52 protein-coding genes (1 of these 52 only partly in view) are annotated in these 57,671 nt (G+C 64.3%); 45 read left to right on the top strand and 7 right to left on the bottom strand.

Annotated features, from left to right (window positions below; translation table 11 throughout):
- Positions 1-269: 269 nt before the first annotated feature.
- The 16 genes from GE073_RS17830 (at position 270) to yajC (ending at position 15,507) form a co-directional block, all read left to right on the top strand.
- On the top strand, positions 270-944 hold the full coding sequence (locus GE073_RS17830) for a class I SAM-dependent methyltransferase (RefSeq protein ID WP_028597513.1): 675 nt from the start codon (positions 270-272) through the stop codon (positions 942-944).
- Positions 945-1,141: 197 nt separating this feature from the next.
- Entirely contained in the window at positions 1,142-1,579 is a 438-nt protein-coding gene (locus tag GE073_RS17825; RefSeq protein ID WP_028597514.1) for an ACT domain-containing protein, read from the top strand.
- Between the two features lie 36 nt (positions 1,580-1,615).
- On the top strand, positions 1,616-2,902 hold the full coding sequence (locus GE073_RS17820) for a homoserine dehydrogenase (protein WP_028597515.1): 1,287 nt from the start codon (positions 1,616-1,618) through the stop codon (positions 2,900-2,902).
- Positions 2,902-3,873, top strand: a complete 972-nt coding sequence (thrB, locus tag GE073_RS17815; protein WP_052332946.1) for a homoserine kinase — start codon at positions 2,902-2,904, stop codon at positions 3,871-3,873. Before GE073_RS17820 ends, thrB begins: the two co-directional genes overlap by 1 nt.
- A complete protein-coding gene (gene pheA, locus GE073_RS17810) occupies positions 3,870-4,772 on the top strand; it encodes a prephenate dehydratase (protein ID WP_101807928.1) in 903 nt (300 codons plus the stop codon). The genes thrB and pheA overlap by 4 nt, the downstream gene beginning before the upstream one ends.
- A gap of 97 nt (positions 4,773-4,869) precedes the next feature.
- Positions 4,870-5,199: a hypothetical protein gene (locus GE073_RS17805; RefSeq protein WP_028597517.1), complete on the top strand. Its 330-nt coding sequence runs from the start codon at positions 4,870-4,872 to the stop codon at positions 5,197-5,199.
- A gap of 181 nt (positions 5,200-5,380) precedes the next feature.
- Complete coding sequence (locus GE073_RS17800; protein ID WP_043110897.1) at positions 5,381-7,123, top strand: LysM peptidoglycan-binding domain-containing protein; 1,743 nt, start codon at positions 5,381-5,383, stop codon at positions 7,121-7,123.
- 73 nt (positions 7,124-7,196) lie between these two features.
- Entirely contained in the window at positions 7,197-7,880 is a 684-nt protein-coding gene (locus tag GE073_RS17795; protein WP_153783998.1) for a BofC C-terminal domain-containing protein, read from the top strand.
- 238 nt (positions 7,881-8,118) lie between these two features.
- Positions 8,119-8,622, top strand: coding sequence for a crossover junction endodeoxyribonuclease RuvC (ruvC, locus tag GE073_RS17790; RefSeq protein WP_153783997.1), 504 nt, complete (start codon positions 8,119-8,121; stop codon positions 8,620-8,622).
- On the top strand, positions 8,619-9,242 hold the full coding sequence (gene ruvA / locus GE073_RS17785; RefSeq protein WP_153783996.1) for a Holliday junction branch migration protein RuvA: 624 nt from the start codon (positions 8,619-8,621) through the stop codon (positions 9,240-9,242). Before ruvC ends, ruvA begins: the two co-directional genes overlap by 4 nt.
- Positions 9,243-9,264: 22 nt before the next feature.
- The gene (gene ruvB, locus GE073_RS17780; RefSeq protein ID WP_028597520.1) at positions 9,265-10,266 is read left to right on the top strand and encodes a Holliday junction branch migration DNA helicase RuvB; all 1,002 of its coding nucleotides are present in this window, start codon (positions 9,265-9,267) and stop codon (positions 10,264-10,266) included.
- 4 nt (positions 10,267-10,270) lie between these two features.
- A complete protein-coding gene (locus GE073_RS17775; protein ID WP_153783995.1) occupies positions 10,271-10,798 on the top strand; it encodes a thiol-disulfide oxidoreductase DCC family protein in 528 nt (175 codons plus the stop codon).
- Complete coding sequence (locus GE073_RS17770; protein ID WP_153783994.1) at positions 10,795-12,891, top strand: SpoIID/LytB domain-containing protein; 2,097 nt, start codon at positions 10,795-10,797, stop codon at positions 12,889-12,891. The genes GE073_RS17775 and GE073_RS17770 overlap by 4 nt, the downstream gene beginning before the upstream one ends.
- A gap of 4 nt (positions 12,892-12,895) precedes the next feature.
- The gene (queA, locus tag GE073_RS17765) at positions 12,896-13,939 is read left to right on the top strand and encodes a tRNA preQ1(34) S-adenosylmethionine ribosyltransferase-isomerase QueA (RefSeq protein WP_153783993.1); all 1,044 of its coding nucleotides are present in this window, start codon (positions 12,896-12,898) and stop codon (positions 13,937-13,939) included.
- A gap of 17 nt (positions 13,940-13,956) precedes the next feature.
- On the top strand, positions 13,957-15,090 hold the full coding sequence (tgt, locus tag GE073_RS17760) for a tRNA guanosine(34) transglycosylase Tgt (RefSeq protein ID WP_028597523.1): 1,134 nt from the start codon (positions 13,957-13,959) through the stop codon (positions 15,088-15,090).
- Positions 15,091-15,144: 54 nt separating this feature from the next.
- Entirely contained in the window at positions 15,145-15,507 is a 363-nt protein-coding gene (yajC, locus tag GE073_RS17755) for a preprotein translocase subunit YajC (protein ID WP_043110898.1), read from the top strand.
- Positions 15,508-15,607: 100 nt separating this feature from the next.
- Here the strand turns inward: yajC and GE073_RS17750 are convergent, their stop codons facing one another.
- Positions 15,608-16,774, bottom strand: a complete 1,167-nt coding sequence (locus tag GE073_RS17750) for a helix-turn-helix transcriptional regulator (protein ID WP_153783992.1) — start codon at positions 16,772-16,774, stop codon at positions 15,608-15,610.
- A gap of 109 nt (positions 16,775-16,883) precedes the next feature.
- Here GE073_RS17750 and GE073_RS17745 point away from each other — a divergent pair, with 109 nt between their 5' ends.
- Positions 16,884-17,774, top strand: a complete 891-nt coding sequence (locus GE073_RS17745; protein WP_028597524.1) for an SDR family oxidoreductase — start codon at positions 16,884-16,886, stop codon at positions 17,772-17,774.
- 117 nt (positions 17,775-17,891) lie between these two features.
- On the opposite strand, the gene GE073_RS17740 is transcribed toward GE073_RS17745, so the two are convergent.
- Positions 17,892-18,695 carry a phosphatase PAP2 family protein gene (locus GE073_RS17740; RefSeq protein ID WP_101808235.1) on the bottom strand — a complete coding sequence of 268 codons (804 nt, stop codon included), beginning with the start codon at positions 18,693-18,695 and terminating at the stop codon, positions 17,892-17,894.
- 136 nt (positions 18,696-18,831) lie between these two features.
- Positions 18,832-19,221, bottom strand: a complete 390-nt coding sequence (locus GE073_RS17735) for a TIGR04086 family membrane protein (protein ID WP_028597526.1) — start codon at positions 19,219-19,221, stop codon at positions 18,832-18,834.
- Positions 19,222-19,421: 200 nt separating this feature from the next.
- On the opposite strand from GE073_RS17735, the gene GE073_RS17730 reads away from it, so the two are divergent.
- Positions 19,422-20,207 carry a DUF421 domain-containing protein gene (locus tag GE073_RS17730; protein WP_028597527.1) on the top strand — a complete coding sequence of 262 codons (786 nt, stop codon included), beginning with the start codon at positions 19,422-19,424 and terminating at the stop codon, positions 20,205-20,207.
- Positions 20,208-20,254: 47 nt separating this feature from the next.
- Here GE073_RS17730 and spoVB read toward each other — a convergent pair whose 3' ends face one another.
- The gene (spoVB, locus tag GE073_RS17725) at positions 20,255-21,841 is read right to left on the bottom strand and encodes a stage V sporulation protein B (RefSeq protein ID WP_153783991.1); all 1,587 of its coding nucleotides are present in this window, start codon (positions 21,839-21,841) and stop codon (positions 20,255-20,257) included.
- A gap of 235 nt (positions 21,842-22,076) precedes the next feature.
- Here spoVB and GE073_RS17720 point away from each other — a divergent pair, with 235 nt between their 5' ends.
- From GE073_RS17720 to GE073_RS17695, 6 genes are all read left to right on the top strand, one after another.
- Positions 22,077-22,349 (top strand): post-transcriptional regulator, encoded by a 273-nt coding sequence (locus GE073_RS17720; RefSeq protein WP_084136561.1) that lies wholly within the window; start codon positions 22,077-22,079, stop codon positions 22,347-22,349.
- Between the two features lie 84 nt (positions 22,350-22,433).
- Positions 22,434-23,705 carry a protein translocase subunit SecD gene (secD, locus tag GE073_RS17715; protein WP_052332950.1) on the top strand — a complete coding sequence of 424 codons (1,272 nt, stop codon included), beginning with the start codon at positions 22,434-22,436 and terminating at the stop codon, positions 23,703-23,705.
- Positions 23,695-24,639 (top strand): protein translocase subunit SecF, encoded by a 945-nt coding sequence (gene secF / locus GE073_RS17710; protein ID WP_052332951.1) that lies wholly within the window; start codon positions 23,695-23,697, stop codon positions 24,637-24,639. Before secD ends, secF begins: the two co-directional genes overlap by 11 nt.
- Before the next feature lie 16 nt (positions 24,640-24,655).
- On the top strand, positions 24,656-25,552 hold the full coding sequence (locus GE073_RS17705; RefSeq protein WP_153783990.1) for a cation efflux transmembrane domain-containing protein: 897 nt from the start codon (positions 24,656-24,658) through the stop codon (positions 25,550-25,552).
- 62 nt (positions 25,553-25,614) lie between these two features.
- Positions 25,615-28,038, top strand: a complete 2,424-nt coding sequence (recJ, locus tag GE073_RS17700) for a single-stranded-DNA-specific exonuclease RecJ (protein WP_153783989.1) — start codon at positions 25,615-25,617, stop codon at positions 28,036-28,038.
- Between the two features lie 20 nt (positions 28,039-28,058).
- Entirely contained in the window at positions 28,059-28,571 is a 513-nt protein-coding gene (locus GE073_RS17695; RefSeq protein WP_101807920.1) for an adenine phosphoribosyltransferase, read from the top strand.
- 932 nt (positions 28,572-29,503) lie between these two features.
- On the opposite strand, the gene GE073_RS17690 is transcribed toward GE073_RS17695, so the two are convergent.
- Positions 29,504-30,763, bottom strand: a complete 1,260-nt coding sequence (locus GE073_RS17690; protein ID WP_153783988.1) for an IS256 family transposase — start codon at positions 30,761-30,763, stop codon at positions 29,504-29,506.
- A gap of 1,247 nt (positions 30,764-32,010) precedes the next feature.
- On the opposite strand from GE073_RS17690, the gene GE073_RS17685 reads away from it, so the two are divergent.
- From GE073_RS17685 to GE073_RS17630, 13 genes are all read left to right on the top strand, one after another.
- A complete protein-coding gene (locus GE073_RS17685; protein ID WP_153783987.1) occupies positions 32,011-34,188 on the top strand; it encodes a RelA/SpoT family protein in 2,178 nt (725 codons plus the stop codon).
- Positions 34,189-34,204: 16 nt separating this feature from the next.
- The gene (gene dtd / locus GE073_RS17680; protein WP_028597534.1) at positions 34,205-34,648 is read left to right on the top strand and encodes a D-aminoacyl-tRNA deacylase; all 444 of its coding nucleotides are present in this window, start codon (positions 34,205-34,207) and stop codon (positions 34,646-34,648) included.
- A 113-nt stretch (positions 34,649-34,761) separates the two neighbouring features.
- Complete coding sequence (locus GE073_RS17675; protein ID WP_153783986.1) at positions 34,762-34,938, top strand: hypothetical protein; 177 nt, start codon at positions 34,762-34,764, stop codon at positions 34,936-34,938.
- Between the two features lie 541 nt (positions 34,939-35,479).
- The gene (gene hisS, locus GE073_RS17670; protein ID WP_028597535.1) at positions 35,480-36,730 is read left to right on the top strand and encodes a histidine--tRNA ligase; all 1,251 of its coding nucleotides are present in this window, start codon (positions 35,480-35,482) and stop codon (positions 36,728-36,730) included.
- A gap of 39 nt (positions 36,731-36,769) precedes the next feature.
- The gene (gene aspS / locus GE073_RS17665) at positions 36,770-38,602 is read left to right on the top strand and encodes an aspartate--tRNA ligase (RefSeq protein ID WP_043110899.1); all 1,833 of its coding nucleotides are present in this window, start codon (positions 36,770-36,772) and stop codon (positions 38,600-38,602) included.
- A 152-nt stretch (positions 38,603-38,754) separates the two neighbouring features.
- Entirely contained in the window at positions 38,755-39,510 is a 756-nt protein-coding gene (locus GE073_RS17660) for a tRNA threonylcarbamoyladenosine dehydratase (protein ID WP_153783985.1), read from the top strand.
- A 169-nt stretch (positions 39,511-39,679) separates the two neighbouring features.
- Positions 39,680-40,729 carry an adenosine deaminase gene (add, locus tag GE073_RS17655; RefSeq protein WP_028597537.1) on the top strand — a complete coding sequence of 350 codons (1,050 nt, stop codon included), beginning with the start codon at positions 39,680-39,682 and terminating at the stop codon, positions 40,727-40,729.
- 330 nt (positions 40,730-41,059) lie between these two features.
- On the top strand, positions 41,060-42,385 hold the full coding sequence (locus GE073_RS17650; RefSeq protein WP_028597538.1) for a replication-associated recombination protein A: 1,326 nt from the start codon (positions 41,060-41,062) through the stop codon (positions 42,383-42,385).
- A 742-nt stretch (positions 42,386-43,127) separates the two neighbouring features.
- Complete coding sequence (locus GE073_RS17645) at positions 43,128-44,492, top strand: Nramp family divalent metal transporter (RefSeq protein WP_153783984.1); 1,365 nt, start codon at positions 43,128-43,130, stop codon at positions 44,490-44,492.
- A gap of 88 nt (positions 44,493-44,580) precedes the next feature.
- The gene (locus GE073_RS17640; RefSeq protein WP_101807917.1) at positions 44,581-45,147 is read left to right on the top strand and encodes a TetR/AcrR family transcriptional regulator; all 567 of its coding nucleotides are present in this window, start codon (positions 44,581-44,583) and stop codon (positions 45,145-45,147) included.
- Positions 45,148-45,197: 50 nt separating this feature from the next.
- The gene (locus tag GE073_RS25515) at positions 45,198-45,806 is read left to right on the top strand and encodes an alcohol dehydrogenase catalytic domain-containing protein (protein ID WP_228551617.1); all 609 of its coding nucleotides are present in this window, start codon (positions 45,198-45,200) and stop codon (positions 45,804-45,806) included.
- Positions 45,761-46,165, top strand: a complete 405-nt coding sequence (locus tag GE073_RS25510; RefSeq protein ID WP_228551891.1) for a zinc-binding dehydrogenase — start codon at positions 45,761-45,763, stop codon at positions 46,163-46,165. Before GE073_RS25515 ends, GE073_RS25510 begins: the two co-directional genes overlap by 46 nt.
- A gap of 118 nt (positions 46,166-46,283) precedes the next feature.
- A complete protein-coding gene (locus GE073_RS17630) occupies positions 46,284-47,357 on the top strand; it encodes a hemolysin family protein (RefSeq protein ID WP_101807916.1) in 1,074 nt (357 codons plus the stop codon).
- Between the two features lie 128 nt (positions 47,358-47,485).
- Here GE073_RS17630 and GE073_RS17625 read toward each other — a convergent pair whose 3' ends face one another.
- A complete protein-coding gene (locus GE073_RS17625) occupies positions 47,486-48,001 on the bottom strand; it encodes an SRPBCC family protein (protein ID WP_052332952.1) in 516 nt (171 codons plus the stop codon).
- 379 nt (positions 48,002-48,380) lie between these two features.
- Between GE073_RS17625 and GE073_RS17620 the strand changes: the two genes are divergently transcribed.
- Both GE073_RS17620 and GE073_RS17615 read left to right on the top strand, forming a co-directional pair.
- Positions 48,381-49,397: an ATP-binding cassette domain-containing protein gene (locus GE073_RS17620; protein ID WP_153783983.1), complete on the top strand. Its 1,017-nt coding sequence runs from the start codon at positions 48,381-48,383 to the stop codon at positions 49,395-49,397.
- Positions 49,394-50,209 carry an ABC transporter permease gene (locus tag GE073_RS17615; protein ID WP_153783982.1) on the top strand — a complete coding sequence of 272 codons (816 nt, stop codon included), beginning with the start codon at positions 49,394-49,396 and terminating at the stop codon, positions 50,207-50,209. The genes GE073_RS17620 and GE073_RS17615 overlap by 4 nt, the downstream gene beginning before the upstream one ends.
- 793 nt (positions 50,210-51,002) lie before the next feature.
- Here the strand turns inward: GE073_RS17615 and mnmA are convergent.
- Entirely contained in the window at positions 51,003-52,145 is a 1,143-nt protein-coding gene (gene mnmA, locus GE073_RS17610; protein WP_153783981.1) for a tRNA 2-thiouridine(34) synthase MnmA, read from the bottom strand.
- Between the two features lie 255 nt (positions 52,146-52,400).
- Here mnmA and cymR point away from each other — a divergent pair, with 255 nt between their 5' ends.
- From cymR to alaS, 6 genes are all read left to right on the top strand, one after another.
- Positions 52,401-52,820 (top strand): cysteine metabolism transcriptional regulator CymR, encoded by a 420-nt coding sequence (gene cymR, locus GE073_RS17605; protein ID WP_153783980.1) that lies wholly within the window; start codon positions 52,401-52,403, stop codon positions 52,818-52,820.
- A gap of 29 nt (positions 52,821-52,849) precedes the next feature.
- Positions 52,850-54,001: a cysteine desulfurase family protein gene (locus GE073_RS17600; RefSeq protein ID WP_028597548.1), complete on the top strand. Its 1,152-nt coding sequence runs from the start codon at positions 52,850-52,852 to the stop codon at positions 53,999-54,001.
- 12 nt (positions 54,002-54,013) lie between these two features.
- Positions 54,014-54,565, top strand: a complete 552-nt coding sequence (locus GE073_RS17595; RefSeq protein ID WP_228551615.1) for a PRC-barrel domain-containing protein — start codon at positions 54,014-54,016, stop codon at positions 54,563-54,565.
- A 25-nt stretch (positions 54,566-54,590) separates the two neighbouring features.
- A complete protein-coding gene (locus GE073_RS17590) occupies positions 54,591-54,791 on the top strand; it encodes a hypothetical protein (RefSeq protein WP_028597550.1) in 201 nt (66 codons plus the stop codon).
- A gap of 217 nt (positions 54,792-55,008) precedes the next feature.
- On the top strand, positions 55,009-56,079 hold the full coding sequence (locus tag GE073_RS17585; RefSeq protein WP_153783979.1) for an AI-2E family transporter: 1,071 nt from the start codon (positions 55,009-55,011) through the stop codon (positions 56,077-56,079).
- Positions 56,080-56,556: 477 nt separating this feature from the next.
- A protein-coding gene (gene alaS / locus GE073_RS17580; protein ID WP_153783978.1) for an alanine--tRNA ligase crosses the window boundary here: on the top strand, positions 56,557-57,671 show its start. 1,522 nt of this gene lie beyond the right edge of the window; 1,115 of the gene's 2,637 nt are visible here — the first part of the coding sequence; the start codon lies at positions 56,557-56,559; its stop codon lies off the right edge, out of view.

Here is a 57,671-nt window from a genome sequence, read left to right as displayed (position 1 = left end):
AGCAGCGGCCCCCGGCGGGGGCCGCTTTTTTATTGGCTTCGCGCTCGACGGCTGGATGGATGATCATGCGGAATCGCCTGAGCCGCAGGATCGCTTCGGTCCTATCGGACGATCGAGCAATAGCGCCGCTCCTGGGACGGCGCTAGGCTGGAGGTCAAGCCCTTGCTGATTATAGATAAAGGCAATATATTAATCCCTATTCTATATTTCAAAATAATAACGTTCCGTGTTAAGCTGAACCCATTCCAAAGGGAAGAGGCGAAGCGGAGATGGACGAAAAGGTGAGGGAGCAGTTCGAGCTGGCGGCAGCCCGGTACGACGAGGAGCGCAGGGTGCTCATTCCCTGCTACGACGACTTTTACGGCAGCGCCTTGAAGTCGGCGCGCACCGATGCCGAAAAGCCGCGCATCCTGGAGCTCGGGGCGGGAACGGGGCTGTTCTCGGCGATGCTGCGGCAAGCGTATCCGTCCGCGGAGCTGACGCTGATGGACTTCAGCCCGTCCATGCTGGGCAAGGCGCGCGAGCGGTTCGCCGACGACGACGGAGTCCGCTTCGCGGAAGGCGACATGGCGGACGGCCTGCCGGAAGGGCCGTTCGACCTCGTCGTCTCCTCGCTGGCGATCCATCATCTGCCGCATGAGGCGAAGCGGAGGCTGTTCCGGCATGTCCGAGGCAGCCTGGCTGCGGGGGGCCGCTTCGTGAACGCGGACCAGGCGGCGGCCGAGTCTCCTGTCTTCGATGCGATCTACCGCGAGCTGTGGCTCGAGGAGATCTACGACGGACGCATCCGCAAGGAAGCGGCCGACGCCTCGGTCAAGCGACGGGAGACGGACATCAACGCCAAAGCCTCGGAGCAGCTCGCCTGGCTGCGGGAGGCGGGCTTCGCCGATGCGGATGTCGTCTATAAGTTCCGCGATTTCGCGGTCTTCTGCGCGCTCGTATGAGACGGCGCCGATGCAACGCCCTCGCGGGCGTTGTTTTTGTTTCTTTTCCAGAGGGAGGTGCGTTATAATGGACAAAATTACTCTATCAAGAACAAACTCGACGGAAGCTGCATAGAAAAAAGGTTGCTGTCATCGACGGGCATCCGGTATAATGTCCACTATATGAAAACAACTGTCTATGGTAGGAGGACGCCAGCTTGACGGAGCGATACTATGTCGTTCGCGAAGACCTGCTGCCGGAGGCGATCGTCAAGACGATCGCGGTCAAGGAGATGCTCGGCCGCGGCGAGGCGGCGACGATCCACGAAGCGGTGGAGCGGGCGGGCTTGTCCCGCAGCGCCTTTTACAAGTACCGGGAAGGCGTGCTGACGCTGGGCGAGCTGGAGCGGGGGTCGATCATCACGATCTCGATCGATCTGGAGCATCGCTCCGGCATTCTGTCCCATGTGCTTGGACTCGTCGCGTCGCGAGGCGGCAACGTGCTGACGATCCACCAGAGCATCCCGCTGCAGGGCTACGCCAATGTCGTCCTGTCGGTGGATACGGCGCCGATGAAGGAGGACCGCTTCGCCTTTCTCGACGAGCTGCGGCTCCAGAATGGCGTCAAGCGCGCCTCCGTCATCGGACAGGGTTGAGCAGCGGAACATATGGAATACGGGAGATGATGAAGGATGAAACCAGTCAAAGTCGGCCTGCTTGGCCTTGGAACGGTAGGGACGGGCGTCGTGCGGATCGTGGAGCGCCATCAGGAGGATCTGATGAGCCAGGTCGGCTCGCCGATCGTCATCGAGAAAGTGCTCGTGCAGAACGTCGACAAGTCCCGCAGCATCGACGTCGACGCCGCGAAGCTGACGACCGATGCGTGGGAGATCATCCGCAACCCCGACATCGACGTCATCGTCGAGGTGATGGGCGGCATCGAGCGCACCAAGGAATATCTGCTGGAGGCGCTGTCGCTCGGCAAGCATGTCGTCACGGCCAACAAGGACCTGATGGCGCTGCATGGCCGCGAGCTGCTCGCCACGGCGAGCGAGAACCGCTGCGACGTGTTCTATGAAGCGAGCGTCGCCGGCGGCATCCCGATCATCCGCACGCTGATCGAGGGCTTCTCCTCGGACCGCATCACGAAGATCATGGGCATCGTCAACGGCACGACGAACTACATCCTCACCAAGATGAGCCAGGAAGGCGCCTCGTACGCGGACGTCCTCAAGGAAGCGCAGGAGCTCGGCTATGCCGAGGCCGACCCGACCTCCGACGTGGAGGGGCTGGACGCGGCGCGCAAGATGACGATCCTCTCCCGCCTCGGCTTCCGCTGCGAGGTCGGCCTGGAGGACGTATCCGTCAAAGGCATCTCGTCCGTCGGCAAGGAGGACATCGCCTACGCCAAGCGGCTCGGCTACGAGGTCAAGCTGCTCGGCATCGCCGAGCGCCAGGGCGAGTCGATCAGCGTCAGCGTGCAGCCGACGATGGTCAAGGCGAGCCATCCGATCGCGTCGGTGAACGGCGTGTTCAACGCGGTCTACGTGCATGGCGAGGCGGTCGGGGAGACGATGTTCTACGGCGCCGGAGCCGGCGAGCTGCCGACGGCGACGTCGATCGTCGCCGATCTCGTCGCCGTCGTGAAAAACCTCAAGATCGGCGTGAACGGCCTTGGCGGAGCGAGCTCCTTCAAGGAGCGCGTGCTGAAAAGCGACGAGCAGATCAGCTCGAAGTATTTCCTCCGGCTGCATGTAGCGGACCGCGCCGGCGTGCTCGCCCGCATCACCCAGGTGTTCGCGGAGTACGAGGTGAGCCTCGAATCGGTCATCCAGCAGCCGAACCCGGAGCTGAAGGAGGCGGAAATCATCGTCATCACCCATAACGCCAGCAAGGCGGCCATGAACAAGGTCGTAGACGCCTTCGAGACGCTCGACGTCATCCAGAAGGTCAAAAGCGTCTACCGGGTGGAGGGCTGATGGGCATGACCCGCGTGCTGGTGCGCGTCCCGGCCAGCACGGCCAATCTGGGACCGGGCTTCGACAGCCTCGGCATGGCTCTCTCGCTGCATGCCTGGGTCGGGATGGGCGTCTCCGAGCGCACGTCGATCCGGCTGCATGGCGGCGGACTGGACGGGATCCCGACCGACAAGAGCAACCTGCTCTACAAGGTCGCGGCGCTGCTGCATGAGGAAGCGGGACTGCCCGTGCCGGAGCTCGACATCGACATGAGCAGCGACATCCCGCTGACGCGCGGCCTCGGCAGCAGCGCGAGCGCGATCGTCGGCGCGCTGGCCGCGGCCAACGAGCTGGCGGGGCGGCCGTTCGACCGGGACGGCCTGCTGCAGCTGGCGACCCGCCTCGAGGGGCATCCCGACAACGTCGGCGCCTCGCTTTACGGCGGCCTCATCGCCGCCGCCTGGGACGGCAGCCGCGCCGATCTCGTCCGTCTGGACCCGCCCGAGCGGCTGGCCGCGATCGCAGCGATTCCGCGCTTCGAGCTCGCCACCGAAAAAGCCCGGCATGCGCTGCCGACGCAGCTGCCGATGAAGGATGCCGTATTCAACGTCGGCCGCAGCTCCCTCCTCGTGGCGGCGCTGGCGTCGGGCCGGCTCGAGCTGATCGCGCGGGCGATGCAGGACAAGCTGCATCAGCCGTACCGCGCCCCGCTCATTCCCGGCATGGCCGAGGTGCTGGCCGGCGCGGCCGAGCACGGCGCGCTCGGCGCCGCGCTCAGCGGGGCAGGCCCGACGCTGCTCGCGCTCGTCGACCGGGAGAGCCCGCGCCTGGCGGAGCTGGAGACGTTCCTGCTCGGCACGCTGGCGGCGGCGGGCATCGAGGCCGACCTGATCCGGCTGGAGCCGGACCTGGAAGGTCCCGTCGTGCTGGACGAGCATCTGGCGCCTTGGCTGGCGCCGCAAGGCCATAGCAAAGGAGATTCCGAAGCATGATGAAAGTCGCCCTGCTTCCCGTCGTCTCCACCTCCGACGAGGCTGCCCGCAGCCTCTGCGGCGAGGACGGCGCGGAGCGCGTTTACTACCCGATGATTTCCGACGTATTCCTTTCTACGGTAGAAGGCCGGACGGACTACAGCGTCATCCCGATCGAGAATACGATCGAGGGCTCGGTCAACCTGCATATGGACTGGCTGCTGCACGAGGTCGACCTGCCGATCCAGGCGGAATGGATCTACCCGTCCCGCCAGCAGCTGATCGGCCATCGCGGCGAGCTGTGCGGCGAGGACGGCGAGCCGGAGTACGGCCGCATCGTGCGCGTGCTGAGCCATCCGGTCGCGATGGCGCAATGCCATAGCTTCCTGCGGGCGAACCTGCAGCATGCCGAGTGGGAGCATGTGAGCAGCACGGCCGAGGCGGTCAAGATCGTCAGCGAGAATCCCGGCAAAGGCTGGGCGGCGATCGGCCTTACGCTCGCCGCGGCCCATTACGGGCTCGACGTCATCCGCCCCGGCGTGACGGACCACGACAACAACTACACCCGCTTCCTGCTCGTCGGCCGCGAGCCGTTCGAGCTGCGGGAGTCGCCGGTGCGCAAGACGTCGATCCTCGTCACGCTGCCGGAAGACTTCCCGGGCGCGCTGCACCAGGTGCTGTCGGCGTTCGCCTGGCGGCGCATCAACCTGGCGCGCATCGAGTCGCGTCCGACCAAAAAGCGTCTCGGCACGTACCATTTCGTCATCGACATCGAGATGGCGCTCGACACGGTGCTGCTGCCCGCCGCGCTGCAGGAGATCGAGGCGATCGGCTGCCAGGTGCGGGTGCTCGGCTCGTATCCGAGCTTCGGCAGCACCGCTCCGGAGCTGGCGCAAGCGGCGGCGGAGAGCCGCGCTTGAAGCGTTATTCGACAAGAGAAAGCGTCCATTCGGCCTGAGGGGCTGGTCGGGCGCTTTTTTTATTCCAACGATCACAACGGCAGGAGGAGAGGAAGAGATGGACAAGCGCAGCGATCGGATCGCGGAGATCGACAGCCTCTACGGGTCGATGACGGAGCAGGAGCGGGAGAAGTGGCGTCAGACGGCGGGAAGGTCATGGATCGGAGAGGTGCCGGAGCTGGCAAGCGGCGATTGGGACGGATGGGAGGAGGAGCGGCTGGAGGCGCTGGCGGGCATGCTGCGCGGCTTTCTCCTGACGGTTCGGCAAGCGGTGCCCGACATCCGGGAAGCCTATGCAAAGTTTCAAGCGGAAGGGCGGCAGCTGCCGCGGAAGGTCAGCTTCGGCTTCGAGCCGGAGCCAGGCAAAAAGAAAGACGAGGAAGAGTAGCTTTCGCTTCGCCGTTCAGGCGCTCCGACGGAGCGCTCTTTTTTTTGCAATGCGCGCGGGGCTTGGATTATTTTGCGGAAAAGGGTGGCAGATGCCTAGTCGCTGCATACGATGTAACGACGGGCAGATGGGCGGGCAGCCGCCGCATTCGCAAGCATGCGAAGAGGAGGGAGTCGGCAAAGTGAAAATCCATATCGTGAAGAAGGGCGACACGCTGTACCTGATCGGCCAGAAATACGGGGTGAGCGTAGAAGAGCTGCAGAAGCTCAATCCGACCTTGACGAATCCTCATAACATCCTGATCGGCACGAAGGTCAAGGTGCCGGCATCGGCGAGCAAGCCGGGAGCGCCGGAGCTGATCCACAAGTACAAGGCGAAGATCGGCGATACGCTGTGGAAGCTGGCGAAGGCTTGGGGCGTCTCGCTGCAGGAGCTGATCAAGGCCAATCCGCAAATCGTGGATCCGGCCGAGCTCAAGGAAGGCGATACGGTCCATATTCCGAAGCCGTCCTCATCGCCGCTCACCGCGCAGCACAAGGCGGAGCCGGAATCCGGCGAGGGCGGCAAGAAGAATACGGCGCCGAAGGAAACGCCGGTCCCTGAGCCGGCAGCCGAGAAAAAGACGGAGGTCCAGGCGGAGCCCGTCACGCCGCCTCCGGTCGTGCAGACGGAGGAGCTGGTCGTGCCCGTCGTCGAGAAGCCTTCCTACGGTTCGTACGGCTCCGAGCACAAGGACTATGCTCCATCGCCGCTTTCCGCCGCCGCTCCAGCCCAATCCGGCTATGGCCATAGCCACGCGGCCGGGGAAATGAACGAAACGGCGCATCCGTTCCTGCAGGAGAAAATTCCGGCGACGGAAGCCTTCGCTCCGCTCTATCAGATGCCGCAGCTTCCGGGCTCGGTCGCCGGTGCGGCGGGAGCGGCGGGAGCGGGCTACGGCGGATACGGCCCTTACGGCTCGGGCTATTCGCAGGAAATTCCGGGGCTTGTCGCGGGCGCTGGAGAGGGCGGCTATGGCTCCGGTTACGGCGGTTACGGCAGCCCTAGCGGCTACGGCGGCTACGGCGCTTCGCCGATCGCCTCGTCGGAGCCGGTCCATGGCGGATACGCCGGACACGGCGGACCGTCGCCGTTGGCCGCGGCCGAGTCGGCATTCGGCCCTGGCCACGGCTATGGCGGCTACGGCTCCGGCGTTCTCGGGGCGGAGAGCGCGGGCTACGGATCGCCTTACGCTCCTTACGAGCCGTTCGCCGCCGGCGCCGCGGACGGCTATGGCCAGCCGGGCGGCTGGCCGGCCGGCATCTCGCCTGCCGCCGCTCCTTGGGGCGGCCAGCCGATGTACGGCGATCCGTATGCATCGGTTTATGGCGGCCAAGGCTATGCCGGCGGTTACGGCGGCTATGGCGGCTATCCGGCCCAGCCATTCGCCGGAGCGGCCGCCGGCTACCCGGCGGCTGCGGAGCAAGGCGCCGCGCCGTGGGCCCCCGGCCTCAGCGGCTCCTACAGCTACGGAGGCAGCGGCACCTGGCAGCCGGAGGCGGCGCTGCCCGCCTCCGCCGGGCAGGGCGGCTACGGCGCGCCGATGGCTGCCGGAGCGGCAGCGGGCTATGCGCAGCCGTCCTGGCCCGGCGCCACCGCCGGACTGCATGCGGGCGGCTACGGCCAGCCCGCGGCCGCCGCTCCGGCGCAGCTGAGCCCGGTTCAGGCGCAGCCCTGCGGATGCGGGGAGCGCGAGCAGGAGGCCGGCGAAGCCGAGCCCGCTGCCGCGGCGGCGGGAGGGCTGACGGTCAAAGGGCCTTCGAAGCCGGCCAAGACCGGCACGGCGTCGCCGCGCAAGCCGGCCAAAAAGGCGGTCATCCGTTCGGCGGCAAGGCCGACCGTGCGCCAGTCCAAGGGCAGCCGGCCGTGGATCAACCGCCGCTAGCGCTATGCATGCATAATTCCTCCAGCATCCGCTCATCCTAACGGCAAACGCGCCGGAAAGGGTGAAGGATGTCATGCTCAAGCTGTTCCGCCTGTGGCCCAAACGGAATTGGAACCCTCTGCGCCGCCTGCCGCTGCGCCTCGCCTGCGCCGCGACCGGCGCGGCGCTGCTGCTCGCCGGCTATCCGCCTGCTTCGGCCGCCGCCGCGCCTCAGCCTGCAGCCGCGGCGGCTCAGCCTGCCCGGACGGCCGAGCCGGCGGATGGCGGAGCCGGCGCGATGGAACCGGATCAAGGGGCGGCCGCTTTCCTTCGAGGCCGCGAGGCCGCTCCCGTCGTGCTGCGGAAAGTATATTTATGCGGCGTCGAGACGCAGCCGCTCGGCCGGCTGGAGGCGGAGGAAGTGCATCGGCTGCTGCTGGAGCAGCCCCGGCTGACCGCTACGGTCGATAGCGGCGAGGTGCTGCTGACGGAATGGATCGACGATCTGTCGGACGCGTGCCGCCGAAGCGCCACGTTCGGCGTGGACGCCGACGGCAGCCTCACCCTTTTCGAAGGACCGCCGGAGGAGGAGAAGGTCATCAAGACCTTCTATCAGCTCGATCTGCAACATATGGAAAGCTCGCTGCCGAAGGAGGAGCTCGACCGCCTGTTCGGCGGCATCCGGGTGGAGGACAAGGACGAATACAACAGCGTGCTCTCGAGCTACGGCGACTTCGCGGTCGGCGTCAGCCAGGGCGCCATGCATCAGACGTATTGACCGCTTGCGCGGGCATCCGCGCCCCGCGGCGGCTTTCCTTGCCGCTCCGCATCTTTTCCCGCAAGGCTTCGCCAGCCCCTGATCTCTCGTTGGAGACAGGGGCTTTTTGCCGGCTCCGCCAGCTCCTCTGAGAAACGCTTGTTCTCATGAGAGAGTTATTTTGCTATACTGATAGAGTCTGTACCCCGGGCATCGGGGTTTTTTCTTTTTTCAGAAATGACGGCAGGGAGTGGCGCGGGTGCGCATTTTAGGGATTGACCCGGGCATCGCCATCGCCGGGTTCGGCTTCATCGACAATGACGGGAGCAAGCTGGCGCCGGTGCAGTACGGCTCGATCGAGACCGAGGCCGGGACGCCTCACGAGCTGCGGCTCAAGCAGGTGTACGAGTCCGCCTCGTCGCTCATGGATACATACAAGCCCGACTGCGTGGCGGTAGAAAAGCTGTTCTTCAACCGCAACGTCACGACGGCGTTCACGGTCGGCGAGGCGAGGGGCGTCATCCTGCTCGCCGCCGCGCAGCGCGGCTTGCCGATCAGCGAATATACGCCGATGCAGGTCAAGCAGGCCGTCGTCGGCTACGGCAAGGCCGAGAAGCGCCAGGTGCAGGAGATGGTGCGCATGTTCCTGCGCCTCGCCAAAATTCCCAAGCCGGACGACGTGGCGGACGCGCTTGCAGTCGCGGTCTGCCATGCGCATTTTTCCGTCCTCCAGACCAAATTGAACGAGGTGCGCCGAAGATGATCGATTATGTGAAGGGCCGCGTCGCCCAGGTCGATGCCGACTCCGTCGTCATCGACGTCCGCGATATCGGATACCGCGTGTACACGCCCAACCCGTATGCCTTCGCGCGCAGCGAGGAGGCGGTGACGGTGTACTGCCACCATCATGTGCGCGAGGACGCCGCCCAGTTGTTCGGCTTCCAGACGCGCGAGGAGCAGGCGCTGTTCCGGCAGCTGCTGGAGGTGTCCGGCATCGGGCCGCGCGTCGCCGTCGGCATCCTCGCCGGAGGGCGGCCGGAGGCGGTCGTCGCCGCGATCCACCGCGAGGACCTGAGCTTCCTGACGCGGCTGCCGGGCATCGGCAAGAAGACGGCGCAGCGCATGATCCTCGACCTCAAGGACAAGCTCCAGCTCGCCGTGCAGACGGTCGAGCTGCAGTGGGAGGCGGAAGCCTCCGGCGGCGGCACGGTCGCCGGAGCCGGCAGCGAGGCATGGACCGAGGCGCGCGAGGCGCTCGCCGCGCTCGGCTATACGGCGGCGGAGCTCGATCGCGCCTGGGCCGGCATGGGCGGCGCCCAGCTGCCCGGCGAGACCGTCGACGCGCTCATGAAGCGCGCGCTGCAGCAGCTGTTCAAGGGCTGAGCGCGCAGGAGGAGGGGAGCAGATGGAGGATGATCGCATCATTTCCGCCAATCTGATGATGGAGGACCAGGCGGTGGAGTACAGCCTGCGCCCCCGCTATCTGAACGAATATATCGGCCAGTCCCAGGTGAAGGACAACCTCAAGGTGTTCATCGAGGCGGCCAAGCTGCGCAAGGAAGCGCTCGACCACGTGCTGCTGTACGGCCCTCCGGGCCTCGGCAAGACGACGCTGTCGAACATCATCGCCAACGAGCTCGGCGTCAGCCTGCGCACGACGTCGGGCCCGGCGATCGAGCGTCCGGGCGATCTCGCCGCGCTGCTGACGAACCTGCAGGAGAACGACGTGCTGTTCATCGACGAGATCCACCGGCTGAACCGCTCGGTCGAGGAAGTGCTCTATCCGGCGATGGAGGACTTCTGCCTCGACATCATGATCGGCAAAGGCCCGAGCGCGCGTTCCGTGCGGCTCGACCTGCCTCCGTTCACGCTGATCGGCGCGACGACCCGCGCCGGCCTGCTCAGCGCGCCGCTGCGCGACCGCTTCGGCGTCGTCAGCCGGCTGGAGTATTACGGCACGGACGAGCTGGCGTTCATCATCTCGCGCTCGGCCGAGATTCTGGACGTGCGCATGGTCGGCGAAGCGGCGCATGAGATCGCGCTGCGCTCGCGCGGCACGCCGCGCATCGCCAACCGGCTGCTCAAGCGGGTGCGCGACTTCGCGCAGGTGCGCGGCGACGGCATCATCACGAGCGAGCTCGCGGAGCTGGCGCTGTCGCTCATCGCCGTCGATCCGCTCGGACTCGACCGCATCGACCACAAGCTGCTGCAGGCGATGATCTCCCATTATCGCGGCGGCCCGGTCGGGCTCGACACGCTGGCGGCGACGATCGGCGAGGAAAGCCAGACGATCGAGGATGTGTACGAGCCGTATCTGATGCAGATCGGCTTCCTGCAGCGCACGCCGCGCGGGCGCGTGGCGACGCCGCTCGCCTACCGGCATCTCGGCTTGCCGGTGCCGGAGTAGCGCCATGAGAGGTCGGTCCGGCGCCGCTGGCGCGGCGGGAGAGCGGCGGCGCGGCAGCGCGGATGCCGGGCTGACGGTGCTTTACGACGGCGGCTGCCGCCTCTGCCAAGGAGCGGTGGATCGTCTTCAGGCGCTCAAGCCAAGCGAGCCGATCCGATATGCGGCCGTGCAGGAGCTGACGGAGGACGAGCTGCAGCGGCTGTTCCGCGGAGCGCCTCCCGCCTCCGGGCAGCTGCTGGAGAAGATCCACGCGGTCGCACGCGACGGCGCCGTCTACGCCGGCAGCGCTGCGGTCGTGCGGGCGCTGCGCTCCGTGCGCGGCTTCGGCCGCATCGCCTGGCTGTACCGGCTGCCGGGCATGCGGCCGCTCGCCGATGCGCTCTACCGGTACGTCGCGGCCCGCCGCTACGCCTGGTTCGGCCGCGTCTCGAACGGCTGCGGCGCGGACTGCGCCATGCCTTCGGGGCGCGGAAGCGACGGGGGCGGCGACGGACATGAAGCGGAATGCGACCATCGAAAGGAGACCCAATGAAGCGATCGAGAGCATATAAAGCGGCGGCCTGGCTCGGTCCGGCCGCGCTGGCGGCAAGCCTATGCCTTCCTTCCGCGGCGATGGCTGACGGAGAGGCGGGGCGCGCCATCCGGGTCGGCATCTTCATCACGGTTCCAAACAAATACACGCTGTCGACGCCTGCCGCTACGCTGAGCTCGGCGGGCGGGCTGCGTCTGGCCGTCAAGAAAAACGGCGAGACGGGGCTGCTGGACGCCGTTCCGGCAGGCGTCGAGCTGCGGGCGATGGCCGAAGGATATTCGGCGCTGCTGGGCCAGAGCGCCGACTTCTCGGCGGCGCTGGCCGTGGCCAAGGCGGTCAAGTCGGCCGGAGGCAATCCGGTGCTGGAAAAGACGTCCCGCGCAGGCATGGCGGCGTACGAGGTGACGGAGGGGTCTTATGCGACCGCCTCCGCGGCTTCGACGGCGCTCGCCAAGTGGATGCAGAACGCGACCGTCAAGACGTTCGGCGGCGGAGCCGGCGCCGTGCGCGGTCCGCTTCATCTGGAGACGGCCGCCTATGCGACCGAAGCGGAGGCGCTCGCCGCCGCCGGCGCGTTCGGCGCGGCCGGCGTCGAGACGTTCGTGGCGCTTCGCCCGGGCGGGAGCGGCACGTCCTATTCCGTGCTCGTCGGAGCGGCGGCCGATGCCGCCGGCCTCGACGCGATCCGGCTCAAGCTGGCGGGCGTCGCCGAAGCGGCCGGCCTCGCGCCGGCTTCCGCCGGCGCCTACCTGATCAAGCGGCAGGAGCTGACGGTCAGCCAGAAGGAGGGCTCGCCGACGCCGCTGTACCAGGCTCCGTCCGGCTCCTTCGCCGTCATCCGTCCGGCGGGCGCCGAGCCGGTGAAACTTGCCGAGAGGTACGGACGTACATACAGAGGTCAGGTCGAAGTCGGCAGCTACAACGGCGCGCTCGCCGTCATCAACGAGCTCGATTTCGAAGAGTATCTGTATTCCGTCGTCGGCGGCGAGATGCCGGGCTCCTGGCATGCGGAGGCGCTCAAGGCGCAGGCCGTCGCCGCCCGTTCCTACGCGCTCGCCCAGGGCAGCGGCTTCGGCATCGCCGAGGTCGTCGACACGACGCTCAGCCAGGCGTACAACGGCACGTCGGCCGAAAAGGCGACGACGATTCAGGCGGTCGACGCGACGGCCGGCATCGTTCTGAAGTCGGGAGGAAAGCCCGTCGAGGCGGTGTTCTCCTCCAGCTCGGGCGGCCGCACGGCGGACCCCGCCGAGGTGTGGGGCAACCCGGTTCCCTATCTGGCTAGCGTGGACAGCCCCGACGACACCTCCGAAAAAGGCCTTCTCTCCTGGCATCGGGTGCTGACGCCGTCGGGCAAGAGCGGCTTCGTCCGCTCGGACACCGTGACGCTGTCCGGCACGAATGGCGCCGCCGCTCAGACCGCCGTCGTCAAGTCGGCGGATACGAACGTGCGCCCGATCCCGCTCGTCCAAAGCGGCGTCGATGCGGTCGAGAAGCTCGGCGCGGGAGCCAAAGTGACCGTGCTCGAGACGGTGCCCCAGTCCAACGAGATGAACTGGATCCGGGGGCCGTTCACGAGCCAGCAGCTGGTGGACGCGATGAAGGGCAAGACGACTTCGGCGGTCTCGGGCCTGATCACGCGCCTCGAGGTCGGCGAGCGCGGACCTTCGGGCCGCGTGACCAAGCTGCTCGTCAACGGCAAGGAGCTCGGCGTCAAGTCGCCGGACAGCCTGCGCGGCGCGCTTGGCGGATTGCCGAGCACGCGCTTCTGGATCGAGCCGGCGTCGCTGTCGCTGCTCGGCGGCGGCGGCCAGCCGGGCTCCAAGGAAGCCGGCGCAGCCGTGCAGGTGCTGGGCGCAGGCGGGGCCAGGGCTTCCTCCTCCGGAGGCGCGTCGCTGAACGTCATGGGCGGGGACGGCTCGATCCGTCCCGTCGCTTCCGCGGCGTCGTGGTATATCCGCGGCACGGGCTACGGCCATGGCCTCGGGCTGTCGCAGTACGGAGCAAAAGGCCTCGCCGAGCAAGGGTATGCGTACGATGCGATTCTGAAATACTACTATAAAGAGATTGAACTCGTTAAGGACGGATCCTGACCTTATGAATGTAGAAGACTACGATTTTCATCTCCCGGAGCATCTGATCGCGCAGACGCCGCTCGCGGAGCGGACCGCCTCGCGCCTGCTGACGCTGGACAAGAAGACGGGAGAGCTCGGCCATCATGCGTTCCGCGACCTCAAGGACTATCTTCGTCCAGGCGATACGCTCGTCGTCAACGACACGCGGGTCATTCCGGCCCGTCTGCTCGGCGTCAAGGAAGACACGGGAGCCAAAGCGGAGCTGCTGCTGTTGAAGCAGCTGCACGGCGATACTTGGGAGACGCTGGCCAAGCCCGGCAAGAAGCTGCGGACCGGAGCCGTCGTCGCCTTCGGCGAAGGAGAGAACGGACAGCCGCTGCTGCGCGCCGTCGTCGAGGCGGAAGGGGAGATGGGCGGCCGCACGGTCCGCTTCCTTTACGAAGGCATCTTCCCCGAGCTGCTGGACCGGCTTGGCGAGATGCCGCTTCCGCCGTACATCAAGGAGCGTCTCGACGACCGGGAACGCTACCAGACGGTCTATTCCCGCCAGGCGGGATCGGCTGCCGCGCCGACGGCGGGACTTCATTTCAGCCAGTCCTTCCTGCAGGAGCTGCAGCAGGCGGGCGTCGAGGTCGCGCCGCTGACGCTTCATGTCGGCCTCGGCACGTTCCGTCCGATCTCGGCGGATACGATCGAGGAGCATGTGATGCACTCGGAGTATTACGAGCTGAGCGAGGAGACGGCCGCCCGGCTGCGCCGCACGCGCGAGCGCGGCGGCCGCATCGTCGCCGTCGGCACGACGTCCGCGCGCACGCTGGAGACGGTCGCGGCCCGCTATCCGGACGGATTGCAGGCTTGCAGCGGCTGGACCGACATCTTTATCTACCCCGGCTATGAGTTCAAGGCCGTGGACGCCTTGCTGACGAATTTTCATCTGCCCAAGTCGACCCTTGTCATGCTGGTCAGCGCGCTGGCCGGCCGCGAGAACGTGCTCGCCGCCTACGAGGCTGCCGTCCGGGAGCAATACCGGTTCTTCAGCTTCGGCGATGCGATGTTTATCTACTAGGAATGGAAGAGTGAACCGTGGCTGTAACTTACGAACTGATCAAAACCTGCAAGCAGACCGGAGCGCGGCTCGGCCGCGTCCACACGCCGCACGGCGTCATCGAGACGCCGGCATTCATGCCCGTCGGCACCCAGGCGACCGTCAAGACGATGAGCCCCGAGGAGCTCAAGCAGATGGACGCCCATATCATCCTCAGCAATACGTACCATCTGTGGCTGCGTCCGGGCCATGAGCTCATCGCCAAGGCGGGCGGCCTGCACCGCTTCATGAACTGGGACCGTCCGATCCTCACCGACAGCGGCGGCTTCCAGGTGTTCTCGCTGAGCAACATGCGCAAGATCCGCGAGGAGGGCGTGGACTTCCGCTCCCATCTGAACGGAGACAAGCTGTTCCTTTCCCCGGAAAAGGCGATGGAGATCCAGAACGCGCTCGGCTCGGACATCATGATGGCGTTCGACGAGTGCCCGCCTTATCCGGCGGAGTACGACTACATCAAGCAATCGCTCGAGCGCACGACGCGCTGGGCCGAGCGCTGCCTCAAGGCGCACGCCCGTCCGGGCGATCAGGGACTGTTCGCGATCGTGCAAGGAGGCATGCATGCCGACCTGCGCCGCCAGAGCGCGGCTGATTTGACTTCCCTTGATTTTCCGGGGTATGCTATTGGTGGTCTGAGCGTCGGCGAGCCGAAGCATCTCATGTACGAGGTGCTGGAGGAGACCGTGCCGCTGCTCCCGTCGAACAAGCCCCGCTATCTGATGGGCGTCGGCTCGCCGGACGCGCTGCTCGACGGCGCCATCCGCGGCATCGACATGTTCGACTGCGTCCTGCCGACGCGCATCGCGCGCAACGGCACGACGATGACGAGCCAGGGCCGCGTCAATATCCGCAACGCCAAGTATACGGAGGATTTCGGACCTTTGGATCCCGAGTGCTCCTGCTATACGTGCCGCAACTACTCGCGCGCTTATCTCCGCCATCTCATCAAGGCGGACGAGACGTTCGGCATCCGCTTGACGACGTACCACAACCTGCATTTCCTGCTGGAGATGATGCGGGGCGTGCGGCAGGCGATCCAGGACGATCGGCTGCTCGACTTCCGCAATGAGTTCTTCACGATGTACGGCCTGCACGACAACGAAAAAGGCTTCTAGAAATCCGGCCGAGAGGCCGGATGAATCGACACGCAACTGAAAGGGGTCCTTTCCATGTATCTTGCATCTCAAGCCGGAGGCGGCAACATCTGGACGATGCTGTTTCCCTTCATCCTCATGTTCGTGGTGTTCTACTTCCTGCTGATCCGTCCGCAGCAAAAGAAGCAGAAAGCCCGCAACGCGCTGCTCGGCGCGCTTAAAAAAGGCGACAAGATCTCGACGATCGGCGGCATGCACGGCACGATTGTCGAGCTGACTGACGATACCGTCGTGCTTCGCGTCAACGACACGACCCGCATCACCTTCGAGCGCAGCGCCATCAACACGGTGCTTAACAGCGCCCCGGCTCCGGCAGAGAGCAAAGCGGCCGCGAAGGAAGAGAAGAGCGACAAGGTAGAGCCGGAAGGCACGCTCTAACGCGCGCATCGGCCTGCATCGCCGGCCATGGGGCGGCTTCGGCCGTCGAGGCCGGCGGCTTAAAAAGGACCAAGCTGATTTTCAGCTTGGTCCTTTTTTGTTATTGCGGCTCCTCATGGCCGCGGAAGGCCCGCAGCGCGCGCTCTCGAACGAGGCGGCGCAGCTCCGGGGGGCTCAGCGCGGCCGCCCCGGGAGCAAGCGACAGGATGACGCTGGCGGCGTAGTCCATCGTGTCGAAGCGGACTTCGGCCTGCAGCCAGACTTGCGCAGCCGCCGCAGCCGCCTCGTCCGGCTCGCCTGCGGAGCCGTCGGCGGAGACGGTCGGCAGCTCTGCTGCGGCGCTGCCGACGGCAGGCACCGGCGGCTGTCCGGCACAGCTGCCGGATGCCGTGATCGACGCGCCCTCGCGCAGACGGACGGAGCCTTCGTCGACGCTGACGTAGCGCATCCGCTTCAGGCGTGCCAGCGCGTCCGCAGTGACGAGCAGCCCGGCCGTCATCGGCTTCGGCAGCGCCGACTGGAAGTCGGCTACCGACGCGGCCCACCAGGAGGGCAGGTCGAACGTCTTCGGACGCTGGAAAGCTTCCGCCTCGAGCCTTGCTTCAAGCACCCGCGAGACGCGGAACGTTTTGCGGACCGGCTCCTGCGGGGCGGAATCGGGGCGCCCGCTCTCCAGCTCGTCGGCGACGAGATACCAGGAGCTTCCTTTGCGCACAAGGCCGAGCGGACAGGCGAGCCGCTCGCGGGGCAGCGGGCTGGAGGACGCCGCCGCTGGCGCCGGCGATGCGGCCGGCGAGGCGTAGCGGAAGCGGATGCGCCGATCCTGCAGCACCGCTTCCATGAGCAGGCTGAGATGCGGCTGCTCCTTCTCGGCCGCCGTCCAGCCTTCGCCGTCGAGCAGCAGCCTCGACTGCAGCGCGGATGCATGCGGCAGCGAGGCGCTCGGCTGCACCGCCCTGAGCTTCAGCAGCGCGCTCTCCAGCTCCGCCGACCAGCCGAGCTCGTCAGCGGCCGGGCTGCCGGAGGCGAGCAGCAGCGCTCTCCATTCCGCGTCCGTCATGCCGGTCAGCCGGGTGCGATAGCCTTCCATCAGCCTCCAACCGCCGCCGCCGCCCCGCTCGGCGACGACGGGCACGCCTGCGGCGGAGAGCGCATCGAGGTCGCGCTGCACGGTGCGAGGCGATACTTCAAGCTGCCGGGCGAGCTCGCGCACGCTTTTTTTGCCTTCTGCCTGAAGCAAGAGCAGCAGCTCCAGCTGTCTCGTCATGGTTCCAAGCCTCCTTTTCTACATTATATCCTCGTGAATAGGACAGAGGATGGCTTATTCGCAAGTTAGGATGGAAGGGAACGCGAAAAAAGAAGGAGAGTGGTTGGGCATGACATGGAAGCCGGAGCAAGACTTGAAGGGCAGGATCGCGCTCGTTGCCGGCGGCACGAGGGGAGCCGGTAGAGGCATCGCGGAGGCGCTCGGCGAGCGCGGCGCGACCGTGTACGTCAGCGGCCGGACGACGCGCGAGGCGCGTTCGGAGCTGGGGAGGCCGGAGACGATCGAAGAGACGGCGGAACGGGTCGAGCGGGCCGGGGGCAAGGCGGTCGCGGTCCGCACGGACCATATGGTGCCGGCTCAAGTGGAGGCGCTCATGGAGCGGATCGGCCGCGAGCAGGGACGGCTCGACATTCTCGTCAACGACATCTGGGGCGGCGAGAAGCGTTCCCACTGGGGCAAGCGCTACTGGGAAAGCCCGCTTGACGATGCGCTGGCGATGCAGCGCACCGTCATGGAGACCCACTACATTACCGCTTACCTTGCCGCGCCGCTGCTGGCGCTGTCGGACGGTGCCCTGATCGCCGAGATCACAGACGGCATCGACTACCGCTATCGCGGCGAGCTCGCGTACAGCCTGATCAAGGCTTGGGGCATCCATATGGCGGCAGGACTTGCTGAGGAGTGGAAGGCGGCAGGAGCCGCAGCCGTGTCGCTGACGCCGGGCTTCCTGCGCTCGGAGGAGATGCTGGACCACTTCGGCGTCTCGGAGGAAAATTGGCGCGATGCGGCGAGCCAGGACCCGCATTTCCTCGAATCGGAGACGCCGCTGTTCGTCGGGCGGGCGCTCGCATGCCTGGCTGCCGATCCGCGACGGCAGGAGCTGTCCGGCCGCGCGCTCAGCTCATGGGAGCTGTCGGATCGGTACGGCTTCACGGACCGCGACGGCCGGCGGCCGCATTGGGGGGCTTATTTCGCCACGATCGAGAATGCCGTCCACTGAGCTTCTCTGAGGGTCAGGCAAGCGAAAGCATGAGTCTGCGCAAAAAAGGACCGCGATCATCCCGCACGCGGCGGAAGGATCGCGGTCCTGCTTGCTGGCCCATGAACGAGCAAAGCTTCAGCCCTGCACCGTCGGCAGCGGCTTGCGGATCGAGCTCAAGTCGGCGAGCCGATAGGCGAGCGCGACGGAGAAGACCGCCAGGCCGAGGCCGCCGAGCATGTCGGTCAGCCAGTGGATGCCCATGTAGAAGATGGTGAAAATAATGATGGCGGCGTTGATGCCGGCGAACCAGGCCCAGCGGCGATTGCCTGAACGGGCGGCGAGCAGCGCCATCGTGACGGAGATCGACGTATGCAGGCTCGGGAAGCAGTTGTCGAGGCCCGACAGGCCGCGATACATCGACTCGAACGCCGGGAATGCCTCCAGCATGTAGAAGTGGACGTTCGGATCGTACGCCCATACCTCCTTCACCGGGAGAAACAGATAGAACGGAATGGCGACGAGATAATTGATCATCACGGCATAACAGGTCGCCTTGAACTGCCGGCCTGAACGGTCGCGGAACATGTAGATGCCGAGCGAGGCGACGAGCACGCTCTGGAACACGACGATATAAAAGAAGGCAAGAAACGGCGTCAGCCATTCGGCATGGAACAGCTGCTGGAAGTTCTCGACGAAGCGGCCTTCGAAGCTGAAGATGTACGGCGTGAAATCCGGCTGCGGCTTCATCGCCTTTTCGAGCGTGAGCTCGAACTTGTTCAAGAACAAGATGCCCAGCAAAGAGGCGAACAGCAGCAGGTAGCGAGGACGGGTCGCCAAATTGCGGACGAACACCCAGGCCGCCCGCAGCGGATTGCGGCCGGTGCCGAAGCCGATGAGCAGGGCCGAGGTCAGGATCGTATATATCGTGACTTGATTCATGGAATGAAAGATCGCCAATATGCTTCCCCCTAAAGGTCAACCTGATGCGCCGCCGGCCGAGCGGGTCCCGGCAGACGAACGTAAGCAAGTATAGCATATCGGCTTGTTATTTACACGGCTCTCAGTTGATTCCAGATTATTTGCGCAAATTGACGCCGACCATGCCGCCGAAGGCGCCGGCCAGCGCGACGATCAGGAACAGGATGCCCGTGCGCGCCCCGATGCCGGCATCCGCCGCCAGAAAGCTGATGATCAGCACGAGCAGCCCGTAGCCGAGGCCCAGCAGCCCGCCATGGTACCAGCCCTTCGAGCCGCTTCGCTTGCCGGAGGTGAAGCCGCCGCACAGCGCGGCCGCGCCATGGATGCCGAGCGACCATGCCGGCAGCGACGATTCGTTCAGGCTGCCGGCATAGAGGAGCAGCGACAGGAGCAGCGCGCCGAGGGCGAGCCATAACGCGGCGAAGACGAGTCCGGCCAGCATCGGCGAGCCGAGCCTTACTTTAGGTACGGTCTTGATCGGATTCATTCGGATCCCCACCTTCCGAGAGTTCGGTTTATTCCACCATATGGCCAAGCCGGCAGAAATAGTACAAGTCGCGGCATGGCCGCAGCGGCGCGGACCGAGGCAATTGCCAACATTTCGATGCGGCAAGGGCCGCATGGCGGATCGGCGGGAAGGCGACAATAGCCCATGAGCAAGCGCCAGAGAGGGGAGGCGATCCGGTCATGGACCTTGGATCCTTGCTGCTTCGCACGGTTCTGATTTATTTCGTCGTGTTCCTGATCATGCGGCTGATGGGCAAGCGCGAGATCGGCAAGATGAGCGTCTTCGACCTCGTCATCTCGTTCATGATCGCGGAGATCGCGGTGCTCGTCATCGAGGATACGGAAAGGCCGCTGCTGGACGGCATCGTGCCGATGGTCATCCTGATGGCCGTGCAGGTCGGCATCGCCTATATCGGCATGAAGAACCGGCGCATCCGGCTGCTGTTCGACGGCAAGCCGAGCGTCATTATCGCCGACGGCAAGCTCGATCCGGAAGAAATGAAGAAGCAGCGCTACAATCTGGATGATCTGCTGCAGCAGCTGCGGGAAAATCAGATCGCTCGCGTAGCGGATGTCGAGTTTGCGATTTTGGAGACGAGCGGCAAGCTGTCGGTCATTCCCAAGGAGCAGGAGGAGAGCGGGGCGGGCGGCGGAAAAGGCGGGGAAGCGGACGAGCAAGGCGGCCAGGACAGCGCGGGCGGCTCCGGCGCGAGCCGCAAGGCAGACGGCGTGCAGCACAAGCCGGTTCAAATGAAGCTGCCGGCCAGCTACCGCTTTGAGACGCTTCCGATCCCGCTCATCATGGACGGCAAGGTGCTCGACCAGAGCTTGGAAAGGCTCGAGAAAAACCGCTTCTGGCTCAAGCAGCAGCTTCGCAAGTTCAATGTGTCGGATTACAAGCAGGTGTTTTTCTGCTCGGTCGACCACAAGGGAGAGCTGTTTGTCGATGTGAGGAAAAAACAATGAGCAGCCGTTTTCCGCGGCTGCTTTTTTTGTCGTAGGGACCGCTTCGTTCAGAACCAGCGTCCGATGCCGGGGATGCGCCGGAGGTCATGCCGGTCGATAATGCCCATGACGGCCATGAGCGCGAGGTAGAGGAGCGCGCTGATCGTGCAGGCGGCGGCAAGGCCGAGCCATTCGAGCGACAGCGGATGATGGGACATGATCCAGCGGCAGGCCGCCCCCATGATGATCATGGCGGCGCCGACCTTGACGAAATCCGGCAGCTTCATGCGGAAGCCGGAAATCCGCAGCACGCTGATGCCGTGCAGCAGCGTGACGAGCACGATGTTGACCGAGATGGCGATGACGGCGCCGTAGATGCCCAGATCGGGACGCGAGGCCAGCTCGACGATCAGATACAGCTTCACGGCGGCTCCGATCGTCGTGTTGAGCAGCGCCGTGCCCGGCTTGTCGAGCGCCTGCAGCGCGGCTTGAAGCGGCCCTTGCAAATAGATGAAGATGCCGACGGGGGCGAGCAGCGTCAGCAGCGGCGCGATCTCGGCGTGGTCGTACAGAATGCGGCAAAGCGGCTCGGCGAGCAGCCCCATGATGACGACGAACGGAGCGCCGCTGACGAGCGCGAGCCGCAGCGACTGATGCAGCCGCTTGTGGATGGCGGCTCGGTCGCCGCGCGCCGCCGCCGCCGACAGCGACGGGACGAGCGAGACGGACAGTGAGTAGGTGAGGGCGGTCGGCAGCAGCAGCAGCGGGATGATCATGCCCTGCAGCGCGCCGTACTGGGCGGTCGCCGCTCCGGTAGCGATGCCGGCCGCGGCAAGGCTGCGGGCGGTCAGGATGGATTCGAGCAAATACGACAGCGATCCGACGAGCCGGCTTCCGGTGATCGGCACGGACAGCCGGAGCAGCTTGCGCAGCACGGGAGCCCGTCCGGCCGGCAGCGGCTCCAGCGGCAGCGCGGCCCCTTCCGCCGGCATGTCCAGCCCGTCCCGCTCGCGGGGATGCTCCAGACGGTCCTTGCGCGCATGATGCAGCATGACGAGCAGCGAGGCTACCTCGCCGAGCACGGTGCCCATCATCGCTCCGGCCGCCGCCCATTGCAAGCCCATCGGCAGCAGCAGCGCGGCGAGCGTCAGCTGGGCGGCGATCCGCAGCACCGTCTCCACGACCTGCGACTGAGCGGTCGGAATCATGTTCTGCTTGCCTTGGAAATAGCCCCGATAGACGGAGGAGACGCCGATCAGCAGCAGCATCGGCGCCATTACGAGAAACGCCTCGTACACCCGCGGATCGGTCAGCACCCGCGTCGTGATCCATTTGGCCGACAGCAGCATGACGCTCGTCATGATCAAGCCGAGGGCGACGGTCAGCCCCATCGCGGTGCGGAAGATCTGCCGCACCCTTGCCCCGCCTCCCTGGGACTCGGCTTCGGCGACCCATTTGGCGACCGCGACCGGGATGCCGCCGGTGATGAGCGTCAGAAGGACGCCGAGAAAAGGATAGCAGAGCTGGTACAAGCCGACGCCTTCGGCGCCGATGACCCGGGGCAGCGCGATCCGGGGCACGAAGCCGAGGATGCGGTTGACGACGCCTGCGGCGAGCAGGATCATCGCTCCCTTGATGAACGTTTGTTTCGTCATGGCAACCTCTCTTTTCCGCTAGACCGTAATTTGGCTCTGCCGGCGCCTTGAAGATGGCGGCGAGGCGCAGAGCGCGTCCGTAGAGGAGTCTATGCGGACAGGGGGCGGGGGCATGTCTGCCATTTTCAAAAGAAAACAGGCATACCGGCAGGAAAAGGCGCCTCGGTGTCGAAGGGGTACAACTGGAAACGATGACGGCTGGACGATAGGAGCAGCGAGGGAGGCGGCAGGCCGAATGACGGAAATTCATCCCTTCAGGGAGCAGGCGGGCGGGATGTCGGAGGACGAGATCGCGGCAGAGCTGTTCGTCCTGTGCGAGAGCAAGGCGGAGGAGTTCCGCTGGATCGGATACGAATCGGTGACCGGACCGGACATATGGGAGTGCGTGCACGCAAAATATGCCAAGAGCGGAGCGCCGCCGCTGTATCGGCTCGTGAACGACATCCTGTCGCTCAAGCCCCAGCAGCTGATGCATCATCTGACGATGAGCGCCTGGCAGAACCCCTGAGAGCAGGGGTTTTCTTTTTTGACTCCCATTTTAGCGCTCGGTATAATAGATACGATTGAGAACTTAAGGAGGAACATCAGGCATATGAAACGGATGCTGGCATTCCTGCTCATTGTCGTCGTAAGCTTAGGCGTCATTGGTGCAACAAGCCCCGCCCTGCTTGACAAGACTAGACTCGGCCTCGACCTCAAGGGCGGATTCGAGATCCTGTACCAAGCCACGCCCTTGTACGAAGGCGGCACTGTAACGAAGGAATCGTTGAACGAGACGGCCAAAAGCCTTGAAAAACGGGTGAACCAGACCGGCGTCTCGGAGCCGGAGGTCACGACGGAAGGCGCGGACCGGATCCGCATCCGCATCGCCGGCATGGAAGAGAGCAAGGAAGCCGAGCTTCGCGAGACGCTCGTCAAGCCGGCGAACCTGACGTTCCGCAGCGCGCGCGGCTGCAAGGACGGAGAAGGCTACTGCAAGATCGAGCTGACCGGCCAGGACTTCAAGGAGAACGGGGCCGCCCTGCAGCAGAGCGCGCTCAACGAATACGGCATCTCCATCAAGCTCAAGGACGCCTCCAAGTTCGCCGAGGTCACCCGCGAGGTGGCCAAGCTTACCAATGGCAAAAACGTGCTTGCCATCTACCTTGACGAAGAGGAGATCTCCGCGCCGAGCGTACGGAGCGAGATCAACCAAAGCGAAGCCTCCATTACGGGCAGCTTCACGCGCGACGAGGCGATGGCTCTGCGCGACACGATCAACCTCGGCGCGCTTCCGCTGAAGCTCGAGGTCAAATACACCCAGTCCGTCGGCGCGACGCTGGGCCAGAAGTCGCTGGACGACACGATTTTCGCCGGCGTCATCGGCACGGTGTTCATCGTACTCTTCATGCTGATCTTCTACCGCGTTCCGGGCATCGCGGCCAGCGTATCGCTGATCATCTACACGTGGCTGCTGCTGGCGGCGCATATCGCGCTGGACGCGACGCTGACGCTGCCGGGCATCGCGGCGTTCATCCTCGGGGTCGGCATCGCCGTTGACGCCAACATCATCACCGCCGAGCGGATCAAGGAAGAGCTGCGATCCGGCAAGAGCCTGAACAGCGCCTTCCGCGCCGGCTCCAAGACGTCGCTGCGCACGATCATCGACTCCCATGTGACGACGATCATCGCTTCGCTCGTGCTGTTCTTCATCGGCGTCGGCTCCGTCAAGGGCTTCGCGATCACGCTGCTGCTCAGTGTGCTGATCAGCCTCATTTCCAACGTCGTCGTATCCCGCTACCTGCTCTGGCTCATGATCAAGAGCGGACGATTCGCCAAGCCGGGCTACTACGGGGTAAAGGAGAGTGAAATCCGTGCCCTCTAAGGACAAGGACCTGCGCAACTTCAAGGAGTCGAAAATCGACTTCGTCAAATACAGCAAATATTTCTATCTCTTCGCGATCGTCGTGACGCTTGGCGGCATCATCTCGCTCGCCTCGCTCGGCTTGAATTACGGCGTCGACTTCAGCTCGGGATCGAGCGTGGACGTGCAGTCGTCCAAGAGCCTCGAGAGCCAGCGCGCCGAGATCGAGACGTTCCTCACCGAGGGCGGATACGGCAAGCACAATGCGCCGACCTTCGGCCAGGACCGCATGACGATCCGCTTCGACGAAGTGCTGAGCCAGGATCAGGAGAACAAGCTCAAGACCGACCTCAAGGCCAAGTTCGACCCGGCCGCCTCGGTCGAGGTCAACACGGTCGACGTGGAGATCGCCCGCGAGATGCAGTGGAACGCGCTCAAGGCGATGATCGTCGCCAGCATCGGCATCGTCCTCTACATGGCGATCCGCTTCGAGTGGCGCTTCGGCCTCGCGGCCATCGTCTCGCTCGTGCATGACGCGTTCCTCGTCATCAGCATCTTCTCGGTGTTCCGGCTTGAGGTCAACCTGCCGTTCATCGTGGCGATCCTGACGATCATCGGCTACTCGATCAACGATACGATCGTCATCTTCGACCGGATCCGCGAGAATCTGCGCTTCGCCAAGATCAAGTCGCCGGACGATCTGCGCAAGCTCGTCAACGACAGCATCTGGCAGACGATGACACGCTCGATCAATACGGCGGTAACCGTCCTGTTCGCCGCCGCCGCCCTGTTCGTGCTGGGCAGCGAATCGATCCGCCTGTTCTCGCTGGCGATCTTGATCGGCCTGTTCTGCGGCGCTTATTCCTCCATCTTCATCGCGAGCCCGCTGTGGCTGCTCATGAAGTCCAAGTCCAAGCAGAAGCAGGCGCCTGCGGGCAACCCGGCCGCTTCGTAGTCAGGAGGCGCGTCCGATGGCCATCAAGCTACAGCCCGCCGCCGATTCCGGCAAAAGGGGAACCGCTGTCCATATCGGCCTGGCGCTTGCCAAAGGAACGTCGGGAGCGCTGCTCGGCAGCTCGGCCGTGCTCTCCGATGCGTTCCGCTCGGCGGCTGACGCCTGCGGCAGCTACTTGTCGAGCGGAGAAGGGGCCCGGCGCGGACGTTCGGCCCTTTCCCGCCGATGGCTGGGCGGAGCCGAGCATGCGCCGGCCTATCTGTTCTCGATCCTGCTCATGCTGATCGGCCTGGAGCTGGCGATGCTGGCCGTGCAGGATCTGCTTGATCCGCCCGACCTCTATCCGAGGTGGCCCGCGGCTTTTGTCGTACCGGCCTGCCTTGTGATCCGCCTGCTTCTGGTGCGCGGAGCGGCTCCGGCGACCGAATGGCTGTCCTCGATCGCGGCTACGGCCGGGGCGGGAGCGGCATGGGCAGGCGGAGAAAGCGGCATCGAATGGCTGCTGTACATGGATCCGATCGCTTCGGCGCTGATCGCGGCCGTTCTCGTCAGCAAGGGCTACGGCCTCATCATGCAGGCCGGGAGGCCGCGCATCGAGACGCGGCAGGCGGATGACGGCCTGGCGAGCGACCTGATGGAGCTGATCCAGCGCGTCGACGGCGTCGTCACGGTCGAGGCCGTGCAGCCTGTCCACAACGGGGGCAAGCTGGCGGCGGACATCGTCATCAGCGTCAACCCTCGCATCTCCGTGATGGAGGGCTCCGAGATCGCCGGCAGAGTGAGGACGCTCGTGCAGAAGCGCTTCCTGCAGATCGTGGAGATGCGCATCTGCGTGGAGCCCTACAACCCCGGCTATCCGTACAAATCGAACCATGATCCGAATCAGGAGCATATGCCGACCTTATTGCAATAAACAGGTGAGTCGACGCTGCCGCTAAGCGGCAGCGTTTGTTTGCTGGAAAGGCTGGTGACGGATTGATCCCGTCCAAAACCCGCTGGCGCATCCGCGAACTGGATGCGTCCGGCGAAGAAAAAGCCGCCAAGCTGGCGGCGCAGCTGCGGCTGTCGCCGCTGGCGGCGCGCCTGCTCGTCCTGCGGGGCCAGGAATCGCCCGAGCAGGCGGAGCGTTTTTTGCACGGCGGCGTGGAAGAGCTGCATGATCCTTATGAGCTGCTCGGCATGGAGGCGGCCGTGCGGCGGATCCGCCAGGCAGCCGACGGCGGCGAGCGGGTGCTCGTCTACGGAGACTACGACGCGGACGGCGTATCCTCGACGTCGCTCATGCTCTATCTGCTTCGCGAGCTGGGCATGCGCCATGATTATTATATTCCGCACCGGATGAAGGAAGGCTACGGGCTGAACGTGCCGGCCGTCGAGCGGGCCGCCGAGCAGGGCTTCTCCCTCATCATCACGGTCGACAACGGCATCAGCGCGGTGGAGCCGATCGCGCGAGCGAGAGAGCTCGGCCTGTCGGTCGTCGTGACGGATCATCACGAGCCGCCCGAGTCGCTTCCGGAGGCGGATGCGATCGTCAATCCGAAGCAGCCGGGCTGTCCGTATCCGTTCAAGGGACTTGCCGGCGCCGGCGTCGCCTTCAAGCTCGCTCAGGCGCTGCTCGGCCGGCCGCCGCTGGAGTGGAGCGACATCGCGGCGCTCGGCACGGTCGCGGACCTGATGCCGCTCGAGGACGAGAACCGTTTCCTCGTACGCTGCGGACTCGAGACGATGCGCCGCTCGCCGAAGCCGGGCTTCAAAGCGTTGGCCGAGGCTTGCGGAACCGCGCTCGAATCGGTGACGGCGTCCGATATCGGCTTCCAGATGGGACCGCGCATCAACGCGGCGGGCCGGCTGGAGCATGCCGATGCGGCGGTGCGGCTGCTCGTGTCGGAGGATTTGGCCGAGGCGGCTGGACTCGCCGGCGAGCTGGACGAGCTGAACGTCCGCCGCCGGGCGATCGTCGAGCAGATGACGCTCGAGGCGGAGGAAGCCTGGCAGGAGCGCTGCCGCCGCGCCGACGAAGCCGGCGAGCCTCATCCCGGCGTCATCGTGCTCGCGCGCGAGGGATGGAATCCGGGCGTCATCGGCATCGTCGCCTCGAAGCTGCTGGATCGGCATTTCCGTCCGGCGGTGCTGCTCGGCCATGATCTAGAGACGGGGCTTTGCAAAGGGTCGGCCCGATCGATTCCGGGCTTCGACCTATACGAGGCGCTGAGCGCCTCCAAGCACCTCATGGAGCATTATGGCGGCCATGCGGCAGCTGCAGGCATGACGCTGAAGCATGAGCATCTGGCCGAGCTCGAGCGCGGCCTTTGCCTGGAAGCGGCCCGTCAGCTGCAGCCGGAAGATTATGTGCCGGTGAGCGAGATCGATCTTGTCTGCCTGCCGGAAGAGGCGTCGCTGAAGACGATCGAGCAGCTGGCGCTGCTGGAGCCGTTCGGCAGCGGCAACCCGCTGCCGAAGGTGCTGCTGCAAGGAGCGAGGCTGGCCGAGCTGCGAACGATCGGCAAGGACCAGTCCCATCTCAAGCTGTCTCTCGGCAAGCCGGGAGCCTCCGCGCTGGACGCGATCGGCTTCGGCCTGGGCGGGCTGTCCGAGCAGCTGGCAGGCAGCTCGGCCGCCGACATCGTCGGAGAGCTGAGCGTCAACGAGTGGAACGGCCGGAAGCGTCCGCAGCTCATGATCCGCGACCTTGCCGTTCGGCAGCCGCGCGTATACGATCATCGGGGCACGCGCGATCCGCTGGCGCTCGTCGCTCGGCTAAGGGAGCGGCTGCTCCGAGAAGGCGCGACAGGAGCGGTCATCGCATCGCCTGCGAGACTGCAAGGGCCTTTGCGGCAAGAGACCGCCGCCGCCGCTTCCGGCGCGGCAGGCGGCTTCCGCTGCTGCGACCCCGCCGAGCTGCCGGCAGGCGGCTTCGGCTGCCGCGAGCTGGCGCTGCTGGAGCCTCCGTCCTCGTGGGCCGAGCTGGAGGCTGGCCTGCGCCTCACGCCAGGACTCGCGGCTGTCCATCTGCTTTATCCGAAGCAGCAGCCGGCCGGCGCCGATTGGACCGAGCGGGAGCGGATGGGCCAGCTTTACGCGCGCCTGCGTCGCCTGGCGCCGCTGCCTGGCGGTCGCGCCGAGGCGGCACGGCAGCTCGCGCAGCAGGCGGGCTGTCCTAGCGCCGCGGCCGCGCTCGCGCTGGCCGTATTCACGGAGCTGGGTTTCCTTCGGGAGGAGGGCGGCGCGCTTGCGCTGGAGCCAGCTCCCGGCCGGCGGGAGCTGACGGAGTCGGCCTCCTGGAGAGCGGCGCGGGAAGAAAGCCGGCTGGCCGCTCTTCTTCAGGACAGTCCGGAGGCGATCAGCGCCTGGCTGTCGCAGCTCCGACCGGAGCTTCAAGCCGAATCCATTTTGAATTGAACAAAAGGAGATCAACGACCATGAATTATAAAGACTATATCCGCGTCATCGAGGACTTCCCGCAACCGGGCATCCGCTTCAAGGACATCACGACTCTGCTCGGCGACGGAAAAGCGTACCGCGCGGCCATCGAGGACATGAAAGCCGCGCTCAAGGACAAGCAGATCGACCTGATCGCCGGACCGGAGGCGCGCGGCTTCGTCATCGGCGCTCCGCTGGCGCTGGCGCTCGGCGTCGGCTTCGTGCCGATCCGCAAGAGCGGCAAGCTGCCAGGCGAGACCGTCGAGGCTTCCTATGACCTGGAATACGGCAAGGACAAGCTGGCCATCCACAAGGATGCGATCGCGCCGGGACAGCGCGTGCTGATCGCCGACGACCTGCTGGCGACCGGCGGCACGATCGCGACGACGATGGACCTGATCCGCCAGGTCGGCGGCGAGGTCGTCGGAGCCTCGTTCCTGATCGAGCTCTCCTACTTGAACGGACGCGAGAAGCTGGGCGGAACCGATGTTTTCTCGCTCATCCAATATTAATTATTTCTCAGGAAATAATGACGGCCGGCCGGGACGATTCCCGGCCTTTTTTGGTTTTCGGCGGACGAACAGGCCGCAGTGTGAGCCGAGCCTTTCTCCAGGTGAAGCCGGGGAAGCAAGTTTGGGGACGCGATCCGAGCCTTTCTCCGGGCGGTCTGGAGAAGCGAGAGAGGTGGGACGAACAGGCCACAGCGCGATCCGATCCTTTCCCAGGTGAAGCCGGGGAAGCAAGTTTGGGAAACGAACAAGCCGCAGCGCGATCCGAGCCTTTCTCCGGGCGGTCTGGAGAAGCGAGATAGGTGGACGAACAGGCCGCTGCGCAAGCGAGCCTTTCCCAGGCGGTCTGGAGAAGCGAGATAGGTGGGAGGAATAGGCCGCAGCGCGAGCCGAGCCTTTCTCCGATTCCACTGGAAGCCGGATGCCCTGATTTTCTGACCTCCTAGGCGGAGGCCATCCGTCTTCCAAGAGGACCGCTGCCGCTTCTCCGAAAGGCATCGGCCCCCTCCGCTCTCCTCGTCCCACAGCCAGCCTTCCCCCTTTTTTAGGGGGTGAACCGTCTCCCGCATACCTGGGAGACGGCAGCTCGCTCGGCACGCGGCAGCATGAACGGCAGCTGCGGAAAGAGCCAGCAAGCAGCCCCAGCTTGCTGGAAATGACCCAGACTGCAACGACTTCGGCGCATCGGAGTTGCGCGGAAAAACCGAGTAACTCGGGCAAGCGGAGGTCAAACCGGATGGAGTTGCGCGGAAAAACCGAGTAACTCGGACAAGCGGAGGCCGAACGGATGGAGTTGCGCGGAAAAACCGAGTAACTCGGGCAAGCGGAGGTCAAACCGGATGGAGTTGCGCGGAAAAACCGAGTAACTCGGGCAAGCGGAGGTCAAGTCCATAATTGTGTGTAAAAACACTTCTCGGTAGAAAATGGAATCGGGTTTAAAGGCTGTCCGTCGCTTCCGTCATGGTGGTGCTGGTTTCCTGCTCCTCCGAGCCGGCGCCCTGAGTGGCTTTCTGCTTCTTCCACGCCTTGAAGTCCGTCATGTCCATGTACGGCTTCTTCGTCATCCAGTACTCGTTCTCTTCCATGAGCATGGCTCCGATGAGGCGAAGGACGGAAGCGCGATTGGGAAAGATGCGGATGACCGTCTCGCGCCTGCGGATGTCCCCGTTCAGGCGTTCCATGCCGTTGGAGGTGCGCAGCCGCACGCGGTAGGCCTCCGGGAAGGCCAGCACCGCGACGGCGTCCTCGAACCCGTCCTCCAGTATTTTCATCGCTTTGGGTGCTGTCTCGGCATACGCCTCAAGCGTCTGTTCGAGATAGGAACGAGCCGTCTTCATGTCGGGCGCATCGAAGATCGATCGGACGCGACTCTTGATTTCGCTTTGGAGCGCTTTGGGCGCTGCGTTCAGCACGTTCTTGATGAAGTGCGTCTGGCACCGCTGCCACGAGACCCCTTGAAACTCCTTCTCGATGGCCTTGACCAGCCCGCCATGGTAGTCGCTCGTGACGAGCTCTACGCCGTGCAGGCCGCGCTCTTTCAGCCAGCGGAAGTAGGCGCCCCAGCTCTCCTCCGACTCGGTGTCGTCGACGCGCAGGCCCAGAATCTCACGCCGGCCTTGCTCGTTCACGCCGTAGCCCACCAGAACGCCTCGAGAACAGATACGGCCTTCTTCACGCACCTTCACGTAGATCGCATCGATGGTGATGAAGGGGAAGGCGTGGTCGGCCAGAGAGCGGTTGTTCCAGTCGTGGACAGCCGGGTCCAGCTGCTTGCACAGGTGGCTGACCGTTGACTTGGAGAACTCGGTTCCGCACAGCTCCTCGGTGATTTTAGTCACCTTGCGCGTCGACACGCCGTTGATGACCATTTCCATGAGCGAGAGAACCAGCGCTTGCTCGCTGCGCTGATACCGGGCGAAAAGCTCGGTAGAAAAGGAGCCGTCCCGAAACCGGGGGACGCGCAAGGTGACGCTGCCAGCGCGGGTAATGACGTCGCGCTCGTAGCTGCCGTTGCGGTAGCCCTTGCGCTCGCTGGTGCGCTCGTACGTCTGCGCCGCCAGCTGATCCGTCGCCTGGGCTGTCAGCACCTGATTCAGCACCGTCTCCAGCAAGCGGGCCACTCCCGCGTCCCGATCGGTTCCGATAAACAGCTGGTGCAAAATATCCTGATCTACGGTAATCTGGTATTGAGTCATGTGTAGGCACTCTCCTTGGAATGTTGGTCTCGACAACTTCCATTCTAACCGAGAGTCCTACCATGGCTTTTCTTTTTATGGTCAGGAGCATTTTACACAATTATATGGACTTAACTCAAGCGGAGGCCGAACGGATGGAGTTGCGCGGAAAAACCGAGTAGCTCGGGCAATTGGAGGTCAAACCGGATGGAGTTGCGCGGAAAAACCGAGTAACTCGGGCAAGCGGAGGCCGAACCGGTCGGAGTTGTGAGGTCAAATCAGTAACTCCGGTAGGCAGGCGTGTCGGTTGGAGCCCAAAAGACGGACTTGTGAGCCGCTGTAACCCGAATTATTCGGGTTAGAGCCCCAAAGACGGGCTGGTTAATCGCTGTAACCCGATTTATTCGGGTTAGGGCCAAAAAAACGGGCTTGCGAGCCGCTGTAAGCCGATTTAATCGGGTTGGAGCTTGAAAAACGGGCTTGAGAGCCGCTGTAACCCGAATTATTCGGGTTAGAGCCCCAAAGACGGGCTGGTTAATCGCTGTAACCCGATTTATTCGGGTTAGGGCCAAAAAGACGGGCTTGCGAGCCGCTGTATCCCGATTTATTCGGGTTAGGGTCAAAAAGACGAGCTTGTGAGCCGCTGTAACCCGATTTTTCCGGGGGTTCAGCTCGTTATAGAAGCTTTCGAGGGTTCCGGAGATTGCGATCAAAGAAATCCTGTGTGCATGGAGATCGGAATGAGTCTCTAAGAAGCGGAGCGGGGGCGGGTTCGGCATTAGCGTCTAACCGATTGTACGGTGACGGGGCTAACGGTGCTGAGCGAAAGCACCGAGCCTATCGTCGAATCCAAAGAGCGAAGCGGACGGGGGCTCGTGGAGAAACGGCAGCTGTTCTCTTGGAGGGCGGATTCCTTCCTTTTTGGAAAATAAAATCAAAGGAATCTGGGCTCCAGGGAGATCGGAACGAGTCCCCGCTCCGCGAAGCGGGAGTCGGCTTCAGCGTCAATCGCCTGCGAAGCGGGAATCGGCTCAGCGTCAATCGCCTGCGAAGCGGCAGCCGGATTCAGCGTCAGTCGCGGCTGAAGCGCGAGCCGGTTTCAGCACATCTACCTACGTCGGCATCCTGTCTGGGATTGTCGAAAAGCGTCTGCCGGGCAGCGAGTTGACGGACGCCGCATGATGGGGGCATAATAAGAGTTAAACCAATTTTCATAGGTACGGGGACACGGCTGGAGTCGAATCCTGACACTCAGAAAGGGACGTTCCATGGGCATAGACCAACTACTCGCTAAGGCGTCAACTTATATGAAGGAACAGGATCTCGCCCGAATCAGGGAGGCCTATGTTTTTGCCGACCAGGCTCACTTCGGCCAAGTGCGCAAGTCCGGGGAGCCTTACATCCTCCATCCGGTAGCGGTGGCGGAGATTCTCGTGAACATGCAGATGGACGTGACGTCGATCATCGCGGCCCTGCTTCACGATGTCGTCGAGGACACGACGGTGGAGGTCGAGCAGGTGAGAGCGCGCTTCGGCGACACCTGCGCGATGCTTGTCGACGGCCTCACCAAGCTGGAGAAGATCAAGTTCCGCTCCAAGGAGGAGCATCAGAACGAGAACTACCGCAAGATGTTCGTCGCGATGGCGCAGGATATCCGGGTCATTCTGATCAAGCTGGCCGACCGGCTGCACAACATGCGGACGCTCAAGTTCCAGTCGGAGGAAGCGCAGCGGCGCATCGCCTACGAGACGCTGGAGATTTTCTGTCCGATCGCGCACCGGCTCGGCATCTCGGCGATCAAGTGGGAGATGGAGGATACCGCGCTCCGGTACCTCAACCCGCAGCAATACTACCGGATCGCCAACCTCATGAAGAAAAAGCGCGCAGAGCGCGAGGACTTCATCGGCCAAGTCATCTCGCGCATCAGCGAGAAGCTGGACGAGATGGGCATCGAGGGCGACATCTCCGGCCGCCCCAAGCATATTTACAGCATCTACCGCAAGATGACGATGCGCAACAAGCAGTTCAACGAGATCTACGACCTGATGGCGATCCGCATCATCGTCGACAACATCAAGGACTGCTACGCCACGCTCGGCATCATCCACACGCTGTGGAAGCCGATGCCGGGCCGCTTCAAGGACTATGTGGCGATGCCCAAGGCGAACATGTACCAGTCGCTCCATACGACCGTCGTCGGTCCGAACGGAGAGCCGACCGAGGTGCAGATCCGCACCTGGGAGATGCACCGGACGAGCGAGTACGGCGTCGCCGCGCACTGGGCCTACAAGGAAGGCACGGCGCCGGGCGGCAACATCGAGGACAAGATGAGCTGGTTCCGGGAAATTCTGGAGCTGCAGAACGAGGCGGAGGACGCGTCGGAATTCATGGAGTCGCTCAAGATGGACTTCTTCTCCGACCTCGTCTTCGTCTTCACGCCGAAGGGCGAGGTGATCGAGCTGCCGGCCGGCTCGGTGCCGCTCGACTTCGCCTACCGCATCCATACCGAGGTCGGCAACCGGACGATCGGAGCCAAGGTCAACGGCCGCATCGTGCCGCTCGACCATAAGCTCAAGACCGGCGACATCGTGGAGATCCTCACGTCCAAGCATTCCTACGGGCCGAGCCAGGACTGGATCAAGCTCACCAAGTCGTCTCACGCCCGGGCCAAGATCAAGCAGTGGTTCAAGAAGGAGCGCCGCGAGGAGAATGTCGTCAAAGGCCGCGAGGCGCTCGAGCGCGAGCTGCGCAAGCTTGGCCTGGAGCCGTCGGCGTGGATGACCGAGGACAAGCTCATGGAGGCCGCCTCCAAGTTCAGCTTCCACGATCCCGAGGACATGATGTCGGCGATCGGCTTCGGCGGCATCACGGCTGCGCAGATCTGCACCAAGATGACCGAAAAGATGCGGCGGGAAGCCGAGGCGGCGCAGCAGATCGAGCTGACGAGCGAGCCCGTCGAGATGAAGTCCCCGGGCACGCGCAAGAAGGCGGCTACGGGAGGCGTGACGGTCAAGGGCATCGACAACCTGCTCGTCCGTTTCGCCCGCTGCTGCAACCCGGTCCCGGGCGACGCCATCGTCGGCTATATCACGCGCGGGCGCGGCGTGAGCGTGCATCGCAGCGACTGTCCGAACATCCCGATCGAAGAAGGCGGAGAGGACGCCGAGCGCGTCATCGAGGTCGAGTGGGAGGAATCGGCGGAGTCGAACTACAGCGTCGACATCGAGATTACCGGGTACGACCATCGCGGGCTGCTCAACGAGGTGCTGCAGGCGGTCGCGGAGTCCAAGACGAACATCTCCGCCGTCACCGGCCGCACCGGCCGCAACAAGATGGTCATCATCCACATGACGATCCTCATCCGCAACATCGAGCATTTGCAATCGGTCGTGGAGAAGATCAAGCGCGTCAAGGACATCTACTCCGTCCAGCGCATCATGCAATAAGAGGAGGCGGCATGCCGTGAAAGTAGTCGTGCAGCGCTGCTCGTCGGCTCACGTAGCCGTCGACGGCGAGACGACGGGCCGCATCGGGCGGGGACTCCTGCTGCTCGTCGGCCTCACCCATGAGGACGGCGAGGCGGATTTGCGCTGGATGGCCGACAAGATCGCCGGGCTGCGCATCTTCGAGGACGAGTCCGGCAAAATGAACCTCAGCGTCAAGGAAGCGGGCGGCGACATCCTTTCGGTGTCGCAGTTCACGCTTTATGGCGACGCCCGCAAGGGCCGGCGGCCGAACTTCATGGCGGCGGCCCGCCCGGAGCAGGCGGAGCCGCTGTACGAGGCGTTCAACGAAGCGCTGCGCTCAGCCGGACTCAAGGTCGAGACCGGCCGCTTCGGAGCGATGATGGACGTGGCGCTCGTCAATGACGGGCCGGTCACGCTGGTGATCGACAGCAAGGAGTAAGTCGGATCGAACGGCCTCCCCGGCGACGATTAAGTCCGGGCGGGCGTGGCAACACTACTTATCGGAATGGTTCGCGGCAATCGTGGCTCAATTTTCGAAAGGAAGTGCATGTCATGCGAGTGGGACGCAAGCAGCTCGTGCTGGGCGCCGCGGGGCGCCGTCTGCTGCAGGCCGAACGGCGGGAGGCGCTGCTGCTGGAGGAGCTGGAGGAGGATCTCGAATTCGCGGAGGACTGGGCCTGCTCGGCACCGCTGCCGGAACGCAAGCAGCCCGAGCCTGACCGCCCTTGACCGTTTTGTCATCGAATTGTAATCCGACCGGAACGCTGCCTTAACATAAGAGGGCTATACTGAACCTCGACCCCCTTTTTAATAGGTTCACCTGTTGCCCGGAGCTGCCGCTCCGGGTCCTTTTTTTGCCGGCGGCGCCACGCTTCTTGACTTGATCCCTGCAGCGCGGTAGAATGGTGGAAATTCACTCATATGACTTCGATGATGGGAACGAGTAGTTCAGCGCACGTACGCAGAGAGGGACGCCGTTACGGCTGCAAGCGTCCTTATGGTGGCTGAAGGAAGGACATCCCGGAGAACGGTCGGCGAACGAGGAACGAAAGTAGCCGATCGCGTGTGGCGGGCGTTAACCGCATCGGAGCGGACGCGCGGGCTGGCCATGGCCTTCGCATTCGGAATCAGGGTGGCACCACGGGAGATACAGCTCTCGTCCCTGGCGACATGTCGTCGCCGGCGGACGGGAGCTTTTTGCTGTTCCGCAGCGCGGGGACGCAAACGACGCAAGACGCAAGCGATGCAAGAGAGACAGGAGGGGCGCTACATGAAATTTCAAAAAATGCCGGGCACGCAGGACCTGCTTCCCGGAGCGGTCGAGCGCTGGCAGCTCGTCGAGGCCAAGGCGCGGGAAATTTGCCGACGCTTCAACTTCCGGGAAATCCGCACGCCGATCTTCGAATCGACGGATCTGTTCCGCCGCGGCGTCGGCGAGACGACCGACATCGTCGAAAAGGAGATGTACACGTTCGAGGACCGCGGCGGACGCAGCCTGACGCTCCGTCCGGAGGGCACGGCGGGCGTCGTGCGCGCCTACGCCGAGAACAAGCTGTACGGCGAGCCCGATTTGACTAAGCTGTATTATATCGGTCCGATGTTCCGCTACGAGCGCCAGCAGGCGGGCCGCTACCGCCAGTTCCACCAGTTCGGCGTGGAGGCGCTCGGCTCGGCGGAGCCTGCGCTCGACGCCGAGGTGATCGCGCTCGGCTACACCTTCTACACCGAGGTCGGACTGCGCGGCGTGCGCGTCGAGATCAACTCCGTCGGCACGCCGGAGGTGCGGGCGGACTTCCGCGCCAAGCTGCTCGGCTTCCTCGAGCCGAAGCGGCAGCTGCTCTGCAAGGACTGCCAGTCGCGCATGGACCGCAACCCGCTGCGCGTACTCGACTGCAAGGTCGATCAGGCGCATTTCGAAGGCGCGCCGTCGATTCTCGACAGCCTCGACGAAGCATGCGCGGACCACTTCGCCAAGGTGAAAGCGGGCCTCGACGACATGGGCATCCCGTACGAAATCAATCCGCGCCTCGTGCGCGGCCTCGACTACTACACCCACACCGCCTTCGAGTTCAAGGCGGAGGGCATCGGCGCGATCGACACGATCGGCGGCGGCGGCCGCTACAACGGCCTCGTCGGCGAGATCGGCGGACCGGATCAGCCTGGCGTCGGCCTCGGCCTCGGCCTCGAGCGCACGGTGCTCATCCTCGAGCATCAGCAGGGCGAGGCTTCGACGGCGCAGCCGCTGGATGTCTACCTGGTCGCTCTCGGCGAGGCGGCCGAGCGCGAAGTGTCCCGGCAGCTGCACGCGCTCCGCGCGGCAGGACTGTCGGCGGATCGCGACTACCAGGGACGCAAGATGAAAGCCCAGATGAAATCGGCCGACCGCTACGCCGCCCGGTTCACGGCGATCCTCGGCGACGACGAGCTGGCGCAAGGCCAAATCGCGCTCAAGCGAATGGATACGGGCGAGCAGCGGATGGTGCCGCTCGGCGAGCTGGCCGCGGCAATCCAGGGCGAATAGCGCAATCATGCAGAAATTACCGACAAGGAGTGGGGATTAATGAGCAGCATCATTCATTGCGGACGCCTGAGCAAGGCGGACGTAGGCAAGACCGTTGAACTGAAAGGATGGGTGCAGCGCCGCCGCGACCTCGGAGGCGTCCTGTTCATCGACCTGCGCGACCGCACGGGCATCGTGCAGATCGTTTTCAACCCGGACTTCTCCGGCGATGCGCTGGCAGTCGCCGACCGCGCGCGCAGCGAGTACGTGCTTGCCGTCAAGGGCAAGGTCGTCGAGCGGGACGAGGAAACGCGCAACCCGAACCTGGAAACGGGCGAAATTGAAGTGCGCGTCACCGAGATCGAGGTGCTGAACGCGGCCAAGACGCCGCCGTTCCCGATCGAGGACGGCATCGAGGTCGACGAGACGCTGCGCTTGAAGTACCGCTATCTGGACCTGCGCCGTCCGGAAATGCAGCGCACGCTGCTGCTCCGCTCCAAGGCGGCCAAAATCTTCCGCGACTTCCTCGACGGCGAGCAGTTCGTCGAGGTGGAGACGCCGATCCTGACCAAGAGCTCGCCGGAAGGCGCACGCGATTACCTCGTGCCGAGTCGCGTGCATGCGGAGGAATTCTTCGCGCTGCCGCAGTCGCCGCAGCTGTACAAGCAGCTGCTCATGGTCGGCGGCATCGAGCGCTATTACCAGATCGCTCGCTGCTTCCGCGACGAGGACCTGCGCGCCGACCGCCAGCCGGAGTTCACCCAGGTCGACATCGAGACGTCCTTCCTGAGTCAGGACGAGCTGCTCGCCATGATGGAGAGCCTCGCCCAGCGCCTGTTCAAGGAGACGATCGGCGTCGACATCCCGGCTCCGTTCCAGCGCATCACCTACGCCGACGCCATCGACAAGTACGGCTCGGACAAGCCGGACCTGCGCTTCGGCCTGGAGATCGAGGACATCACGGACATCGTCTCGACGAGCGACGTCAAGGTATTCGCCAGCGTCGCGGCGGGCGGCGGCGTCGTGCGCGCGCTCAACGCCAAGGGCTGCGCGGGCTGGAGCCGCAAGGAGCTCGACGACCTGCAGCCGTTCGCGGCCCGCTACGGCGGCAAAGGCCTGGCCTGGATCACCGTCAAGGACGGCGAATGGCGCGGACCGATCGTCAAGTTCCTAAAGGCCGAAGAAATCCAGGCGCTCACCGAGCGGCTCGGGGTGGAAGAGGGAGACCTGCTCACGTTCTCCGCGGACAAGAAGAAGGTCGTCGCCGACGTGCTCGGCAACCTGCGCCTGAAGGTCGGACGCCAGCTCGGCCTGATCGACGACTCGGCGTACAAGTTCGCCTGGGTCGTGGACTTCCCGCTGCTCGGCTGGGACGAGGAAGCGAAGCGCTACGTGGCGGAGCATCATCCGTTCACCCGTCCGAAGGACGAGGACCTGCATCTGTTCGAGACCGATCCGGGCGCGATCCGCGCGCAAGCGTATGATCTCGTGCTGAACGGCTACGAGGTCGGCGGCGGCTCGATGCGGATCTACAAGCGCGAGGTGCAGGAGCAGATGTTCCAGGCGCTCGGCTTCTCGATGGAAGAAGCGCATGACAAGTTCGGCTTCCTGCTGGACGCGTTCGAGTACGGCACGCCTCCGCACGGCGGCATCGCGTTCGGCTTCGACCGCCTCGTCATGCTGCTGACGAACCGCAGCAACCTGCGCGAGACGATCGCCTTCCCGAAAACGGCCAGCGCGACCGACCTGCTCATGGACGCTCCGGCGCAGGTCGACCTTGCCCAGTTGCAGCAGCTGCACATCCGCACCGTGCCGAAGCCGGGCTCCAAGCCGGCCGCGCCGCAAGGCGGCCAGCCGGCCGAAGCGGCAGCAGGGGCCCCGGCCCAAGGCTAGCCGCCAGCCGCGGACAAGACGCAACTCGCCCGAAGCGGCGGCAAGCCCGCTGCTTCGGACCATAGCACGGCCGCCAAAGCCGCACCGGCTCCGGTGCGGCTTTGGCATCGCCCGCGGGCAAGATAACCCAAGAGGAAAGGAAGGCGAAAGCCATGTTGAACCAATTTTCCCGCACCGAGCTCGCGTTCGGTCCGGAAGGCATCGACGTCATGAAGCGCAGCACGGTCGCCGTGCTCGGCATCGGCGGCGTCGGCTCGATCGCCGCGGAGGCGCTCGCGCGCACCGGCGTCGGCCGGATCATCCTGATCGACAAGGATGTCGTCGACATTACCAACATCAACCGCCAGATCCACGCTTTGACGACGACGGTCGGCCAGCCGAAGGCGGATCTGATGCGCGACCGCATCCAGCTCATCAACCCGGAGTGCGAGGCGATCAGCCTGCGCATGTTCTATACGGAGGAAACGTACGAAAAGCTGTTCGAGTACCCGCTCGACTACGTGCTCGACGCCTCCGACACGATCTCGTACAAGGTGCATCTCATCAAGCAGTGCCTGGAGCGGAACATTCCGATCATCTCCAGCATGGGCGCGGCCAACAAGATGGACCCAACGAAGTTCACGGTGACGGACATCTCCAAGACGCATACCGATCCGATCGCGCGCGTCGTCCGCCAGAAGCTGCGCCGGGAAGGCGTGCGCAAGGGCGTGAAGGTCGTCTTCTCGTCGGAGACGCCCAAAAAGCCGCGCGAGGACGTGACGCAGCGGATCGTGCCGGACAACGCGCCCGAGATCCGCAAGGCGCAGCAGCCGCCGGCGAGCAACGCGTTCGTGCCGCCGGTCGCGGGCCTCATCATGGTGAGCGTCGCCGTGCGCGACCTGCTGGAGAAGAACGGCGTCGAGGTATAGGCGGGGGCATGCGGGCCGGATGCCGAACCTAAACGGTTTCATCCATTCGCATCTAGGTTAGGTCAATGTCATATATTTTGGGAATAAGCCTATTTTGGGTCAGGTATATTGACATTGATCTTGTGAGGAAGTACCATCGTTCTAATACCCTGCGGGAAGGTGATGGACGATGGAGATGAGTTTGATGCGCCGCTTGCCTAAGATCGAGCTTCATTGCCATCTGGATGGAAGCGTGCGTCCGGCGACGGCGGCCGAGATCGCGGAGGAGGAAGGGATCGAGCTCAGCTGCGCCGATCTGCGCGAGCTGACCGGCCGGATGACGGCGCCGCCTTCCTGCTCGAGCCTGGTCGAGTATCTGGAACGGTTCGAGCTGCCGCTGCTGCTCATGCAGACGCGCTCGGCGCTGAGGCGGATCGCCTATGAGGCGGCGGAGGACGCCGCGCTCGACAACGTCCGCTATCTGGAGGTTCGGTTCGCGCCACAGCTGCATACGCGCGGTGGCTTGTCCGTAGACGAGATCGTCACGTCGGTGGCGGCGGGTCTGGCAGAGGCCGAGGCCAAATACGGCCACTGCGTGCGCATGATCCTCATCTGCATGCGCCATCACGGCCAGATGGACAACGAGGAGGTCGTGCGCGCCGCCAGCCGGTTCATGCCGCTCGGCGTCGTCGGCGTCGATCTGGCGGGCGACGAGGCCGGCTACCCGAACGAGCTGCATGCCGAGGTGTTCGAGCTGGCGCATCGGCTCGGCCTGCCGATCACGATCCACGCCGGCGAGGCGGCCGGAGCGTGCAGCATCCGCTGCGCGGTCGAGAAGCTGCGCGCCCGCCGCATCGGACACGGCGTCCGCCTGCGCGAGGACGCGGAGGTGACGCAGCTCATCCGCGAGCGCCGTATCCCTCTCGAGCTGTGCGTCATCAGCAATGTGCAGACCAAAGCGGTGCCGTCGATGGATCTTCATCCGATCCGCGACTACCTCGACAGCGGACTGCTCGTGACGGTTAATACGGACAATCCGACGGTGTCGGGCACGAACCAGACGCGGGAATACGAAAATCTGGCCCATCGTTTCCGCTTCTCCGAGCGGGACATCAAGAAGGTCGCGCGGCATGCGATCGAGGCCGCTTTCGTCGACGAGGAGCGCAAACGGCAGCTGAAGGCGAGCTTCGAGCGCGAATGGCAGGAGCTCGGCCTGACCGCCGCGGAGGCGCAGGCCTGACCTGCGCTTCCACGGCGTGCACGCAGCCGCAGACGCGCCGGCGTCGCCCCGAGCCGGCGAGCCGTGGCGGTCCGGGCTGCGGCAATCGTAGCTGAAGATGAAGCAAGCAACGATGCCGAACGGCGACGCAGCCGACATAAGACGAGGCGGACGCGAACCGATGTCATCAAGCTCAGGCATGACGGGGCTTGATGACATCGGCCTGCTGGCCGCCTCGTCTTTTTGCCATGCCCGCCCGCGCGCCTTCGGACGCGCAAGCGAACGTTTGTACGCCGAAGCCGCGGTATGGTACACTTTCAGGAGACATTTTTATGAACCGAGGTGGCAGGCATGGACTTGTTCGACTACAAGGAAGAGGAGCGGCAGCCGCGGGCAAGGCTGCTGGCCGATCGGATGCGGCCCCAGACCCTCGACGAATATATCGGCCAGGAAGACGTCGTCGGCCCGGGCACGCTGCTGCGCCGGGCGATCGAGGGCGACCAGGTCAGCTCGCTGCTGCTGTTCGGTCCCCCCGGCAGCGGCAAGACGACGCTCGCCCACATCATCTCCCGCCGGACGGAGGGCGAGTTCGTCAAGCTCAACGCCGTCGACGCGACGGTCAAGGACGTGCGCGACGTCATCGAGCGGGCCAAGAGCTCCAAGTCGCTATACGGGCGCAAGACGATCCTGTTCCTCGACGAGGTGCATCGCTTCAACTCCTCGCGCCAGGACGCGCTGCTGCCTGCGGTGGAGCAGGGCATCATCATCTTCATCGGCGCGACGACCGAGAATCCGTTCCACTCCGTCAACGGAGCCTTGCTGTCGCGCTCGACGCTGTTCCGGCTGCATGCGCTGGAGAGCCGGCATGCGCTGGAGGCGATGCGACGCGCGATCGCCGACAAGGAGCGCGGGCTCGGCTTCATGAAGCTCGACGCGCGGCCCGAGGCGCTGGAGCATATCGCCGGCATGGCGGGCGGCGACATCCGCCGCGCGCTCAACGCGCTGGAGCTCGCTGCGGTGACGACGCCTTCCGAGCCGGACGGCACCGTTGTCGTCACGCTCGAGGTCGCCCAGGAGTCGATCCGCAGCCGTGCCGTGCAGGCTGACGAGTCGACCCAGTACGACGTGCTTTCGGCCTTCCACAAAAGCATCCGAGGCTCCTCCGACGCGGCGCTCTTCTGGTTCCTGTACGCCGTCGAGAAGCTCGGCATGGATCCGATGGTGTTCATCCGCCGCCTCATCGTCGCCTGCAGCGAGGATATCGGCCTCGCCAACCCGCAGGCGATGCTGCAGGCGGTCGCCAGCATGGACGCCTACCACAAGATCGGCTGGCCCGAGGCGAAGTACAACGTCGCGCAAGCGATCCTGTTCGCGGTCGAGAGTCCCAAGTCCAACGCGACCGCGCTCGCCATCGGCAAGGCGATGGCAAAGATGGACGCCGTCGGCACGGCGGAGGTGCCGCTGCATCTGCGCGATACCCACTACAAGGGCTCGCAGCAGCTCGGCCATGTCGGGTACCAGTACCCGCATGACTTTCCCGGCCACTACGTCGACCAGCTCTACTATCCCGAGCGGCTGGCCGGCTCGACCGTCTACGAGGCGACCCGCCAAGGCATGGAGGACAAGATCCGCCATAACCAGCAGCAGCGCCGATCGGCCCCAAGCCAGCGTCGCTGACGCGTAGCTCAAGCCGGCTGATCCCGGCTGACCTATTCATCCGCATCGACCCCGGAGGCTTCAGTCCCGGCCCGTCGCCCACCCAGGCGGCGGGCTTTTTCGCATGACCAGGCGGCAGGCCATTTCGCATGAGGATAGCCTTCTCCGAGCTGCGCGGAAAAACCGAGCAGCTCGGGTCGAGTGAGTCGAAAAATCGGGTTGCAGACTGTTGGGAGACGTGTCGGTGAGGCAGTAAATCGAAAAAAAGGATTACAGGCTGACCAGAGGCACGATAACCGAATTGCTCGGATGTGAGGAGAGCCAAACGGGTGCAATCGGGTTGCGGATGGCAAAGCAAAGCGGCGGGGAGGAGAGACCGGGGAGCGAAGCGGACGGGGGCTCGTGGAGAAGCGGCAGCGGTTCCCTTGGAGGCCGGATTCCTTCCTTTTTGAAAAATAGAATCAAAGGAATCTGGGCTCCAGGGAGATCGGAACGAGTCCACGCTCCGCGAAGCGGGTTCTGGTTTCGGTGTTCTCCCGCGACGAGAGGGAACCGTTCTCCCGCTCCGCGACGAGAGAGTGCCGCCATCGGCCTTCGTCCAGCCGTAAAATTGCCGCTTAACAGCGACAATGTTTAGAGTTAAACTATATAGAGGTGTAACACTTGCGATCCCCTGTCATATTCATAACGGGAGAGGAATCGTCGGCTCTAAAAGTTTCCCTAACTCAACATAGATGTGCGTGCGCAAAAGGAGAGATGAGCGATGAAGAACGAGCGAGCGGTCGGAAACGAAGCGGCGCTGGAATCAGGCGGCTGGAGAAGAAGCGGAGGGGAGCCGTCGCTCGCCGAAGCGAACCGCAGTCTCCAGGTGCCGAGGAAAGGAAGCTGGCTGCGCAAGCTGCTCGCCTTCATGGGACCGGGCTATCTGGTCGCCGTCGGCTACATGGATCCCGGCAACTGGGCAACCGATCTGGCGGGCGGCTCCTTGTTCGGCTACACGCTGCTGTCGGTCGTGCTGCTGTCGAACCTGATCGCGATGGTGCTCCAGTCGCTCGCCGGCAAGCTCGGCATCGTCACCGGGCGCGATCTGGCGCAAGCCTGCCGCGACCACTACAGCAAGCCGGTCGCGCTGATGCTGTGGGCGCTGTGCGAGCTGGCGATCGCCGCCTGCGACCTGGCGGAGCTGATCGGCACGGCGATCGCGCTCAACCTGCTGTTCGGCCTGCCGCTGCTGTGGGGCGTCATCCTCACCTCGCTCGACGTCATGCTCGTGCTGCTGCTGCAGAACAAGGGCTTCCGCTACATGGAGGCGCTCGTCATCGTGCTGATCGGCACGATCGGCGGCTGCTTCCTGCTGGAGCTGATCTGGGCGCAGCCGGTCGTAGCCGACGTCCTGAAAGGCTTCGTTCCGTCTGGCCAGATCGTGTCCAACCCGGCCATGCTCTACATCGCGATCGGGATCCTCGGCGCGACGGTCATGCCGCATAATCTGTACCTGCACTCCTCGATCGTGCAGACGAGGCGCTTCGAGCAGACGCCGCTGGGCAAAAAAGAAGCGATCCGCTTCTCCACGATCGACTCGACGATCGCGCTCGGGCTGGCGCTGTTCATCAACGCCGCGATCCTGATCGTCGCCGGAGCGGTGTTCCACACGAGCGGCCATACGGACATCGCCGAAATCGGCGACGCCTACCGGCTGATGGCGCCGCTCATGGGCGGCGCGGCAGCGAGCGTGCTGTTCGGCGTGGCGCTGCTCGCCGCCGGCCAGAACTCGACGCTGACCGGCACGCTCGCCGGCCAGATCGTCATGGAGGGCTTCCTCGGCTTGCGCATGAAGCCTTGGCTGCGGCGGCTCATCACCCGCCTCATCGCGCTCGTGCCGGCCGTCATCGTGACGGCGCTCTACGGCGAGAGGGGCACGACCGAGCTGCTCATCTTCAGCCAGGTCATCCTGTCGCTGCAGCTCAGCTTCGCCGTCTTCCCGCTTGTCAAGTTCACGAGCGATCCGCGCAATATGGGCGAATTCGCCAACCGTCCGCTGCTCAAGGCCGTCGCCTGGAGCTGCGCGGCGCTGATCGCGGTGCTGAACCTGTATTTGCTCGCGATGACCGTGGGCGGCTGGTTCTGATCCTGCAAAAGGGCGGAGGCAACAGAAAAAAACAGCATGCAGTTATTTTTATCTTGAATGAACGTTCCAAAACTGCTATAGTCGAAACATGGCCAGATCGAAAACTTTTGATGTTGATGCCGCTCTTGACGCCGCGACGAACGTGTTCCGCCAATACGGATTCGAAGGCACGTCAGCGCAGATGATTGTTGATGCGATGGGAATCGGTCGCCAGAGCCTCTACGACACTTTCGGCGACAAGTGGCAGCTCTATTTGACAGTAGTCCGTCGTTATGCCGTCTCGGAGAGCAGCGCGCATCGTGCAGCACTGGGTCAGGGGGAGCGCGCGGTCGACGGAATCCGGGCGATGCTCCACCGGGTCGTTCGCGAGGCCTACACTCCTTGTCTCGGCGTCAGCTCGATTGCCGAATTCGGATGCTCGCGTCCCGAGCTCACGGCGGTCAATGCTGCGGCCGAGCGCGAGCTTCGCGCCGTCATGATTGAAAGCATCCGCAAGGCGCAGTCCGAAGGTGATATCGCCGAAGGACTCGATCCCGATCAACTGGTGACTTTCCTCATTGCAAGCATCTCAGGCATTCGGCTTGCGGCTCGTGGCGGAGCTCAGCCGAATGATCTCGCCAATCTTGGCGAAATGGCGCTTCGGATAGTACGATAGCCATTTTTTTTTGCTAATAACGGAACGATCATTCAAAAAAGGTGATGACGATGAAAGCGATTGTAATGAATGGGGTCGGCGAAGCCGACCGACTTGAATATGTGGAGCGCCCTGATCCCATGCCCGGAGTCGGAGAAGTACGGATTGATGTCGCTGCTGCTGGAGTCAATTTCATGGATATCGGTGTCCGGCGCGGGAGCGCATGGGTGGAAATGCCCAACCCGAAAATTTTAGGCGTGGAGGGCGCGGGGCGCATTGAGGCGGTTGGAGAAGGCGTGACGGACTTCGCTGTCGGAGACCGCGTGGCATGGGTCTTTGTGCCTGGCAGCTATGCCGGGAAGCTGGTCGCGCCTGTCGATTCGCTCGTTCGCATTCCAAACGCCATCGATGACCGAACTGCCGCTGCGGTCATGATGCAGGGGTTGACCGCCAGCCACTTCGCCACCGACTTCTATCCCGTACAGGCAGGCGACTCCGTGCTCGTCCATGCGGCGGCTGGCGGCCTCGGCCAGCTCCTCACCCAGATCGTAAAGCTGCGCGGCGGCACGGTAATCGGTCGCGTATCCAGTGAAAAAAGGCTGAAGCGGCGCGCAAGGCCGGCGCCGATCACGTCATCGTCGACAGGGAAGGAAAGTTTGCTGAGCAAGTACGCGACCTGACTAACGGCGAGGGCGTGCATATCGTCTACGACGGATCCGGTCCAACGACATTTGCGGGGTCGATGGCGGCTCTGCGCCGTTCGGGAACGTTCTGCTGGTACGGACCCGTTCTCGGCGGTCCCGGCTCGTTGGATATCATGAGCTTGCCGAAAAGCATCAAGCTGGGCTATGCCGTCTTCACCGACCACATTCCCACGACCGCGCTGCTGCGTGAGCGCGCCGCGCGCCTTTTCGATTGGATTGCTCAAGGCAAGCTGAACATTGAGCTCGGCGGCGTTTATCCGTTGACAGAAGCTGCGAAAGCTCACCGTGAGATGGAAAGCCGCCGGACAACCGGCAAGCTCCTCCTCATTCCCTGACAAGCCTGAAGCTTGAATATTGCGGCTCCTCCGTCCATACACATAGAGATAATCGACTTGAACTGGAGGAGGTGCGCCCGACTTCCGCATCCGTCAAGGAGCGGAAGAAGGGAAGAGCGTGTCCGACGACCCCTTGCCGCTCGGCATCAGCTTGCTGCTTATTGTGCTTCTCGTTTTCCTGAACGGCTTTTTTGTCGCCGCGCAGCTCGCGATGGTGAAAGTACGCGGTAGCCGCATCAGCGCTCTCGTCTCCGAAGGCAACGGTAAGGCGCGGTTCGCCTCCCGCCTGACCGGCAGCCTCGATTCCTTCGTCTCCGTCTGCCAGCTCGGCATTACGCTCGCCTCGCTCGGCCTCGGCTGGGTCGGGGAGCCGGCCGTCGCGGCGCTGCTCGAGCCGCTGCTGCTGCGCTTCGGCTTCGGCGGTCCGGCGGCCGGGACCGTCACGTTCGTCGCCGCCTTCGGCTTCATCGCCTTGTTCCACATCGTGCTCGGCCAGCTCGCTCCCAAGACGCTTGCCATCCGCCAGGCCGAAAAGGTGACGCTCTGGACCTCGCGCCCGCTTATCCTGCTCCACTCGCTGCTCTATCCCGTCATCCGCGTGCTGGACAGCATGGCCGGCCGGCTGCTGCGCTGGAGCGGACTCGAGCCGGCTTCCGGGCCGGAGCCGGCGCATAACGAGGAGGAGCTGCGCCTGCTCATGCAGGAGAGCCGCAGGAGCGGGCTGATCGATCCGGCGGAGCTGACGCTCATGGACAATATTTTCGACTTTGCGGATACGCAGGCGAGGGAGATCATGATTCCGCGGACGGACATGGTCTGCCTGTTCGTGGACCGTTCGCTGGAGGAGAATAAAGCCGCCGCCCTGCAGCGCATGTTCACACGCTATCCGGTATGCGACGGCGACAAGGACGACGTGATCGGCTTCGTCCACATCAAGGACCTGCTCCGCGCGGGCATGCAGGCGACCGACCTGCACGGCCTGATCCGTCCGGTGGCGGCGGTGCCGGCGTCGACGCGCATCCATGCGCTGCTGGCAAGGATGCAGCAGGACAAGGCGCAGCTCGCGATCCTGATCGACGAATACGGCGGCACGGCGGGGCTGGTGACGCTGGAGGACATCGTGGAGGAGATCGTCGGCGACATCACCGACGAGTTCGACGCGGAGCGGAGCCTGCGCGATACGGGCAGCTGAAAGGCCGGCCGAAGGCAGGCAGCAGCCTGCCCTCGGCGCCAGCCAGGGCGTCGGCAGTCAGCATTCAGCAGTCAGCAGTCAGCATTCATAAGGCTGTTTCGGGCATCCGTCCCTTCTGGACGTCCGAATCAGCCTTTTTCGCGGTCCATGCGGCGGAGGCAGGCCGCCAGCCGATCCCAGGTCTGGCTCATGCCTTCGACGACGCCGAGCTTGAGCGAGCGCTTCAGCGCCTGGGAAGAGACGAACTCGGCGCGGCTCGCGAGCCGGGTGCGGCCGCCTTCCTCCCGGAACTCCAGGGAGACGAGCAGGCCCTGTCCCTCGGGCACGGCTCCGGACTCGTCCGCGGCGTAGTCCTCGTAGACGAGCCGCTCGTTTTCCTGCAGCTCGCGGTAGACGAACTTGCCCCAAGTCTTCCGGCTGCCGTCCTCGGCTGCAAGCCCGTAATGCCAAAAGCCGCCCGGCTGCAGCTCCATGCGGCTCTCCGCCACCGTCCAGCCCTTCGGCCCCCACCACTCGCGGAGCAGCTCCTCCTCCGTATAGGCCCGGTACAGCTGCGAGGGCGAGGCCTCGAAAGCCCGCTCCAGCAGCAGCGTGTTTCCTTTAGCCTTGGAGACGACCGCAGGCGCCGGTTTTCGTTTCAACATCAAGCATCGATCCTCTCTGTCGCTTCAATTGAATTCTATTATGGGGGAGAGCGCCCGGCCATTCAAGGCGCCTATGCCGAGCCGCGTCCGTATTCCGGCGTCCGCATGCCGCGGAAGGCGGGGCTTCGCGACTGCCGCGCCGGCGTCGCTCCCGCTCACGGACAAGCGGCATCCTCTCGACGTCGCTGGCCAAAAAAACAAAAAGGGCGAATTCCCTTGCACGGTTCCGTCCGCGCCGCAGGAACAGCCTGCACCCCAATCTGCTTCTCGCAATCCATCATCCATAAATGCCTCGCGATTTCCTTTGATTCGGTTCAAATCGAGTTCACATTCGAGGGTTATGCTTGCAGCGAACGATAACCAGGGAGGATGAACAACGATGAAATCCAATCCAGCCAGCACGAGCGAGTGGGCGGTCGAAGCGCGCGGACTCGTGAAGCAGTTCGGCGACAATCGGGCTGTCGACGGCGTGGACCTGAAGGTGCGCGCCGGCTCGATCTATGGCGTGCTCGGCCCGAACGGAGCGGGCAAGACGACGACGATCCGCATGCTCGCGACGCTGCTGCGCCCCGATGCGGGCGAGGCGCGCATCTTCGGCGTCGACGTGATGCAGAAGCCGCAGCAGGTGCGGCAGCTGATCGGCGTGACGGGACAGTACGCCTCGGTCGACGAGTCGCTAAGCGCGACCGAGAATCTCGTAATCTTCTCTAGGTTGCTCGGTCTTGGCCGCGCCGAGTCGCGCCAAAAGGCGGCGGAGCTGCTGGAGGAATTCGGCTTGACCGAAGCGGCCAAGCGGCCGCTCAAAAACTTCTCCGGAGGCATGCGCAGGCGGCTTGATCTGGCGGCCAGCCTGATCTCGCAGCCGCCGCTCATCTTCCTCGACGAGCCGACGACGGGCCTTGATCCGCGGACGCGGGCGCAGATGTGGGACACGATCCGCAGGCTCGTCAAAAGCGGCTCGACCGTGCTGCTGACGACGCAGTATCTGGACGAGGCCGACCAGCTGGCTGACCGCATCGCGGTCATCGACCGCGGTCGCGTCGTCGCCGAGGGCACCGGAGACGAGCTGAAGGCGTCGGTCGGCAGCTCGTCGCTCCATCTGCGCGTGACGGATCCGGGCCAGATCGCGACCGCCCGCGAGACGGTGGAGCGCGTGCTTCAGACCCGCTCCAGCGCGACGGCGGAAGCCGGGCGGATTACCGCTCCGATGGCAGAGGCCGGCCAGGTGACCGACCTGCTGATCGCCCTGCGCGGCGCCGGCGTCGACCTGGCGGAGATCAGCGTGCAGAAGCCGACGCTCGACGAAGTGTTCCTGACGATAACCGGCAGCGGACCGGCGGCTCCGGCGCCGGACGCGTCCAGCGCCAACGAACGAATGGAGGCTAGAAACGCATGAAGACCGAAATTGCGCCGGCAGGCGCTTCCAGACGGATCGTCCAGCGGGGCGGCATCGTCCAGGCCTTCCGCAACTCGCTGACGATGGCGTACCGAGGGCTGCTCAAGATCAAGCGGACGCCGGAGCAGCTGTTCGACGTGACGCTGCAGCCGATTCTGTTCACGCTCATGTTCACGTACATTTTCGGCGGCGCCATCTCCGGCGACGTGGCCAGCTATTTGCCGGTCATCATTCCCGGCATCCTCGTGCAGACGGTCATCGGCACCTCGATCGTCACCGGCGTGCAGCTGCGCGAGGATATGGACAAAGGCGTGTTCGACCGCTTCAAGTCGCTGCCAATCGCGCGCATCGCGCCGCTCGCCGGCTCGCTCCTCGCCGATACGGTGCGCTATACGATCGCGACGGTGCTGACCTTCGTCATGGGCTATCTGATGGGCTACCGTCCCGAGGGCGGCCTCGGCTACGTGGCCATTGCCGCCGTGCTCGTCATCGCCTGCTCGTGGGCGGTCAGCTGGATCTTCGCCTTTTTCGGCGTCATTGCCCGCAGCGCCTCCAGCGTCCAGGGCATCTCGATGATCGTGCTGTTTCCGCTGACGTTCCTGTCCAACGCGTTCGTGCCGGTCGAGACGATGCCGGATTGGCTGCAGTGGTTCGTAAAGTTCAATCCGGTCTCGCATCTGGTCAGCGCCGTGCGCGATCTGGCGAACGAAGGAACGCTCGGGGCCGAGGTCGGCTGGTCGCTGCTCGCCGCGGCCGCCATCGTCGCGATCTTCGCGCCGCTGACAGTGAAGGCGTATATGCGCCGCACTTGAGGGCTTGAGCGCAGGCGTGCTCGAACCGTCCTGTGGCTTATTCTTATTCGGGCGGAAAACATTTAGGGACACCCTTCTAGAACGGGCTCGCTGAAGCTGATCGGCGCTAGGGAGCGCCGGTCAGCTGAAGGAAAGTCGGCGCTCCCTAGCGCCGCAGCCAAGGAGACACGCTTGCTGAAGGAAAGTCGGCGCTCCCTAGCGCCGCAGCCAAGGAGACACGCTTGCTGAAGGAAAGTCGGCGCTAGCAATCGCCGCAGCCAAGGAGATGCGCTCGCTGAATTGCTGCACGACGAAAAAGGGTCTGTCCCGAAGGTCATCGACGATGACCGGGGACAGACCCTTTCCAATCCTGGCCCGAATCGGCGGATCCAAGGCAGAAAAGTGCCTTGGATCCGAAATCTCGGCCCGAATCGGCGGATCCAAGGCAGAAAAGTGCCTTGGATCCGAAATCTCGGCCCGAATCGGCGGATCCAAGGCAGAAAAGTGCCTTGGATCCGAAATCTCGGCCCTAATCGGCGAATCCAAGGCAGAAAAGTGCCTTGGATCCGAAATTTCGGCCCTAATCGGCGAATCCAAGGCAGAAAAGTGCCTTGGATCCAGAAATCTCGGCCTGAATCGGCGAATCCAGGGCACAAATGTGCCTTGGATTCCCGATCTCGGCCTGAACCGAAAGATCCAAGGCAGAAAAGTGCCTTGGATTCCCGATCTCCGGTCCGAACCGGCGAATCCAAGGCACAAATGTGCCTTGGATCCGCCGGTTCAGGCATCATTCCCTGCCGTCCCGCCGCCTCCGTCAGGCGCGGCCGGACTCCGCGAACGTCCGCTCGTCGACGAGCGACACGGTCTCGATCGTGCCGCCGCCGAGGCAGCGCTCGCCGTCGTAGAACACGACCGCTTGTCCGGGCGTGACCGCCTTTTGCGGCTGGTCGAACACGACCTCCGCGCCGCCGTCCGGGCCGAGCCGCAGCGTGACGCCCTGATCGGGCTGCCGGTAGCGGAACTTGGCCGTGCAGCGGATGTCGCCCGCCGGACGCTGCGGGTCGATCCAGTTGACCTCGCTCGCGGTCAGCGAGGAGGAGTACAGGCGCGGATGCGCGTCGCCCTGCACGACGTAGAGGATATTCGCCTCCAGATCCTTGTCCGCCACGAACCACGGCTCGCCTGTGCCGGAGCCGCCGATTCCGAGTCCCTGGCGCTGACCGAGCGTGTAGTACATGAGCCCGTCATGCCGGCCCTTGGTCTCGCCGGTGCGCAGATCGACCATCGGCCCGGACTGGGCCGGCAGGTAGCCGCTCAGGAACTGCTTGAAGTTGCGCTCGCCGATGAAGCAGATGCCGGTGCTGTCCTTTTTGCGGGCAGTCGCGAGGCCGTTCTCCTCGGCGATCCGGCGCACCTCGGGCTTCGGCAGATGGCCGATCGGGAACATTGCCGAGGCGAGCTGCTCCTGGCTGAGCTGATGCAGGAAGTACGTCTGGTCCTTGCCGGCGTCGACGCCGCGCAGCAGCGTCGTGACGACTTCCTCGTCGCGGACGACGCGCGCGTAATGGCCCGTCGCCAAATAGTCCGCGCCGAGCGACTTGGCCTTGGCGAGGAACTCGCCGAACTTGATCTCGCGGTTGCACATGACATCCGGATTCGGCGTGCGGCCGCGGCGATACTCGTCGAGGAAGTACGAGAATACCTTGTCGTAATACTGGCGCTCGAAGTTGACCGTATAATAGGGAATTCCGATCTGCTCGCAGACGCGCCGCACGTCCTCGGCATCCTCGTCCGCGCTGCAGACGCCGTTCTCGTCGGTCTCATCCCAGTTCTTCATGAAAATGCCGATGACGTCGTAGCCTTGCTCCTTGAGGAGAAGGGCGGTCACGGACGAATCGACTCCGCCGGACATGCCGACGACAACCCGCTTGGAGCGGTTGCTTTCCTGCGCTGCCATAGTAATCCACCACCTTGACAATCTGGAGCCTTCCCTGCTATTCTGACAACTTGTGTCCGTCCCTGCCGCTGACGGCCGGGCGGGAAGAGTTCTCCCATTGTAGCACAACGGAGCCTAGAGTTTCATCCGATGATGAATTTCTGGCGGCCGAACGCCGAATTTAGCGGACGTACAGCCCTGAACTGTGCTAACATATCAGTATTATGGGAATACCTTGATTTAGTTTGTCGACCAATCAGGGAAAGAGGTGCAGCCATGAAAATTTCTACGAAGGGCCGGTACGGCCTTACCATTATGATGGAGCTTTCCGCCAAGTTCGGAGAAGGCCCGATCTCGCTCAAGAGCATCGCCGAGAAGAATCAGCTGTCGGAGCACTACCTCGAGCAGCTGATCGCTCCTCTGCGCAACGCCGGCCTCGTCAAAAGCATCCGCGGAGCCTACGGCGGCTACATCCTGTCCAAGGACCCGGACACGATTACGGCCGGCGACGTGATCCGCATCCTCGAAGGGCCGATCTCGCCGGTCGACTTCACCGAGGAGGACGATCCGGCCAAGCGCAACCTGTGGCTGCGCATCCGCGACAGCATCGCCGAGGTGCTCGACTCCACGACGCTGCTCGACCTCATCCAATATACGGACAAGAGCGAATCCGACAGCTATATGTTCTATATTTGATTCCGATTCGAGAAAGGTCTTGAAACGCGATGGAACGGATTTATTACGACCATGCCGCCACGACCCCGCTGCATCCCGAAGCCGCGCGGGCGATGCTCGAGGTGCTGCAGGGGCCTCCGGCGAACGCCTCGAGCCTGCACAGCTTCGGGCGCGACGCCCGCAAGCGGGTGAGCGCGGCGCGGGACGCGATCGCCGCCACGATCGGCTGCCGTCCGGATGAGCTCGTCTTCACCTCCGGCGGGACGGAGGCGGATAACTACGCGCTGCGAGGCGTGCTGGAGGCGCAGGCCGCGAGCGGCAAGCGCCATCTCGTCACGAGCGCGGCCGAGCATCATGCCGTGCTCAAGGAATGCGAGCGGCTGCAGCGCGGCGGCTGGCGCGTCACCGTGCTGCCCGTCGACGGCGACGGTCTCGTCTCGCCCGATCAGCTGCGCGACAGCCTGAGCGACGATACCGGGCTCGTGAGCATCATGTACGCCAACAACGAGACCGGCGTCCTCCAGCCGATCGCGGAGCTGGCGGCGGCGGCGCAGGAGCGCGGGGTGCCGTTTCATACCGATGCGGCCCAGGCGTACGGCAAGCTGCCGATCGACGTCGCCGAGCTGCCGATCTCGCTGATGACGCTCTCGAGCCACAAGATCAACGGCCCGCAAGGAGTCGGCGCGCTGTTCGTGCGCCAAGGCACGCCGCTTGCGCCGCTGCTCGTCGGCGGCTCGCAGGAGCGCAAGCGGCGGGGCGGCACCGAGAATGTCGCCGCCCTCGCCGGCTTCGCCCGCGCGGCCGAGCTCGCCGCGCGCGAGCGGGAGCGCCGCGCGGCCGCGATGGAGCAGCTGCGCGAGCTGTGGCTGCGCAGGATGGCGGAGGTTACGGACGGAGCGGCCGTCCTGCTCGGCCATCCCGAGCGGCGGCTGCCGGGCATCGTCAACCTGGCGATTCCCGGCTTCGACCGGGAGTCGCTGCTGATGAATCTCGACCTGGCCGGCATCGCCGCCTCCGGCGGCTCCGCCTGCACGGCGGGCGCGCTGGAGCCTTCGCATGTGCTGCAGGCGATGGGCGTGCCGGAGGAGCTTTCCGGCTCGGCGGTAAGATTCAGCTTCGGATTGGGCAATACTACAGAAGAAATGGAGCTTGCGGCCGAACGCGTTGAAACTTTTCTCGGCCGTAATCGTAAATCTTCTTAGGAGGCGCTTTGCGTGCCGAATGCCGCCGACCGCATGCTGAAGCTGCAGGAAGTCATCGGGCAGCCCGCCTTTTTCGCCGCTTCCGGCGCCCGCGCCGGCAAAATCCGCGACGCCTGGTTCGACGAGCACTGGACGCTGCAGGGCTTCGTGCTCGACGGCTGGTGCTGGCGGCCGGGCCATGCCCGGACCGTGCTGTGGGACGACGTGCTCGTCTGCGGCGCCGACTGCGTGTTCCTCCGCTCGGCCGAGTCGATCGGGGTGAGGCGCCTGAAGTCGCTGCCGCGCTCGTTCCTCGGCGGCTGCGTGCGGCTCAAGGAGCTTCCCGTCGTCACGGCGGAGGGAGATCAGCTCGGCCGGATAAGCGATGTTTATTTTGACCCGAATCAGGGTACACAGGTAGTAGGCTTTGAACTGACGGACGGATTTGTCTCAGACCTTAAGGACGGTCGGAGATGGCTGAGAGCGCCCCGGGATCCGGATGTCTTCTTGTTAGGGGAAGATGCGATTGTCGTCCCGCCGTTGGACGAGAGTGCCCTGGAGCGTGTCGCAGCTTCCGATCCGTAATGTAGGGAGAAATGAATCGATGAGCATGAGATGTCCCAACTGCAATTCCCGAGATATCGGCAAGATCGGCTCGCATCAGTTTTACTGCTGGGGCTGCTATATCGAGCTGACGGTCAACGGCGATAAAATGTCGGTCTATCAGGTCGAGGAGGACGGAACGCTCAGCTCGCTGGACGATCTGTTCTTCGAGGACGACATCGCCTCGTCCGAGATCCACGCGAACTGAAGCAGGCCGACCGAGATATCGGGAGCTGCGCCCCTGACGGAATTCCGTCAGGGGTTTTTCCTGTCCGCCGAAGCGCGAAGCGCGGCAGCGGACAGGCAAGGTATGGGAGCGGCGGAAGCCGCATATACTTTAACGGACCTGCCGGGCAGACAGGCTCTCCAGCAAGCTTGGACGGTCCCGGCTTTCGGACAGCGGATGCGAGAGGGGAGGGGCTGGGATGGAAAAATGGACGCAGAACCGGATGCTGCTCGGGCTCGTCTACGCGATCCTCGGCCTGCTCGCCCTGTTCCTGCTGCTGCTGCTCAAGCCGCTGCTGCTGACGGTATACCGCTTCGCGAGCGCCGTGCTGACCCCGTTCCTGATCGCGATGGTCATCGCCTACGTGCTTCACCCGATCGTCAGCCTGCTCAGCGCCAGGCGGGTGCCGCGCTCGCTTGCCGTCCTGCTCATCTACGCCGTGTTCTGCTCGGCGCTCGCCGTCATCCTCATGAACCTGATCCCGATGGTGACCGAGCAGGTGCAGGAGCTCGGGGAGCATGCGCCGGAGCTGACGATGCGGGCGCAGAGCCTCGTGCGGGACTTCAACCATACGTCGTTCCTGCCGGAGAGCTTCCGCGAGGCGATGATCCGCGCGCTTGCCGGGCTGGAGAAGCGGCTCGCGGAATCGACGACCGACTTCATCAACAACATCGGCTCGATGCTCGGCGCCGTGTTCTTGTTCTTCATCATTCCGTTCCTCGTGTTCTATATCCTCAAGGACTTCGAGGTGATGGAGCGCGCGGTCATCGCCTGCGTGCCCAAGTCGCATCGCAAGCCGGTCGTCCGCATGCTCAAGGACATCGACGAGGCGCTCGGCAGCTACATCCGCGGGCAGTTCCTCGTCTGCGTCATCATCGGCCTGCTCGCTTACGCCGGCTATGCCATCATCGAGCTGCCCTACGCGCTGCTGCTCGCCTCGATCGTCGCGGTGACCAACGTCATTCCGTATCTCGGACCGTTCATCGGAGCGGCGCCCGCGCTGCTCGTCGCCTCGACGGTTTCGTTCAAAATGATGCTGCTTGTCGCCGTCGTCAATACGGCGTGCCAGATCCTGGAGGGGAACGTCATCTCGCCTCAGGTCGTCGGGCGCACGCTGCATATCCATCCGCTCATGATCATCTTCGCGCTGCTTGTCGGCGGCCAGCTGGCCGGCATTCCCGGCATGATCCTCGCCGTGCCGGTGTTCGCGGCGCTCAAGGTGATCCTGCAGCATGTGTTCGCGTATTACGTGCGGCGGCGGACCGTGTAGGGCGTTTTTGCAACCTCGCCAAGGCTCCTATAGCCGGCAGAGCAACCCAACCGCTTCCAGCCGCGTCCGTCCGCCCATACAAATTGACAATCCTGCCGCTCTATCCTATAATCGGCGGTATATGGCCGCAATACGTCCCGCTGAGGCGAGGCCGCATAGACACAGCGTTGATGGGATGCCAAGTAGGGCGCAGCCCGGCAATCAGAGAACGGATTCCTTTCGGATGGAGCGCCGAGCGCCCGCCGGAAGGCTGCGAGAATCCGCCTGCCGAAGAGCGTGCCGAAGCTGATCTCGGAGCGTGGATCAACTCCACCGGCCGCCGGAGCCGTTATCTGCCGGATCGAGGAGATCGCTGCCCGTTCGCACATCGCGGAGCCGGAGCGATAACCAGGGTGGTACCGCGAGTTCAATCGTCCCTGTCGGCAGACAGGGGCGTTTTGTTTTTCACATTCCGCGATAGGAAAGGTTGGATTTGTCATGAAAGCAGCAGAAATCCGCGCCAAGTGGCTGAAATTCTTCGAAAGCAAAGGACATAAGGTCGAGCCGAGCGCCTCGCTCGTGCCGCATAACGATCCGTCGCTGCTCTGGATCAACGCCGGCATCGCGCCGCTCAAGCCGTACCTCGACGGCCGCGAGATTCCGGACAATCCGCGCATCACCAACGCGCAGAAGTGCATCCGCACGAACGACATCGAGAACGTCGGCAAGACGCGCCGCCACCAGACGTTCTTCGAGATGCTCGGCAACTTCTCCATCGGCGACTACTTCAAGGACGAGGTCATCGTCTGGGCGTGGGAGTTCCTCACGTCGAAGGACTACATCGGCTTCGATCCGGAGCGCCTGAGCGTGACCGTGCATCCGGACGACGAGGACGCGTACCGGCTCTGGAACGAGACGGTCGGCCTGCCGGCGGAGCGCATCGTCAAGCTGGACGGCAACTTCTGGGAGATCGGCGAAGGCCCTTGCGGCCCGTGCACCGAGATCTTCTACGACCGCGGCGAGCAGTACGGCAACGATCCGTCCGATCCGGAGCTGTATCCGGGCGGCGAGAACGAGCGCTACCTCGAGGTGTGGAACCTCGTCTTCACGCAGTACAACCTCAACAAGGACGGCAGCTACACGCCGCTGCCGAACAAGAACATCGATACCGGCGCCGGCCTCGAGCGCTTCGCCTCGATCCTGCAGGACGTCGACTCCAACTTCGACACCGACCTGTTCCTGCCGATCATCGAGAAAACCTGCGAGATCGCGGGCGTCAAGTACAAGGATAGCCTGGAGAAGGACATCGCGCTCAAGGTCATCGCCGACCATGCGCGCACGGTCGTATTCGCCGCCGGCGACGGCGTGCTGCCGTCGAACGAGGGCCGCGGCTATGTCATCCGCCGCCTGCTGCGCCGCGCCGTCCGCTACGGCAAGACGCTCGGCGTCGACCGCCCGTTCCTGTACCGCCTGACCGAGACGATCGGGGACATCATGGGCGTCTACTACCCGGAGGTCGTCGAGAAGCGCGAGTTCATCGAGAAGGTCATCCGCGGCGAGGAGGAGCAGTTCCACCGCACGCTCGAAGGCGGCCTCGGCCTGCTGGAGCAGCT

This window comes from Paenibacillus sp. B01 (genome assembly GCF_009649995.1).
In the GTDB taxonomy this organism is placed as follows: Bacteria; Bacillota; Bacilli; order Paenibacillales; family Paenibacillaceae; genus Paenibacillus_O; species Paenibacillus_O pasadenensis.
The sequence above is the reverse complement of the archived record's forward strand: the minus strand, read 5'-3'. Positions and strand labels throughout refer to the sequence as shown.

Coding starts and splice junctions, on each gene's coding strand:
- thrB (WP_052332946.1), top strand. CDS start 2,902: ATGGGCATGACCCGCGTGCTGGTGCGCGTCCCGGCCAGCACGGCCAAT.
- GE073_RS17805 (WP_028597517.1), top strand. CDS start 4,870: ATGGACAAGCGCAGCGATCGGATCGCGGAGATCGACAGCCTCTACGGG.
- GE073_RS17820 (WP_028597515.1), top strand. CDS start 1,616: ATGAAACCAGTCAAAGTCGGCCTGCTTGGCCTTGGAACGGTAGGGACG.
- pheA (WP_101807928.1), top strand. CDS start 3,870: ATGATGAAAGTCGCCCTGCTTCCCGTCGTCTCCACCTCCGACGAGGCT.
- GE073_RS17685 (WP_153783987.1), top strand. CDS start 32,011: ATGGGCATAGACCAACTACTCGCTAAGGCGTCAACTTATATGAAGGAA.
- aspS (WP_043110899.1), top strand. CDS start 36,770: ATGAGCAGCATCATTCATTGCGGACGCCTGAGCAAGGCGGACGTAGGC.
- secD (WP_052332950.1), top strand. CDS start 22,434: ATGAAACGGATGCTGGCATTCCTGCTCATTGTCGTCGTAAGCTTAGGC.
- GE073_RS17775 (WP_153783995.1), top strand. CDS start 10,271: ATGAGAGGTCGGTCCGGCGCCGCTGGCGCGGCGGGAGAGCGGCGGCGC.
- spoVB (WP_153783991.1), bottom strand. CDS start 21,841: ATGACGAAACAAACGTTCATCAAGGGAGCGATGATCCTGCTCGCCGCA.
- GE073_RS17620 (WP_153783983.1), top strand. CDS start 48,381: ATGAAATCCAATCCAGCCAGCACGAGCGAGTGGGCGGTCGAAGCGCGC.
- GE073_RS17690 (WP_153783988.1), bottom strand. CDS start 30,763: ATGACTCAATACCAGATTACCGTAGATCAGGATATTTTGCACCAGCTG.
- GE073_RS17750 (WP_153783992.1), bottom strand. CDS start 16,774: ATGACGAGACAGCTGGAGCTGCTGCTCTTGCTTCAGGCAGAAGGCAAA.
- GE073_RS17640 (WP_101807917.1), top strand. CDS start 44,581: ATGGCCAGATCGAAAACTTTTGATGTTGATGCCGCTCTTGACGCCGCG.
- GE073_RS17600 (WP_028597548.1), top strand. CDS start 52,850: ATGGAACGGATTTATTACGACCATGCCGCCACGACCCCGCTGCATCCC.
- GE073_RS17675 (WP_153783986.1), top strand. CDS start 34,762: ATGCGAGTGGGACGCAAGCAGCTCGTGCTGGGCGCCGCGGGGCGCCGT.
- add (WP_028597537.1), top strand. CDS start 39,680: ATGGAGATGAGTTTGATGCGCCGCTTGCCTAAGATCGAGCTTCATTGC.
- cymR (WP_153783980.1), top strand. CDS start 52,401: ATGAAAATTTCTACGAAGGGCCGGTACGGCCTTACCATTATGATGGAG.
- GE073_RS17615 (WP_153783982.1), top strand. CDS start 49,394: ATGAAGACCGAAATTGCGCCGGCAGGCGCTTCCAGACGGATCGTCCAG.
- GE073_RS17650 (WP_028597538.1), top strand. CDS start 41,060: ATGGACTTGTTCGACTACAAGGAAGAGGAGCGGCAGCCGCGGGCAAGG.
- mnmA (WP_153783981.1), bottom strand. CDS start 52,145: ATGGCAGCGCAGGAAAGCAACCGCTCCAAGCGGGTTGTCGTCGGCATG.
- queA (WP_153783993.1), top strand. CDS start 12,896: ATGAATGTAGAAGACTACGATTTTCATCTCCCGGAGCATCTGATCGCG.
- GE073_RS17795 (WP_153783998.1), top strand. CDS start 7,197: ATGCTCAAGCTGTTCCGCCTGTGGCCCAAACGGAATTGGAACCCTCTG.
- GE073_RS17590 (WP_028597550.1), top strand. CDS start 54,591: ATGAGATGTCCCAACTGCAATTCCCGAGATATCGGCAAGATCGGCTCG.
- GE073_RS17695 (WP_101807920.1), top strand. CDS start 28,059: ATGAATTATAAAGACTATATCCGCGTCATCGAGGACTTCCCGCAACCG.
- GE073_RS17705 (WP_153783990.1), top strand. CDS start 24,656: ATGGCCATCAAGCTACAGCCCGCCGCCGATTCCGGCAAAAGGGGAACC.
- GE073_RS17720 (WP_084136561.1), top strand. CDS start 22,077: ATGACGGAAATTCATCCCTTCAGGGAGCAGGCGGGCGGGATGTCGGAG.
- yajC (WP_043110898.1), top strand. CDS start 15,145: ATGTATCTTGCATCTCAAGCCGGAGGCGGCAACATCTGGACGATGCTG.
- GE073_RS17740 (WP_101808235.1), bottom strand. CDS start 18,695: ATGAATCAAGTCACGATATATACGATCCTGACCTCGGCCCTGCTCATC.
- GE073_RS17735 (WP_028597526.1), bottom strand. CDS start 19,221: ATGAATCCGATCAAGACCGTACCTAAAGTAAGGCTCGGCTCGCCGATG.
- ruvA (WP_153783996.1), top strand. CDS start 8,619: ATGATCGATTATGTGAAGGGCCGCGTCGCCCAGGTCGATGCCGACTCC.
- GE073_RS17585 (WP_153783979.1), top strand. CDS start 55,009: ATGGAAAAATGGACGCAGAACCGGATGCTGCTCGGGCTCGTCTACGCG.
- GE073_RS17645 (WP_153783984.1), top strand. CDS start 43,128: ATGAAGAACGAGCGAGCGGTCGGAAACGAAGCGGCGCTGGAATCAGGC.
- GE073_RS17660 (WP_153783985.1), top strand. CDS start 38,755: ATGTTGAACCAATTTTCCCGCACCGAGCTCGCGTTCGGTCCGGAAGGC.
- ruvB (WP_028597520.1), top strand. CDS start 9,265: ATGGAGGATGATCGCATCATTTCCGCCAATCTGATGATGGAGGACCAG.
- GE073_RS25515 (WP_228551617.1), top strand. CDS start 45,198: ATGAAAGCGATTGTAATGAATGGGGTCGGCGAAGCCGACCGACTTGAA.
- GE073_RS17830 (WP_028597513.1), top strand. CDS start 270: ATGGACGAAAAGGTGAGGGAGCAGTTCGAGCTGGCGGCAGCCCGGTAC.
- GE073_RS17745 (WP_028597524.1), top strand. CDS start 16,884: ATGACATGGAAGCCGGAGCAAGACTTGAAGGGCAGGATCGCGCTCGTT.
- hisS (WP_028597535.1), top strand. CDS start 35,480: ATGAAATTTCAAAAAATGCCGGGCACGCAGGACCTGCTTCCCGGAGCG.
- GE073_RS17770 (WP_153783994.1), top strand. CDS start 10,795: ATGAAGCGATCGAGAGCATATAAAGCGGCGGCCTGGCTCGGTCCGGCC.
- GE073_RS17730 (WP_028597527.1), top strand. CDS start 19,422: ATGGACCTTGGATCCTTGCTGCTTCGCACGGTTCTGATTTATTTCGTC.
- GE073_RS17625 (WP_052332952.1), bottom strand. CDS start 48,001: ATGTTGAAACGAAAACCGGCGCCTGCGGTCGTCTCCAAGGCTAAAGGA.